Origin of the sequence: Anianabacter salinae, from assembly GCF_019061145.1 — a bacterium.
GTDB classification, from domain to species: Bacteria; Pseudomonadota; Alphaproteobacteria; order Rhodobacterales; family Rhodobacteraceae; genus Anianibacter; species Anianibacter salinarum.
The window spans coordinates 385520-439615 of sequence record NZ_JAHQZS010000003.1 but is presented as its reverse complement, the minus strand read 5'-3'; the positions used below and the strand labels follow the sequence as shown (position 1 = coordinate 439615).

At 66.8% G+C, this 54096-nt stretch carries 59 protein-coding genes and 1 tRNA gene (2 of these 60 only partly in view); 27 read left to right on the top strand and 33 right to left on the bottom strand.

Going from position 1 to position 54096, the window contains the following annotated elements; genetic code table 11:
- The 10 genes from KTJ87_RS11175 to fabG all read right to left on the bottom strand — a co-directional run.
- On the bottom strand, window positions 1-303 hold the 5' portion of the coding sequence (locus KTJ87_RS11175; protein WP_323371754.1) for a head-tail connector protein. It extends 291 nt beyond the left edge of the window; the window shows 303 of its 594 coding nt (coding positions 1-303); the start codon lies at window positions 301-303; its stop codon lies off the left edge, out of view.
- 153 nt (window positions 304-456) lie between these two features.
- Window positions 457-1677: a phage major capsid protein gene (locus KTJ87_RS11170; protein ID WP_267139259.1), complete on the bottom strand. Its 1221-nt coding sequence runs from the start codon at window positions 1675-1677 to the stop codon at window positions 457-459.
- A 1-nt stretch (window position 1678) separates the two neighbouring features.
- Window positions 1679-2239: an HK97 family phage prohead protease gene (locus KTJ87_RS11165; RefSeq protein ID WP_267139196.1), complete on the bottom strand. Its 561-nt coding sequence runs from the start codon at window positions 2237-2239 to the stop codon at window positions 1679-1681.
- The gene (locus KTJ87_RS11160) at window positions 2232-3416 is read right to left on the bottom strand and encodes a phage portal protein (RefSeq protein WP_267139195.1); all 1185 of its coding nucleotides are present in this window, start codon (window positions 3414-3416) and stop codon (window positions 2232-2234) included. Before KTJ87_RS11160 ends, KTJ87_RS11165 begins: the two co-directional genes overlap by 8 nt.
- Window positions 3417-3579: 163 nt before the next feature.
- Entirely contained in the window at window positions 3580-4992 is a 1413-nt protein-coding gene (locus tag KTJ87_RS11155) for a DNA-packaging protein (RefSeq protein ID WP_267139194.1), read from the bottom strand.
- Entirely contained in the window at window positions 4877-5203 is a 327-nt protein-coding gene (locus KTJ87_RS11150) for a hypothetical protein (protein WP_267139193.1), read from the bottom strand. Before KTJ87_RS11150 ends, KTJ87_RS11155 begins: the two co-directional genes overlap by 116 nt.
- A 161-nt stretch (window positions 5204-5364) precedes the next feature.
- A complete protein-coding gene (gene mltG, locus KTJ87_RS11145) occupies window positions 5365-6519 on the bottom strand; it encodes an endolytic transglycosylase MltG (protein WP_267139192.1) in 1155 nt (384 codons plus the stop codon).
- On the bottom strand, window positions 6519-7781 hold the full coding sequence (gene fabF, locus KTJ87_RS11140; protein ID WP_267139191.1) for a beta-ketoacyl-ACP synthase II: 1263 nt from the start codon (window positions 7779-7781) through the stop codon (window positions 6519-6521). Before fabF ends, mltG begins: the two co-directional genes overlap by 1 nt.
- Window positions 7782-7965: 184 nt before the next feature.
- Window positions 7966-8199 (bottom strand): acyl carrier protein, encoded by a 234-nt coding sequence (locus KTJ87_RS11135; protein WP_267139190.1) that lies wholly within the window; start codon window positions 8197-8199, stop codon window positions 7966-7968.
- A 171-nt stretch (window positions 8200-8370) separates the two neighbouring features.
- Window positions 8371-9108: a 3-oxoacyl-[acyl-carrier-protein] reductase gene (fabG, locus tag KTJ87_RS11130; RefSeq protein ID WP_267139189.1), complete on the bottom strand. Its 738-nt coding sequence runs from the start codon at window positions 9106-9108 to the stop codon at window positions 8371-8373.
- Between the two features lie 389 nt (window positions 9109-9497).
- On the opposite strand from fabG, the gene KTJ87_RS11125 reads away from it, so the two are divergent.
- Window positions 9498-9998 (top strand): DUF2726 domain-containing protein, encoded by a 501-nt coding sequence (locus KTJ87_RS11125; protein WP_267139188.1) that lies wholly within the window; start codon window positions 9498-9500, stop codon window positions 9996-9998.
- Here the strand turns inward: KTJ87_RS11125 and fabD are convergent.
- A complete protein-coding gene (gene fabD, locus KTJ87_RS11120; RefSeq protein ID WP_267139187.1) occupies window positions 9967-10908 on the bottom strand; it encodes an ACP S-malonyltransferase in 942 nt (313 codons plus the stop codon). The genes KTJ87_RS11125 and fabD overlap by 32 nt on opposite strands.
- Window positions 10909-10991: 83 nt before the next feature.
- Window positions 10992-11636 carry a hypothetical protein gene (locus KTJ87_RS11115; RefSeq protein WP_267139186.1) on the bottom strand — a complete coding sequence of 215 codons (645 nt, stop codon included), beginning with the start codon at window positions 11634-11636 and terminating at the stop codon, window positions 10992-10994.
- A 312-nt stretch (window positions 11637-11948) separates the two neighbouring features.
- Between KTJ87_RS11115 and rpsF the strand changes: the two genes are divergently transcribed.
- From rpsF to rplI, 3 genes are read left to right on the top strand one after another with little or no spacing between them, the layout of a single operon-like run.
- Window positions 11949-12338, top strand: coding sequence for a 30S ribosomal protein S6 (gene rpsF, locus KTJ87_RS11110; RefSeq protein WP_267139185.1), 390 nt, complete (start codon window positions 11949-11951; stop codon window positions 12336-12338).
- 23 nt (window positions 12339-12361) lie between these two features.
- Entirely contained in the window at window positions 12362-12589 is a 228-nt protein-coding gene (gene rpsR, locus KTJ87_RS11105) for a 30S ribosomal protein S18 (RefSeq protein WP_005982441.1), read from the top strand.
- 12 nt (window positions 12590-12601) lie between these two features.
- Window positions 12602-13222, top strand: coding sequence for a 50S ribosomal protein L9 (gene rplI, locus KTJ87_RS11100; RefSeq protein WP_267139184.1), 621 nt, complete (start codon window positions 12602-12604; stop codon window positions 13220-13222).
- A 73-nt stretch (window positions 13223-13295) separates the two neighbouring features.
- On the opposite strand, the gene KTJ87_RS11095 is transcribed toward rplI, so the two are convergent.
- The 5 genes from KTJ87_RS11095 to KTJ87_RS11075 all read right to left on the bottom strand — a co-directional run bounded on the left by KTJ87_RS11095 (window position 13296) and on the right by KTJ87_RS11075 (window position 18559).
- On the bottom strand, window positions 13296-14345 hold the full coding sequence (locus KTJ87_RS11095; RefSeq protein WP_267139183.1) for a Hint domain-containing protein: 1050 nt from the start codon (window positions 14343-14345) through the stop codon (window positions 13296-13298).
- Between the two features lie 227 nt (window positions 14346-14572).
- Window positions 14573-15259: a Hint domain-containing protein gene (locus tag KTJ87_RS11090; protein WP_267139182.1), complete on the bottom strand. Its 687-nt coding sequence runs from the start codon at window positions 15257-15259 to the stop codon at window positions 14573-14575.
- 190 nt (window positions 15260-15449) lie between these two features.
- Complete coding sequence (tig, locus tag KTJ87_RS11085) at window positions 15450-16781, bottom strand: trigger factor (RefSeq protein WP_267139181.1); 1332 nt, start codon at window positions 16779-16781, stop codon at window positions 15450-15452.
- A 123-nt stretch (window positions 16782-16904) separates the two neighbouring features.
- Window positions 16905-16988, bottom strand: a tRNA-Leu gene (locus KTJ87_RS11080).
- A 65-nt stretch (window positions 16989-17053) separates the two neighbouring features.
- Window positions 17054-18559, bottom strand: a complete 1506-nt coding sequence (locus KTJ87_RS11075) for an NAD(P)H-hydrate dehydratase (protein ID WP_267139180.1) — start codon at window positions 18557-18559, stop codon at window positions 17054-17056.
- Between the two features lie 179 nt (window positions 18560-18738).
- On the opposite strand from KTJ87_RS11075, the gene KTJ87_RS11070 reads away from it, so the two are divergent.
- The 7 genes from KTJ87_RS11070 (at window position 18739) to KTJ87_RS11040 (ending at window position 24977) form a co-directional block, all read left to right on the top strand.
- Window positions 18739-19077 carry a P-II family nitrogen regulator gene (locus tag KTJ87_RS11070; RefSeq protein ID WP_267139179.1) on the top strand — a complete coding sequence of 113 codons (339 nt, stop codon included), beginning with the start codon at window positions 18739-18741 and terminating at the stop codon, window positions 19075-19077.
- Window positions 19078-19152: 75 nt separating this feature from the next.
- Window positions 19153-20559: a type I glutamate--ammonia ligase gene (gene glnA / locus KTJ87_RS11065; RefSeq protein WP_267139178.1), complete on the top strand. Its 1407-nt coding sequence runs from the start codon at window positions 19153-19155 to the stop codon at window positions 20557-20559.
- 126 nt (window positions 20560-20685) lie between these two features.
- Entirely contained in the window at window positions 20686-21336 is a 651-nt protein-coding gene (locus KTJ87_RS11060; protein WP_267139177.1) for a Crp/Fnr family transcriptional regulator, read from the top strand.
- A 130-nt stretch (window positions 21337-21466) separates the two neighbouring features.
- Window positions 21467-21736: a hypothetical protein gene (locus KTJ87_RS11055; protein ID WP_267139176.1), complete on the top strand. Its 270-nt coding sequence runs from the start codon at window positions 21467-21469 to the stop codon at window positions 21734-21736.
- Window positions 21737-22105: 369 nt separating this feature from the next.
- Window positions 22106-23455, top strand: a complete 1350-nt coding sequence (locus tag KTJ87_RS11050; RefSeq protein ID WP_267139175.1) for a hypothetical protein — start codon at window positions 22106-22108, stop codon at window positions 23453-23455.
- A 190-nt stretch (window positions 23456-23645) separates the two neighbouring features.
- A complete protein-coding gene (locus KTJ87_RS11045; RefSeq protein ID WP_267139174.1) occupies window positions 23646-24383 on the top strand; it encodes a hypothetical protein in 738 nt (245 codons plus the stop codon).
- Window positions 24384-24434: 51 nt separating this feature from the next.
- The gene (locus KTJ87_RS11040) at window positions 24435-24977 is read left to right on the top strand and encodes a hypothetical protein (protein WP_267139173.1); all 543 of its coding nucleotides are present in this window, start codon (window positions 24435-24437) and stop codon (window positions 24975-24977) included.
- Here KTJ87_RS11040 and KTJ87_RS11035 read toward each other — a convergent pair.
- Genes KTJ87_RS11035 through KTJ87_RS11025 form a run of 3 tightly spaced genes read right to left on the bottom strand, consistent with a single transcriptional unit; the run spans window position 24974 to window position 27290 of the window.
- Window positions 24974-25768: a heme-dependent oxidative N-demethylase family protein gene (locus KTJ87_RS11035; RefSeq protein ID WP_267139172.1), complete on the bottom strand. Its 795-nt coding sequence runs from the start codon at window positions 25766-25768 to the stop codon at window positions 24974-24976. The genes KTJ87_RS11040 and KTJ87_RS11035 overlap by 4 nt on opposite strands.
- Before the next feature lie 37 nt (window positions 25769-25805).
- Window positions 25806-26222: a DUF6314 family protein gene (locus KTJ87_RS11030; protein WP_267139171.1), complete on the bottom strand. Its 417-nt coding sequence runs from the start codon at window positions 26220-26222 to the stop codon at window positions 25806-25808.
- 39 nt (window positions 26223-26261) lie between these two features.
- A complete protein-coding gene (locus KTJ87_RS11025; RefSeq protein ID WP_267139170.1) occupies window positions 26262-27290 on the bottom strand; it encodes a sodium:calcium antiporter in 1029 nt (342 codons plus the stop codon).
- A gap of 152 nt (window positions 27291-27442) precedes the next feature.
- Between KTJ87_RS11025 and KTJ87_RS11020 the strand changes: the two genes are divergently transcribed.
- The 11 genes from KTJ87_RS11020 to KTJ87_RS10975 all read left to right on the top strand — a co-directional run bounded on the left by KTJ87_RS11020 (window position 27443) and on the right by KTJ87_RS10975 (window position 34935).
- On the top strand, window positions 27443-28657 hold the full coding sequence (locus KTJ87_RS11020; protein ID WP_267139169.1) for a bifunctional alpha/beta hydrolase/OsmC family protein: 1215 nt from the start codon (window positions 27443-27445) through the stop codon (window positions 28655-28657).
- A gap of 52 nt (window positions 28658-28709) precedes the next feature.
- On the top strand, window positions 28710-29051 hold the full coding sequence (locus tag KTJ87_RS11015; protein WP_267139168.1) for a zinc ribbon domain-containing protein YjdM: 342 nt from the start codon (window positions 28710-28712) through the stop codon (window positions 29049-29051).
- A gap of 106 nt (window positions 29052-29157) precedes the next feature.
- The gene (gene purB / locus KTJ87_RS11010) at window positions 29158-30465 is read left to right on the top strand and encodes an adenylosuccinate lyase (protein ID WP_267139167.1); all 1308 of its coding nucleotides are present in this window, start codon (window positions 29158-29160) and stop codon (window positions 30463-30465) included.
- A 113-nt stretch (window positions 30466-30578) separates the two neighbouring features.
- A complete protein-coding gene (locus KTJ87_RS11005) occupies window positions 30579-30731 on the top strand; it encodes a carbohydrate-binding module family 14 protein (RefSeq protein ID WP_267139166.1) in 153 nt (50 codons plus the stop codon).
- A gap of 112 nt (window positions 30732-30843) precedes the next feature.
- On the top strand, window positions 30844-31002 hold the full coding sequence (locus tag KTJ87_RS11000) for a hypothetical protein (protein ID WP_267139165.1): 159 nt from the start codon (window positions 30844-30846) through the stop codon (window positions 31000-31002).
- A gap of 85 nt (window positions 31003-31087) precedes the next feature.
- Complete coding sequence (locus tag KTJ87_RS10995; protein WP_267139164.1) at window positions 31088-31624, top strand: tetratricopeptide repeat protein; 537 nt, start codon at window positions 31088-31090, stop codon at window positions 31622-31624.
- Window positions 31625-31684: 60 nt separating this feature from the next.
- Window positions 31685-32722, top strand: coding sequence for a FliG C-terminal domain-containing protein (locus KTJ87_RS10990; RefSeq protein ID WP_267139163.1), 1038 nt, complete (start codon window positions 31685-31687; stop codon window positions 32720-32722).
- Window positions 32723-32795: 73 nt separating this feature from the next.
- Entirely contained in the window at window positions 32796-33101 is a 306-nt protein-coding gene (locus tag KTJ87_RS18150; protein ID WP_407650490.1) for a ScnB-like protein, read from the top strand.
- Complete coding sequence (locus KTJ87_RS18145) at window positions 33094-33363, top strand: SH3-like domain-containing protein (RefSeq protein ID WP_323371741.1); 270 nt, start codon at window positions 33094-33096, stop codon at window positions 33361-33363. The genes KTJ87_RS18150 and KTJ87_RS18145 overlap by 8 nt, the downstream gene beginning before the upstream one ends.
- Window positions 33363-34013, top strand: coding sequence for a nitrile hydratase subunit alpha (locus KTJ87_RS10980; protein ID WP_267139162.1), 651 nt, complete (start codon window positions 33363-33365; stop codon window positions 34011-34013). The genes KTJ87_RS18145 and KTJ87_RS10980 overlap by 1 nt, the downstream gene beginning before the upstream one ends.
- A gap of 4 nt (window positions 34014-34017) precedes the next feature.
- Entirely contained in the window at window positions 34018-34935 is a 918-nt protein-coding gene (locus KTJ87_RS10975) for a DMT family transporter (protein WP_267139161.1), read from the top strand.
- Here KTJ87_RS10975 and KTJ87_RS10970 read toward each other — a convergent pair.
- Window positions 34907-35605 carry a DUF1223 domain-containing protein gene (locus KTJ87_RS10970; protein WP_267139160.1) on the bottom strand — a complete coding sequence of 233 codons (699 nt, stop codon included), beginning with the start codon at window positions 35603-35605 and terminating at the stop codon, window positions 34907-34909. The genes KTJ87_RS10975 and KTJ87_RS10970 overlap by 29 nt on opposite strands.
- Before the next feature lie 217 nt (window positions 35606-35822).
- Here KTJ87_RS10970 and acnA point away from each other — a divergent pair, with 217 nt between their 5' ends.
- A complete protein-coding gene (gene acnA / locus KTJ87_RS10965; RefSeq protein ID WP_267139159.1) occupies window positions 35823-38612 on the top strand; it encodes an aconitate hydratase AcnA in 2790 nt (929 codons plus the stop codon).
- A 379-nt stretch (window positions 38613-38991) separates the two neighbouring features.
- On the opposite strand, the gene KTJ87_RS10960 is transcribed toward acnA, so the two are convergent.
- The 10 genes from KTJ87_RS10960 to yajC form a co-directional block, all read right to left on the bottom strand.
- A complete protein-coding gene (locus KTJ87_RS10960) occupies window positions 38992-39537 on the bottom strand; it encodes a DsbE family thiol:disulfide interchange protein (protein ID WP_267139158.1) in 546 nt (181 codons plus the stop codon).
- Window positions 39530-39691, bottom strand: coding sequence for a heme exporter protein CcmD (ccmD, locus tag KTJ87_RS10955; protein WP_267139157.1), 162 nt, complete (start codon window positions 39689-39691; stop codon window positions 39530-39532). The genes KTJ87_RS10960 and ccmD overlap by 8 nt, the downstream gene beginning before the upstream one ends.
- The gene (locus KTJ87_RS10950; protein ID WP_267139156.1) at window positions 39688-40416 is read right to left on the bottom strand and encodes a heme ABC transporter permease; all 729 of its coding nucleotides are present in this window, start codon (window positions 40414-40416) and stop codon (window positions 39688-39690) included. Before KTJ87_RS10950 ends, ccmD begins: the two co-directional genes overlap by 4 nt.
- 168 nt (window positions 40417-40584) lie before the next feature.
- The gene (gene ccmB / locus KTJ87_RS10945) at window positions 40585-41241 is read right to left on the bottom strand and encodes a heme exporter protein CcmB (RefSeq protein WP_267139155.1); all 657 of its coding nucleotides are present in this window, start codon (window positions 41239-41241) and stop codon (window positions 40585-40587) included.
- Window positions 41238-41864, bottom strand: a complete 627-nt coding sequence (gene ccmA / locus KTJ87_RS10940) for a heme ABC exporter ATP-binding protein CcmA (protein ID WP_267139154.1) — start codon at window positions 41862-41864, stop codon at window positions 41238-41240. The genes ccmB and ccmA overlap by 4 nt, the downstream gene beginning before the upstream one ends.
- A gap of 37 nt (window positions 41865-41901) precedes the next feature.
- Window positions 41902-42255, bottom strand: a complete 354-nt coding sequence (locus KTJ87_RS10935) for an Mth938-like domain-containing protein (RefSeq protein ID WP_267139153.1) — start codon at window positions 42253-42255, stop codon at window positions 41902-41904.
- Between the two features lie 10 nt (window positions 42256-42265).
- Entirely contained in the window at window positions 42266-43024 is a 759-nt protein-coding gene (locus tag KTJ87_RS10930; protein ID WP_267139152.1) for a sulfite exporter TauE/SafE family protein, read from the bottom strand.
- On the bottom strand, window positions 43017-43985 hold the full coding sequence (gene secF, locus KTJ87_RS10925) for a protein translocase subunit SecF (RefSeq protein ID WP_267139151.1): 969 nt from the start codon (window positions 43983-43985) through the stop codon (window positions 43017-43019). The genes KTJ87_RS10930 and secF overlap by 8 nt, the downstream gene beginning before the upstream one ends.
- Before the next feature lie 3 nt (window positions 43986-43988).
- A complete protein-coding gene (gene secD / locus KTJ87_RS10920; protein WP_267139150.1) occupies window positions 43989-45650 on the bottom strand; it encodes a protein translocase subunit SecD in 1662 nt (553 codons plus the stop codon).
- A 127-nt stretch (window positions 45651-45777) separates the two neighbouring features.
- Window positions 45778-46101, bottom strand: a complete 324-nt coding sequence (gene yajC, locus KTJ87_RS10915) for a preprotein translocase subunit YajC (protein WP_267139149.1) — start codon at window positions 46099-46101, stop codon at window positions 45778-45780.
- A 195-nt stretch (window positions 46102-46296) separates the two neighbouring features.
- On the opposite strand from yajC, the gene KTJ87_RS10910 reads away from it, so the two are divergent.
- From KTJ87_RS10910 to KTJ87_RS10895, 4 genes are all read left to right on the top strand, one after another.
- Window positions 46297-47868, top strand: a complete 1572-nt coding sequence (locus KTJ87_RS10910; RefSeq protein ID WP_267139148.1) for a pentapeptide repeat-containing protein — start codon at window positions 46297-46299, stop codon at window positions 47866-47868.
- A 66-nt stretch (window positions 47869-47934) separates the two neighbouring features.
- Complete coding sequence (gene serS / locus KTJ87_RS10905; protein ID WP_267139147.1) at window positions 47935-49221, top strand: serine--tRNA ligase; 1287 nt, start codon at window positions 47935-47937, stop codon at window positions 49219-49221.
- The gene (locus KTJ87_RS10900; protein WP_267139146.1) at window positions 49218-49943 is read left to right on the top strand and encodes a hypothetical protein; all 726 of its coding nucleotides are present in this window, start codon (window positions 49218-49220) and stop codon (window positions 49941-49943) included. Before serS ends, KTJ87_RS10900 begins: the two co-directional genes overlap by 4 nt.
- A 56-nt stretch (window positions 49944-49999) precedes the next feature.
- Entirely contained in the window at window positions 50000-51775 is a 1776-nt protein-coding gene (locus KTJ87_RS10895; RefSeq protein WP_267139145.1) for an FkbM family methyltransferase, read from the top strand.
- Window positions 51776-51785: 10 nt separating this feature from the next.
- Here KTJ87_RS10895 and der read toward each other — a convergent pair whose 3' ends face one another.
- Together der and KTJ87_RS10885 are read right to left on the bottom strand one after the other, a co-directional pair.
- Window positions 51786-53252, bottom strand: a complete 1467-nt coding sequence (gene der, locus KTJ87_RS10890) for a ribosome biogenesis GTPase Der (protein WP_267139144.1) — start codon at window positions 53250-53252, stop codon at window positions 51786-51788.
- Between the two features lie 48 nt (window positions 53253-53300).
- A protein-coding gene (locus KTJ87_RS10885) for a PQQ-like beta-propeller repeat protein (protein ID WP_267139143.1) crosses the window boundary here: on the bottom strand, window positions 53301-54096 show its 3' portion. Its footprint extends 533 nt past the window's final position; 796 of the gene's 1329 nt are visible here — the last part of the coding sequence; the start codon falls outside the window, past its right edge — the gene reads right to left on this strand; the stop codon is at window positions 53301-53303.

Here is a 54096-nt window from a genome sequence, read left to right as displayed (position 1 = left end):
ATCGACGACGCTTGCCGCACCGTGCCGGTCCAGCAGCCGAACCTCGGTCACGCTGCGGATCGGTGCGACCGGCAGTGCCTGCCGCCCGAAATCCCGCCATCCCGCCAGCGTCCAGACGAACCCCCGCGCAATCAGGATCTTGCCCGTCCGCGCCTCGACGGCCGCCAGTGCCGCCCGCAGATGCCGCTCCAGCAGGTCGTCCTGCAACGCGTCATCGGCAAACCCTGATCCCAGCCGCAAGTGATCGCGGAACTGCGCCACCGGCAGGGCGCCCGGCGGCACCGACGTTTCTTCAACCAACATCATCACGTCTCTCCAACCCATGGCCCTTCCGCCTGCAGCGGGCGCGCACCGCCCCGTCGCTCGCACGGAGGGGAGCAGCTGGACGACGGACCATTCCGGCACCCGCCCGCCGGAACCGGGCCATCACGGCCCGGCCCCATCGCAGCCCGAAGATCAGACCGCGAATTTCAGCAGCTTGATCGCCGCGAAGTCGCTGACATCGCCGCCGACGCGCTTGGTCGCGTAGAACAGCACGTGCGGCTTGGCCGAGAACGGATCGCGCAGAATGCGAAGATCCGGGCGCTCCGCGATGGTGTATCCCGCGCGGAAGTCGCCGAAAGCGATTGCGGGTGCCCAGCTTGCGATATCCGGCATGTCCTCTGCCACCAGCACCGGGTAGCCCAGCAGACGCGCAGGCTCGCCCGCCGCCAGGCCGTCGGTCCAGATGAACCGCCCTTCGCCGTCCTTCAGTTTGCGCACAGCCCCGGCGGTCTTGGAGTTCATCACGAAGGATGCGTTGGCGCGGTAGGGCGCGCCCAGCGCATAGACCAGCTCGATCAACACGTCGCCGCCGCCCTGCGCCGGGAAATCGCCGTCGACACCCGACTTGACGTGCCCCAGCTCGCCCCAGACTTCGGTGCCCGCCTCGGCGCTCGGGTAGGTCAGCATGCCCTTGGGCTTGTCGATGCCGTCGCCCGAGATGAACGCCGCCGCCTCGGTGCGCGCGAACTTCTCGGCGATGCGTCCCGCCAGCCAGCCCTCGATGTCGAAGGCGCTGTCATCCAGCAGCCGCTGCGACGCCTTCGGCATCGCCGACAACTCGTGCAGCGGGATCGACACGCGCTCGATCTGCGCCGCCCCGGTCTCCGTCTGGCTGCCGGTCTCCGACGCCCAGCCCGCGCCGGTATCGCCCAGGTCGACCAGCACGTCATAGCTTGACGCCTCGACGTTCACGACGCTGGCCACCTGCCGCAGCGACGCCGTCGCCGACAGCACCGCCTTTACCGTGTCCGAGGTCTGCGGATCGACCAGATAGCCGCCCTCGCCCGCCACCGCGCTGTTCAGCGCCTTGCCCTCAAGCTCAAGGCCCCGCAGCCCGTCGTCGTCGCCCGACCGCACATAGGCCTCAAAGGCCTTCTGATGCGGCGCCTCAAGGGTCGCGGCTCCGGCAAGGGCCGGACGGCCGCGGCTGATGGTTTTCCGATCCAGCATGGTCAGTCGCTCTTCCTGTTTGGTCAGCCTGTCAGTCACCGCGCCCTGAAACCCCTTCAGGTCGCGCACGAAATCGGTCAGCGCGGTCTTCACCTCTGCTGCCGCCGTCGTCTCGTCGCCGGGCACATCTTCCCCGGCCCAAGCCTTCGCCTCGGTCATCGCACTCTCCTCGTTGTCCTTGATCTCAGACCGTCCGCAGACCGCGCCCTGCCTCGCGCAGCGCCCCCGCCAGACCGCGCAACAGCGCCTCGGCGGTATCCGCCGCCTTCGACGCGACCCGCGCCTCGGCCAGCATCGGGAAGGTCACCAGCGACACCTCCCACAGCTCGACCTCGTCCAGCCGCCGCACGCCGCCCGCATCCTTGGTGGCGCGCACCGTGCGATAGCCGATCGACAGCCCGTCGATGGCCCCCGCCGCGATCAGCGCCGCCGCTTCGCGGCCCCGCGCCACATCCGTCAGGATACGTCCCTTGACGAACAGGCCGCGCGCGTCCTCGCGCACCTCGTCCCAGACCCCGATGGGTTCGCGCGGGTCGTGCTGCCACAGCATCTTCACCGCGCCGCCCCGCTCGGCCAGCCGCGCCAGCGACCGCCCGTAAGCGCCCGCCGCCACCACGTCGCCGCCCTGGTCCCTGGTTCCGAACAGCGATGCATACCCTGCGATCACCGTCCCGTCCGTGACCTGCACCGCGTCGCCCAGCCGCGCGAACTTGCGTTCCGGCGCGCCGACCCAAGCCTCATTCATCGCCGATCTCCACCTTGGGCAGGCCCAGCAGCGCCCGCTTTTCCGCTTCGCTCAGGAAGTCCGCAGCGCCCACGCGCCGCCACACCTGGTCGCGCTCCGCCGCCAGCGCGGGCACCTGGTCAAGGTCCGGGCGCAGGCACACCCGTTCCCCCGCGAAGCCCGACAGCCATTCGGCCACCGCCCCCGTCACCCGCGTCGCCAGCGGCAACACCGTCAGGCGATAGAACGCCCGGTGCGCCTCCTGGTAATTCGAATAGGTCGCCTCGCCGGGTATCCCCAGCAGCATCGGAGGCACTCCGAAGGCCACCGCGATCTCGCGCGCCGCCGCCTCCTTGGTCTGCCGGAACTCCATGTCCGAGGGCGAGAACCCCATCGGCTTCCAGTCCAGCCCGCCCTCCAGCAGCATCGGCCGCCCGGCGTTCCGAGCGCCCTGGTGATAGCTTTCCATCTCTTGCTGCAGCCGCTCGAACTGGTCGGGCGACAACGCGCCCTGCCCGTCCGCCCCCCGGTAGATGATCGCCCCCGACGGACGCGCCGCATTGTCCAGCAGCGCCTTCGACCAGCGCGACGCCGCGTTGTGCACCTCGACCGCGCTCGCCGCCGCCTGCATCGGAGAGAACCCGTAGTGATCGTCCTGCGGATGGAAGCTCTTGACGTGGCACACCGGCGAGACGCCATCACCCACCGCAAAGCGGTGCCGCTTGGCCGCGACGGCATAGTCATACGCCACCGGCCAGCCGTCCGCCCCCGGCACGACGCTCATCCGGTCCGAGCGCAGCACATGCAGCTCTTCCGGCACGCCGTCTGCGCCGCCGACCGCCTCGACATAGCCGCTGCCCGACAGCAAAAGCTGCCCGTAGAGCGCCTCGAACAATTCCGCCCGGCCCTGCGCCGGATTTGGCCGCGCGATCAGGTCCAGCACCGGGTGCATCTCGAACCGCCGCGCGCCGTCCTCGCAGACCAGTGGCAGCGCCGCCGCCGCCTCTGCGATCAGCTTGACCGCGCGAAACCCCACCGGGTTCCCCGCAAAGCCCGCCCGCGTCAGCGACGCTGTATCCCGCGCGCCCCAGACCGCACGCCCGCCCGTGCCCCAGGCGACGACCCGCCCCGTGGCCGAGGCCTTGCGCTCGGGCGCCGCCGCCTCTGACCTGTCGTTCCGGAACAATCCGAACACCATCCGCACTTCTCCTGATCCCTCTCGGGGCAGGCCGCGAAAGGCCCGCCCCATCGGCGTCAGATGCGGTTATCCATGATCCCCCTGAAAACCCTCCTACCCCACCGCGCGGCCCCGGCCCGCTACCGCAACACCCCCCTTTCTTCTTTGTCCAAATACGCAGCTCTCATCCCAGCGCCCGGATCTGAGGTCGTCGCCACTCCGCCGCCGGACCAAGGATCAACTCCTGCACGGCCCAGACCAGCGCATCCACCCGGTCGGGCGATCCTTGCCCGCGGTAGCCTTGCGCCGTCATCCGGCACATCTCGTCCTCAAGCGCGCCCAGTCCCCGCACATGCGCAACCCGCCCCTGCTCGTAAAGCGCGGCCACCGGCTCGGCCCGCGCCGCCTTGCCGCGCGCCGCCCGCACCGCGCGGTAGGCCACCACCGGGTCCAGCTGCCGCACCACCGCCTCGACCAGATCGCCGCCCTGATTCACCTCGGCCACCAGCCGCTCCGCCCCATGCCGCTCCATCGCCTCCAACGCCGCGCGCGCCCATTCCAGCGGCGAGACGCCCTGCACCGACGCATCCTCCAGCACCACCGCACGCCAGTCCTGCGGCGGCCCCTCCGTCACCGCGCCGACCACCACGATCCCGCAGGCGTCCGAGCGTCCGTGCCCCGTCACCGGCGGATCGACCGCCACGACGATCCGCGACAGCACAGGCGCCCGCTCGATCCGGCACGCCTCCAGCCGCGCCGACGTCCACAGCGCGCCCTCCACGTCGTCCAGCAACACCCCGTCCAGTTCTTGCCGCCCAAGCCGCGTGCCGCCATAGCGCGCGCGCACTTCCTCAAGAAAGCTCTCCGCCAGATAGGCCCGGTTCGCCTCGGTCGGCGCGTGGCTCATGACCGTCGACGGCAGCGCCAGCAGCCGCTTCAGGACATCGACGTTGCGCGGCGTCGTCGTCACCACCGCCTGCGGGCGATCCCCCAGCCGCAACGCGAATTGCAGCATGTCCCAGGTTTCCCCCGCCTTGCGCCACTTCGCCAGCTCGTCGCACCACGCCGCGTCGAACTGGGGCCCCCGCAACGCCTCTGGCTCATGCGCCGAGAACACCTGCGCCACCGCCCCGTTCGGCCAGACCAGCCGTTTCCGCGTCGCCTCCCACTTCGGCATCCGGTCCTTGGGTGAACAGGCCAGGATGCCGGACGGCCCGAACACCATCACCTCGCGCACCTGCGCAATCGTCTCGCCCACCAGCGCCACACAGTGCGCCTTCCCCGGATCGCGCGGCCCCGCGCCCTCGACCATGCCGCGCACCCATTCCGCGCCCGCGCGGGTCTTGCCCGCCCCGCGCCCGCCAAGGATCACCCAGGACCGCCAGTCACCGCCGGGCGGCAGCTGGTGCGGAAGCGCCCAGAACTCGAACAGAAAAGGGAGGGCCAAAAGCCCTCCCTCCGTCAGTCCGCCAAGGAACGCCTCAGTCCGCTCCGGCCCGCCGGAGGCGATCCAGGCGGCCCCCGATCTCGGCCCGGGCGGCCTCGAGATCGAGGGCGTATCCGCCTTCGATCCCGTCTTCCCTTGCAAGTGCGTCATCGACCTTCGCTCCTTCGCTGACCACATTGTTGAGCGCCTTCGAGAGTCCCGTGACCGCGCCTGTCACATCGCCGGGTGTCACCACCTCGCCCGCTTCCATCCGCTCGATCAGGGCATCCAGCGATCCTGACAGGCGGTTGAGGTTCTTCGCGGCGATCTGCAGCCTCCTGCGCCTGTCACAGGTTTTTCGTCTGGCCTTCTTCGTTGCCATTTTGGTGCCTCTCTCCTGCTGCCCGCACGAGAAACGAAAACGGGCGGTCCCGGGTCACCCCGGGCCGCCCGCCCACGTCTTCCAGCTTGTCCAGACCAGTACGCGCAACCGTGCGCAAAGTCAAGAAAACAAGCGTTTCCAGTTAGTTACATCACCGCGCTTTACTGGTTCGCCTCCAGCGCCCGATAGGCCGCGACATTGCGGTTATGCTCGTCCAGCGTCTCCGCGAAATTGTGCCCGTCGCGCGGGTCCAGCGTCTTGGCGACAAAGAACACATAGTCCGTCTCATCGGGGTTCACGGCCGCCTCGATGCTCGCCAAGCCCGGGTTGGCAATCGGCGTCGGCGGCAAGCCGTTGATGACATAGGTGTTATACGGCGTCTCGGCACGCAACTCGCTCTGGCGAATGCCGCGCCCCAGCACACCCTGCCCATTGGTGATGCCGTAAATCACCGTCGGGTCGGTCTGCAGCCGCATCCCCTGCTCCAGCCGGTTGACGAAGACGCTCGCCACCAGCCCGCGCTCGTCTGCACCGCCGGTCTCTTTCTCGATCAACGAGGCGAGGATCAGCGCCTCCTCTGGCGTCTCGATCGGCAGCCCGTCGTCGCGGTTGCGCCAGGCCTCGTCCAGCCGCGCTGTCTGGCGCTCCTGCATCTGGTCCAGCAGCGTCTGCCGCTGCGCTCCCACGCGCACCTCGTAGCTGTCGGGCGCAAGCGCCCCCTCGGCCGGGACCGCCGCGATCTCGCCCTCCAGCACGTCGACGGCCTTCAGCCCCTCGACCACCTGCCAACTCGTCACGCCCTCGGCCACCGCGATCCGGTAGCGGGTATCCTGCCGCTGCCGCATTTCGGTGAACAGCTCCGGCGCCTCGCCTTCGCCCGGCGAGAACTCCGCGCGCTCGACATAGCGGTTCGACGCCGGGTCAAGCTCGCGCACCTGCACGCTGCTGGCCGTCACGCCGATCCGGTAGACGATCTCGGTGCCGCAGGTCGACTGACCCCCGACCGTGACCAGGTCGACGATCTCTTCCATCGACGCCCCCGCCGGAACAAGGAAACTCCCCGCCTTCAACTGGTCCGCCTTGTCGGAATAATCCGCCCCCACGCGGAAGATGCGGCCGTTCGAAACCGCGCCCCGCTCGGCCAACTCGCTCGACACCGCCGTCAGGTTCGACCCCGGCGCGACCCGCAGGCAGATCGCCTCATCCAGCGGTCCGGCGCTGGTGTACTGGCTCTGCGCCCAAGCCACGAAAGCCCCCGCCCCGATCATCAGGACAATCAGCAATGTCAGGGTGTTGGAGGCAACGGACCGCCACATCAGGGCTTCACCTTCCCGATGACCAGAGACGCATTGGTGCCGCCAAAGCCAAAGCTGTTCGACAGGGCGACGTCGATCTTGCGTTCCCGCTTGGCGTTCGGCGCAAGGTCCAGCCTCGGCGTCACGGCGGGATTGTCGAGATTGATCGTCGGCGGGGCGACCTGATCGCGCAGCGCCAGCACGCAGAAGATCGCCTCGACCGATCCAGCGGCCCCAAGAAGATGCCCGATCGAAGATTTCGTCGACGACATCGTCGCCGTGTCCGCCGCATCCCCCAGCAACCGCTCGACCGCTGCCAGCTCGATGGTATCCGCCATCGTCGAGGTGCCATGCGCGTTGATGTAGTCGATATCCGACGGCTCCAGCCCGGCGCGTGCCAGGGCGGCCTTCATCGCGCGGAAGCCGCCGTCGCCATCCTCTGCCGGGGCCGTGATGTGATAGGCGTCGCCCGACAGGCCATAGCCCAGCACCTCGGCATAGATCTTCGCGCCGCGCGCCTTGGCGTGCTCGTATTCCTCAAGCACGACGATCCCGGCGCCCTCGCCCATCACGAACCCGTCGCGGTCCGCGTCGTAGGGCCGGCTGGCCGTCTTCGGATCGTCCGCGCGCTTGGTCGACAGCGCCTTGCAGGCGTTGAAGCCCGCGATCCCGATTTCCGAGATCGACGCCTCGCAGCCGCCCGCGACCATCACTTCTGCATCTCCCCACTGGATCAGCCGCGCCGCATCCCCGATGGCGTGCGCGCCGGTGGAACAGGCCGTCACGACCGCATGGTTCGGCCCCTTGAAGCCGTACTTGATCGACACCTGCCCCGACACGAGGTTGATAAGCGCGCTCGGGATAAAGAATGGCGACACCCGGCGCGGACCCTTTTCCTTGATCAGCACAGCCGTCTCGGCAATCGTGTTCAGCCCGCCGATCCCCGACCCGATCATCACGCCGGTGCGCTCGCGGTCCTCATCGGTCTCGGGCATCCAGCCCGAATCCCGCACCGCCTGGATCGCCGCCGCCATGCCGTACATGATGAACGTATCGACCTTGCGCTGTTCCTTGGGCTCCATCCAGTCGTCCGGGTTGAACGTCCCGTCCGACCCGTCGCCGCGTGGAACCTCGCAGGCATACGTCGTGGCCACCCGCGACGGGTCGAAGGATTTGATCCGGTCCGCACCGGACTCGCCGTCCAGAAGACGCTTCCAGCTTTCCTCGACCCCGCATGCCAGCGGAGTTACCAGACCCAGACCCGTGATCACCACTCGACGCATCGACACGCCCTTTCTTGTTCCAGATGTTGCGTCCAATTACCCCGGCGCGGGGGAAAGTCGCAAGGGCGCGGCAGCCAATCGGCGGCAGCACGCGGTCACAATCCGCCCAGCCCGGGCGCCGGAAAACGAAAACGGCGCCCGAAAGGGGCGCCGCACGTTTGTCCGATCTCTCGGAGGAAGGCGCTTATTGCGCTTCCTTGATGTATTTGACGGCATCACCAAAGGTCTGGATCGTTTCCGCCGCGTCGTCCGGGATCTCGATGCCGAACTCTTCTTCGAACGCCATCACAAGCTCGACCGTGTCGAGGCTGTCCGCGCCGAGATCGTCGATGAACGACGCCGACTCGGTCACTTTTTCCTCTTCAACGCCCAGGTGCTCGACGACAATCTTTTTGACGCGATCTGCGATGTCGCTCATATCCGTTCCTCACAGTTCTTCGGGGTCCGTTCCCGTATTTCCTTGCCCCCTCAGGGGCGGCTCAGGTTCCGCGGCTGGCACGGAACATGCCCGACGCGAAAACGCGCCCCCGGCAAGATGGGCCGCCTATAGCACATCGCACGGGGGGCGCAAACGCTTTCGCAAGCGCCCTCAAAGCATCGCCATTCCGCCGTTGACGTGCAGCGTGGCCCCGGTGACGTAACCGGCCTCGGCACTGGACAGATAGGCGACGGCACTGGCGATTTCCACCGGATCGCCCATGCGACCGGCAGGGATCTGCGTCAGGATCTTTCCCTTCTGGTCGTCGTTCAGCTTCTCGGTCATCGCGGTGGCGATGAACCCCGGCGCGACGCAGTTGACGGTGATCCCGCGGCTTGCGACCTCGTAGGCCAGCGACTTCGACGCACCGACCAGCCCGGCCTTGGCGGCAGCATAGTTCACCTGCCCCGGATTGCCGGTCGCCCCCACCACCGATGTGATGTTCACGATCCGCCCGAACCGCGCCTTCATCATCCCGCGCAGAACCCCGCGCATCAGCCGGATTGAGGACACGAGGTTCACGTCGATCACCGACTGGATTTCCTCATCCGACATCCGCATGAAGATGTTGTCGCGCGTGATCCCGGCGTTGTTCACCAGAATGTCGACCGCGCCCATCGCCTCGACCGCCTGCTTGGGCAACGCCTCGACCGCATCGGCGTCCGACAGGTTGCACGGCAACACATGCGCCTGCTCGCCCAATTCCGCCGCCAGCGCCTCCAACGGTTCGACCCGCGTGCCGGACAGACCCACCGTCGCCCCCATGCCGTGAAGCGCCGAGGCGATCGCCCCACCGATCCCCCCCGACGCCCCGGTGATCAGCGCGCATTTTCCCGTCAGGTCGAACATGGTCGTCTCCTTAAAGCCCGTTGCGGACAGCTACCCGATGCCCGCGCTCCTATTCAATGGCCTAGAACGGTCGCGGCTATACCTCATGAACGCCAAAATCCCCTGTAATCAGGAATGGTGCCCCTGCGGCATGGTTGTGGAAGGCAAAGCTCGTGGCGAAGTTCATTTCCGTAGAGACACAGTTCACTGCACAACCGTCCTTTCTGGACAGTCTGCTACCTGCAGGTCTCAGTGGCGAGACGCGCAACTTGATCGTCGCATGCTTCGTGTTTGGCGCATTTCTTATTCTCACAAGTGCGCTCTTCGCACCCGCCAGAAGACGCAGCGGAGGACCACGCCGAACGTCTTCGTCAGCGTCGCGCCGCCCAAACCGTCACTGGCGCCCGACCGTGATCTACCCGTCGGCCATCTCCGACAAGGACAGGCAACGTATGGAACACCGTGCAAAGGCAATGGCCATCGTGGACGCTGTTGATTTCAGAACGCAGCCCCTGATGAACAAATCCGAGTATCGCCAGTTCAGCGCCATCGAACGGCGTGTATGCGACCTCAAGGCCGGCTACCGCGTCATGGCTCAGGTGTCCCTTGCCGAAATCATGCGTCCCGTCTCGAACGACGAGCGCGCCGCCAAGGCCGCAATCTGGGAGCTGAACACGCGCCGCATCGACTTTGCAGTCATTGACGGCGCCGGTCACCTGGCGGTCGCGGTCGAGTATCAAGGACACGGACATTACCAAGGCGGTGCCTTTGCCCGTGATGCAATCAAGCGTGAAGTCATCCGCAAGTCCGGGGCCGAATGGATGGAGATCGAGGCGGATGCGTCTCCCGATGCATCTGCCAACGCCATCGTTGCCCGTCTCAGGCGCCGAGGCTCTCCACGGCAGCCCTGACCTCGTCCGGCGTGCCGATGTTGCGCACCGCGATCTCGCGGTCGATCCGGCGGACCATGCCCGACAGCGCCTTGCCCGCCCCGATCTCCCAGGTCTCGGTCACGCCTTCGCCCGCCATCCAGGCCACAGACTCGCGCCAGCGGACCGAGCCCGTCACCTGTTCCACCAGCAAGGCCCGGATGTCCGCGGGCGTGTCCACGGCAGCGGCCCGCACGTTCGCCACCACCGGCACCTTCGGCGCTGCGATCGTCACGCCGTCCAACGCCTCTGCCATCGCCCGCGCGGCAGGCTCCATCAGTGCACAGTGGAACGGCGCGCTCACCGGCAGAAGGATCGCGCGCTTGGCGCCCCGCGCCTTGGCGATCTCGACCGCCCGCTCGACCGCTGCCTTGTGCCCCGAGACCACCACTTGTGCGGGGTCGTTGTCGTTGGCCGCCTGGCACACATCGCCCTCTGCCGCCTCACGCGCCACCGCTTCCGCCGTCTCGAAGTCCAGGCCCAGCAGCGCCGCCATCGCGCCAACACCGACCGGCACCGCCTCCTGCATCGCCTGACCGCGCAGCCGCAGCAGGCGCGCCGTGTCAGCGAGCGAGATCGCGCCCGCCGCGCACAGCGCCGAATACTCGCCCAGCGAATGCCCCGCCACGAACCCCGCCGCCGTCACCTCGATGCCCTCCGCTTCCAGCGCGCGCATCGCCGCCATCGACGTGGCCATCAGCGCGGGCTGCGCATTGCGGGTCAGGGTCAGATCGTCCGCCTCGCCGTCCCAGATCAGCGCCGACAACGCCTCGCCCAAAGCCTCATCGACCTCGTCGAACACAGCCTTCGCCGCTGGATAGGCGTCGGCCAGCGCCCGGCCCATGCCGATGGTCTGCGCTCCCTGTCCGGGAAAAATGAATGCACGGGTCATGTCGGCTCCTCCTCGCGTGGCGTGTCAGAGCGGATAACGCGCAGTGCCCGGCGGCGCAATCGCGCGCGGGGCACCTGCTTTCGTCAAGCAGAGATTTCGGACGGGCCCAGCGGCGGAAACACCGGCCGCGCCTGCGTGCGCGGCTGCCGATAGGACGCCATGCGCTGCTCGATCGGGGTCAGGTCGTGCGACAGCCTGTCATGCAGCGCCAGCAGCGACGCCTCGTCCCCCGTGGCGATCAGCACCGGCACGCCGCCCTGCTTGCGCCGCAGCTTGAGAGCCTGCCGCACCCCCGGATCACGCGGATGCTCCATCACCAGATCGCCGATCTCGCCAAAGGGGATGTGCTGGCACTCCTGATCCTTGGTGTCGCCGCAGCGAGCCCCGACGCGCAGCGTCTCGCGTGCAAGATCGACCTGAACGATATGGCCGACGCCGACCTGCCGCAGCATCAGCCGCCAGAACGCAAAGGCCACAGCCAGCCACAGCAGCACGAAACCCGGCACCAGCGCCGCACTAGTCACGCTCGACAAAAGGGCAAGCCAGGCGCCCAGCATGACCAGCCAGGACGCATAGAACAGCGCCAGAAAGATCGCCCGCCCCGACAGCAGGTAGTGACGGGGGATCTGCTTGCCCGTCTCGATCGTGTAGCCCCAGTAGGTCTCGCGCACCGACAAGTTGGTCGGGGCGGACAGGCGGGCGAGAACGGACTGGGCAAAACGGATCATGGGAACGGAACCTCGGTCATTGGGGGCAGCGGTGTTCCTCCCATATGTGCTGCCGGAACGTGGCAAGTTTCGGGCCGGTTCCGCGCGATATCGCGGAACTTCCAAGACGGACCCGGATCATGACCCCGCACAATGTCCCGGCAACATGGCCCTGCAGCATGCCCTTGCATCATCGCTTGCATCGGCGAGGTCGCCCTGTATAAGGCCGCATCCTTCCGTATACCCCTTGACCAGCGTGACCTCTCGCGGGCGGCCGGCGGAAGGCCAAACGGCCATGCCCTGTGAAGTGCGCTTGAAAAAGATGGAGAGACCATGCCGCTTTACGAGCATGTGTTCATTTCGCGTCAGGACTTGTCCAACACGCAAGCCGAAGGCCTCATCGAACATTTCAGCACCATCCTCGCGGACAACGGCGGCAAGGTCGTCGAGCACGAGTATTGGGGCGTCAAGACGATGGCCTACAAGATCAACAAGAACCGCAAAGGCCATTACGCCTTCCTCAAGACCGACGCGCCCGCGCCGGCCGTGCAGGAAATGGAGCGTCTGATGCGCCTCCACGACGATGTCATGCGCGTCATGACAATCGCGGTGGACGCCCACGAGGAAGGCCCCTCGGTCCAGATGCAGAAGCGCGACGAGCGTGATCGTGGTGACCGCCCTGATCGTGGCGACCGTCCCGACCGCGGCGATCGCCGTCGCTGATCCAGAGAAAAAGGAGCTAAACCATGGCAGCTAAACCATTTTTCCGCCGCCGCAAGGTCTGCCCGTTCTCCGGCGACAATGCACCCAAGATCGACTACAAGGACACCCGCCTTCTGCAGCGCTACATCTCTGAGCGTGGCAAGATCGTGCCGTCCCGTATCACCGCAGTATCGGCAAAGAAGCAGCGTGAACTCGCCCGCGCGATCAAGCGCGCCCGCTTCCTCGCCCTTCTGCCCTACGCCGTGAAGTAAGGAGACAGGCACATGCAAGTCATTCTTCTCGAACGTGTCGCCAAGCTTGGCCAGATGGGCGAAGTGGTGAACGTCAAGGAAGGCTACGCGCGCAATTTCCTGCTTCCGCAGAAAAAGGCGCTCCGGGCTTCCAAGGACAACATCAAGGCCTTCGAATCGCAGAAGGCGCAGCTCGAAGCCCAGAACCTCGAAACCCGCAAGGAGGCCGAGGCGCTTGGCAAACAGCTGGACGGCCAGCAGTATATCGTGATTCGGTCCGCATCGGACTCGGGCGCGCTTTACGGCTCCGTCTCGACCCGTGACGTGTCGGACGTGGTCAGCGAAGGCGGTATCACCATCGACCGCCGCCAGGTCATCCAGCCCCAGCCGATCAAGGAACTGGGTCTGCACGAGATGACCATCCGCCTTCACCCCGAAGTCGAGGTGACGGTCGAGATCAACGTCGCACGCTCGCCCGAAGAGGCCGAACTTCAGGCATCGGGCAAGTCGATCCAGCAACTCGCGGCCGAGGAAGAAGCGCAAGCCGAATTCGAGATCGCGGAACTGTTCGACGACATCGGCTCGGCCGGCATGGACGACGATGGCGACGACCAGCGCCCGTCGCGGTCAAACACCGACGACGACGACGCCTGATCGTTTCCGCAACCGGACGACGAAAACAGGGGCCGCATCCGAAAGGATGCGGCCCCTTGACGTTCGACCAGGCCTAACTTGCCAGAAGAATTGCCTCGCGCCGCTTGATCGAGGGGCGCGCAGCGCCAAAGGCCTCGCGCTCCTGCCCACCGCAAAGCTGCGGGAACAGCGCCAGGATCTCGGCCCGCTGCGCCGCGCCCATCGCCCCGACGCTGTAGGTGCCGGGGTGGAAGCTTTCCGACCACATACCGTCACTCAGAACGATCTCGTGGCGGTCGAACAGGATATGCACATACGTCACCTCCGGCACCTCATCGCGCGCCACGCCCCGCGTGACTCCGCACAGAAAATCGGCCGGGGCGAACATCTCGCCTTCCTCGAAATAGACACCGCATCTGCGGTCGGTCAGCAGCACCCGGTGCTGCGGCGACAGATGCATGTCGCGCGACGGAACGTTCTCGCCAAAGGCGCCCCGCGCGATCCGCACCGGCCTCAGTCGGGGCGAAGTGGCCAACTCACGGGCAGTCACCGCACGCCGTCCGGCCCAGCGCACCACCTGAAAGCCGTTGTCGCGGGTCAGCACCCTGTCCCCCGCAACGATGTCCTCGATCGGCTTTTCCCCGGTGATCGTGGTCACACGGGTTCCCGGCGTGAAGCAGGGCACGAAACTGCCATAGCCGGTGCCGCCCGTGATGCTGCCGCCGGTCTTCTGATAGCGCGCCCCGTCGACCAGAACCGCATTGGTGCCAAAGCCCCAGACGTTCTGCGTGACACCGCCCTGGCTGAACACCCACAGCGTGATCGGCGCGCCGACGGGGTTGCCGAGGTCGTCGATCTGCTGAAGCGTGTGGAAGCTCTCGGATTCGACGGTCTGGCCATTCGCCACCATGCCCTTGCCATTCACGATGACATGGTTGGCCGCGTTGTCGTCCTCGAAGGTGTTCGAGCTTCCGCCGGTATCGTTCAGTGAGATGCGGCTGCCCTGCCCCGCCGTATAGCGAAAGATCGTGCCGTTCGGCGTATCGCTCTCGTTGATGATCGCCGATCCCGGCGCCAGCGAGGGCGAAGTGCCGTCGACGACAAGCGCCTGGTTGTCGAATGCAAAGAATTCACGGATCGCCACGGCATGTCCCCCTGCGGTTCATTCGCTGAACCCAAGGACTGGATAGCGACACAATCAGGCGCCAACGGGGTTAAAGCACGAAAATTGAAAGATGTTTTTGCGTCGCGCGAACATGCCTACCAGTCAGAACAAGCGGGCACGGTGGCAGAAATCGGACGCCGTGACGTGCCATCCCCAGCGCGGATGACCTGTTCGTCGATGCGGGCGCAAACGGCAACGGTGTTCAGCTAGAAGACAGCCGGCACGACCTGGCGGGCAGGTCTGAAGGCAACGCCGCCAGCGCCGGCAAGGGCGGGAAACAACTCAACCAGTTCGGCGCGCTGCGCGCCGGTCATCCGCGCGATGAGGGCAGAGTTCGGCCGGAACGACTCGCTCCAGACCCCATCGGCCAGAACGATCTCGTGCTGTTCGAACAGGATATGCACATAGGTCACGGCATCGGCCCGTTCGGTCCGAATGCCAGGCGCGCCCACGCGGGCGAGAGCGTCTCCAAGCCGCTCTTCCCCGCAAGCCTCGGACCCCTTGCACAGCAGCCCGTGACTGGGCGAGACGCGCATGTCACGGCTCGGAACCCCCTCGCCCAGGCTGTCCTTGGCGATCACCACGGGCAAGAGATCCGGCTCGGCCGCCAGCTTGCGCTTGCCGATCCGCCGCCGCCCGACCCAAAGGACGGGCTGGAATCCGTTGTCACGGGTCAACAGGCGCTCGCCCGGCTGCACGTCTTCGACGGGCTTCGGGCCTCGCGCGGTGGCGATGATACTGCCGACGGTGAAGCAGGGCACGCCGGGATTATTGTCCGCCCCCTGCGCCGCATCAGAGACGTTGGCCAGATCAGCCAGATCGGGCGCCCCGGATGTCGCGCCGGATGTCGAGCAGGATCTGTCCGCCGTCCATCCGCCAGGTTCGAAACTCATGTCCATCCCCGCACTCCCCGCAGTTTCCCCTAGGGCAAGAGTAGTCGCACGCGAATATGGACTGGATACGGACAGCTCGCGGCGAGATCGCGGCAGCCTTGCCTTTCCAGCGCCGCAAGAGTGAACAGGCACCGACGAAAAAAGGCCGCCCCGGAGGGCGGCCTTTGTGTCATCCGTCAGGCGGAACCGATCACTCCTCGTCGAGCTTCTCGACCTCGGCCTGCAACTCGTCCTTGGACACTTCCTTCTCGGTCAGCGTCGCCTCTTCAAAGATGTGGTCTACGACCTTGTCCTCGAAGATCGGCGCCTGAAGCTGCTGGCGCATCTGGGCGTTCTGCTGGACGAACTCGAAGAACTGGCGCTCTTGGCCCGGATACTGGCGCGCCTGGTTCATCACCGCCTGCGTCATCTCGGCGTCAGTCACCTGAACCTCTTTCACCCGGCCGATCTCGGCCAGAAGAAGCCCCAGCTTCACGCGGCGTTCGGCCAGCGTCTTGTGTTCGTCCGTCGGCTCGACATGCGCGTGGTCGTGGCCCTGAACCTCGGGGTTCTCTTCGTGCCACAGCTGGTGCGCGATCTGGCTAGCCTCGGCATCGACCAGCGACGGCGGCAGATCAAAACTGACCGCCCCGTCCAGCTTGTCGAGCAAGCGGCGCTTCATCACCGCGCGCGCGGCCCCGGCGTATTCCGCTTCAAGACGCTCGCGAATCTGGCCCTTGAGCGCATCGAGGCTCTCGGCACCGTATTTCTTGGCCAGCTCGTCGTCGATCTCGGCCGCTTTCGGCGCCTTGACGGCCTTCACGGTGCAGTCGAACGTCGCTTCCTTGCCGGCAAGATGGCTTGCGCCGTATTCCTCGGGGAACGACACCGTCACGGTCACGTCATCGCCCGTCTTGGCACCCACAAGCTGCTCTTCGAAGCCGGGGATGAAGGAATTCGAGCCCAGCGTCAGCGGATAATCCTCGGCCGCACCGCCCTCGAATGCCTCGCCGTCGACCTTGCCGACAAAGTCGATCACGATCTGGTCGCCGTCTTCCGCCGCAGCGCCCTCTGCGCGGTCGTCAAAGGATTGGGCGTTCTCGGCCAGACCCTTGAGCGCATCGTCGACTGCAGTCTCATCCGCCTTGACCACCAGCTTTTCCAGCGTGATCGAGGAGGCGTCGAATTCCGGGATCTCCGGCAGCGCCTCGTAGGTCATATCGACCTCGACGTCATCGCCCTCTTTCCAGTCCTCGTTGGTCATCTTGACCTCGGGCTGCATCGCGGGGCGGTCGCCGGTCTGCTCGAAATGCTCGGACATCGCGCCGTCCACGGCTTCCTGCATCGCCTCGCCCAGCAGCTTCTGGCCGAACTGCTTTTTCAGCAGCGCCATCGGCACCTTGCCCTTGCGAAAGCCCTTCATGTCGATCTCGGGCTGCGCTTCGGCCAGCTTTTCATTGACCTTCGCGTCAAGCTCGCTGGCGGTGACCGTGATATGGTAGCCGCGCTTCAGACCGTCGTTGAGGGTCTCGGTGACCTGCATGGGATTCCTCACAATACATAAGGGGGCGGCCCAGCCGCCCTCCGGGAGATTTGCGCTTTACTAGAGGGGGCAAAACGGGGGATCAACCCTGATTCGCCGGGCGAACAGGCGCCCGCGACGGGCTGGTGCGGGTGAAGGGACTCGAACCCCCACGCCAAAGGCGCCAGAACCTAAATCTGGTGCGTCTACCAATTCCGCCACACCCGCATCGCCGCACCGCTTAGCAAACCGCGCGCGCGGGGGCGAGGGGGATTTCGCGCCGCCGGGGCGGATCAGTCCGCGATCAGCCCGCGCATCACCTGCGGCAGCATCTCGGGAAGGTCCTCGGCGATCAGCCCGGGGCCGAAGGCGCGGGCGGCGGCGCGGTGCACGAAGGCGCCGGTCGCCGCAGCCTCGAACGGCGCGCCGCCGCGTGCCAGCAGCCCGGTGATGATCCCTGCCAGCACATCGCCGCTGCCCGCCGTCGCCAGCCAGGGCGCGCCCTGCCCGTATCCGCCGGACATCACGGCCGCGCGGCCGCCCGGCGCCGCGATCACCGTGTCCGGCCCTTTCAGCAGGACCACCGCCCCGGCCCGACTGGCCGCGGCGCGCGCCATGTCCACCTTGGACAGCGTGCTGTCGCGGGCGAGGTCCGGGAACACCCGCGCGAATTCGCCCATATGCGGGGTCAGCACCGCCCCGGCGCAGCCTTCAAGGGCGGCGAAAAGATCACCGGGCGCCTCAGCGAAGGCCGTCAGTGCGTCCGCGTCAAGCACGAGTGCCCGCCCCGGCCCGGCCGCTGCCCGCACCAGCGCCGCCGCGCGGTCCACGCCCAGCCCCGGCCCCACGCACAGCGCGTTCAGCCGCGTATCCTGCACCAGATCGCTCAGCGCCTTGGCCGTTCCTGCCTCGGCCAACATGATCGCCGTCGTTTGCGCTGCGCATTCCGGCAGCGCGCCCTTCGGCGCCGCCAGCGTCACCAGCCCCGCCCCGATGCGCAGGGCCCCGCGCGCAGCCAACCGCGCCGCGCCGGTGCGAAAGGCGGGCCCCGCGACGATCACGGCATGTCCGCTGTCGTACTTGTGCCCGGCCCCGGCCTTGCCCAGCGCCAGGAGCGGGCCGTCCAGCAGCTGCGCCGCCTCAGGGCAATCGCGCCCGTCCAGCCCGATGCTCGCCACCTCGAGGCGCCCCGACAGCTCTGGCCCCCGCGCCAGATGATGCCCCAGCTTGGCGGCATGAAACGTCACCGTCAGGTCGGCGCCGGTCACGGTCACGCCATCTTCGGCCAGCATCCGGCCACTGTCGGCGTCCAGCCCCGACAGGCAGTCCACCGCGACCAGACGCGCCCGCGCGCCGCCGCGCGCCAGCGCCGCCTCGCGCGCCGCCAGCACCTCTGCCCCCACCCTGCGGGACAAACCGGTGCCGAACAGCGCATCGACCACGACGTCGGCCGCCTCGCCCTGCCCTGCGTCCGTCAGCGCGCCCACCGGGCCATCCCACAGCGCCCGCATCATGGCGGCGTCACCGTCAAGGCGCGCGGGATCGCCAAGGCCAAACACCTCGACCCGCCAGCCAAGATCGCCCAGCCGCCGCGCGATCACATATCCGTCGCCGCCGTTGTTGCCGGGCCCACACAGAACGACCGCCCTCGCCCGGCCAAGGTCCGGCCAGGTGCGCCGCATCGCCGTGACCATGCCGCGCCCCGCGCGCTCCATCATCTGCGCGCCCGTCGCCTCACCGCATTCCATCGCCGCAGCCTCGATGGCGCGCATTTGGGCGGATGTCAGAAGATCGGTCATCATCCTCGCCTGTTCCGTTTGCAAACCGCCGCCGAATGGATCAGTTTGCACAAAATTCGGGCAACTCCCGAGATTCCGTCCGAGACGATTTCCCCGCGCCCCGTTCACGAATTGTGGGCCGCGCGCGGAAATGGTCTCTCACCCAACGAATACGTCATCGCCTGAGGAGTCGACACGCAATGAAAAAGATCGAGGCGATCATCAAGCCGTTCAAGCTCGATGAAGTTAAGGAAGCGCTGCAGGAAATCGGTGTGCAGGGTCTTTCGGTGATCGAGGTCAAGGGCTTCGGCCGTCAGAAGGGCCATACCGAACTGTATCGCGGCGCCGAATACGTCGTCGACTTCCTGCCCAAGGTGAAGATCGAGGTGGTGCTGTCCGACGATCTGGTCGACCGCGCCATCGAGGCGATCATCGCCGCCGCCAAGACCGACAAGATCGGCGACGGCAAGATCTTCGTGTCGCCTGTCGAACAGGCGATCCGCATCCGCACCGGCGAAGCGGGCGAAGAGGCGCTCTGACGCGCCCGCCGCCGCCCATCTGAAACCACACAACGCCCGCCCGAGCGGGACAGGACAGCAAAGGACCATGCACCGATGAGCAAAGCTGACGTCGTTAAGACGATCAAGGACGAAGACATCGAGTATGTCGACATCCGTTTCACCGACCCGCGCGGCAAGCTTCAGCACGTCACCCTGATGTCCGATCAGGTCGACGAGGATTTTCTCGAGGAAGGCTTCATGTTCGACGGCTCGTCGATCGCGGGCTGGAAGTCGATCGACCAGTCCGACATGAAGCTTATCCCGGATCCCGACTCGATCTACGTCGATCCCTTCTATGCCGAAAAGACCCTGTGCATTCACTGCACCGTGGTCGAACCCGATACCGGCGAGCCCTACAACCGCGACCCGCGCGGCACCGCGCAGCTGGCAGAGGCCTACCTGAAGTCCTCGGGCATCGGCGACACGTCCTATTTCGGCCCCGAAGCGGAATTCTTCCTGTTCGATGACGTCCGCTACCAGGTCGGCATCAACAAGGTGTCCTATCAGGTCGACGCGCTCGACGCGTCCTGGAACAGCGACACCGAATACGAGATGGGCAACACCGGCCACCGTCCCGGCGTCAAGGGCGGCTATTTCCCGGTGAACCCGGTCGACGATGCGCAGGACATCCGCGGCGAGATGCTGTCGACGATGAAGCGCATGGGCATGAAGGTCGACAAGCACCACCACGAGGTGGCGTCGTGCCAGCACGAGCTTGGCCTGATCTTCGGCACGCTGACCAAGCAGGCCGACGAGATTCAGAAATACAAGTACGTCATCCACAACGTCGCGCAAGCCTATGGCAAGTCGGCGACGTTCATGCCCAAGCCCATCGCGGGCGACAACGGCACCGGGATGCACGTCAACATGTCGATCTGGAAGGACGGCAAGCCTCTGTTCGCGGGCGACCAGTATGCCGACCTGTCGCAAGAGGCGCTGTGGTACATCGGCGGTATCCTCAAGCACGCCAAGGCGCTCAACGCCTTCACCAACCCGTCGACCAACTCGTACAAGCGCCTGATCCCGGGATTCGAAGCCCCCGTTCTGCGCGCCTACTCGGCCCGCAACCGGTCGGGCTGCGTGCGCATTCCGTGGTCGGAATCGCCCAAGGCCAAGCGCGTTGAAGCGCGTTTCCCGGATCCGTCGGCGAACCCCTACCTGTGCTTCGCCGCGCTTCTGATGGCCGGTCTCGACGGCATCAAGAACAAGATCGACCCGGGCCCCGCGATGGACAAGGATCTCTACGATCTGCCGCCCGAGGAACTGGCCGACATCCCGACCGTCTGCGCCTCGCTCCGCGAAGCGCTGGACGAGCTGGAAAAGGACCACGAGTTCCTTCTGGCGGGCGACGTGTTCACGCGCGACCAGATCGAGGGCTACATGGCGCTCAAGTGGGAAGAGATCTACGCCTACGAGCACACGCCGCACCCGATCGAGTTCAAGATGTACTACAGCTGCTGATCAAACCGGCAGAACAGACAGCAAAGGGCGCCCTCGGGCGCCCTTTTCAGTTTGCCGCGCCGGATTTCCTGTGGCCTGACGCCGCGGGCGTGTTAGCCTTCGTGCGGGGATGACACGGGAAGGCAGATGTTCACGCAGGGGTTTCTGACCAGCGCACCCGAAGCACTGCGCGCCTCGCTCAAGACGCTGGCGAACGAGGTTCGGCTTGCCGAGAACGAGGTTCTGTTCGAGCAAGGCGACGAGGGCGACGCGCTTTATTCCGTGATCTCGGGCACGCTGGAAATCAGCGTCCTGTCCGAAGAAGGCAAGAAACTCACGCTCGACATCATGCGGGAAGGGTCGGTCCTCGGCGAGATTTCCCTGTTCGATCCGGGCGAGCGCACCGCGACCGTCACCGCGACCGAACCGACGCGGCTCTACCGCATCCGCAATCCCGATCTGACCGCTGCGATCCGGCGCGAACCGGACATCGCGCTGGGGCTGATCCGTCTGGCGGGCCAGCGGATGCGCTGGATGAACGCGCAGATGTCAGACCAGGTGTTCCTGCCGATGCCCACCCGGCTGGCGCGGCGCCTGCTGTATCTGACACAGCACGGCACCAACCGCCTGTCGATGAGCCAGGCCGAGGTCGCCGAATTCACCGGCGCCACTCGCGAAGCGGTGTCGCGCGTGCTGAACGACTGGAAGGCGGCCGGGGTCATCGAAGTGTCCCGCGGCGGCCTTGCCATCCTCGACCGCGAGGCGCTCGAGACGCTTGCCGAGACCGGCGGCGTCTGACCGCTCCACCCGCTTAACGCGAAATTCAGAAAGAAAGGTCTTCTGTGATCCCGTTCACAGAGGACAGGGGGCGAATCTGTCAGACATGATCCCAGAAGATGAGCTGCCACTCATTGGAAAGGAAACTGACATGGACCGCTCTGCTGAACGCACTGCCCCGTTCAAGCCGACCACTCCGCGTCGCTCGACGATCGCGCATTGGCCCAGCCCGGACGAACGCGCGTTGTTCGACACCATCGAACGGATCGACATCTATCGTGGCAATCGCCGCCCGCATGGCCTGAACCTCGCAAGGGTCACGGGCTACGGTATCGATCTGGTCGTCGCTCTGGCCGTGTCGCTTGGCACATTCGGCGCCGGAGTGGGCATGGCCCACGCCCTGACGTCGCTGCCGCTGTAAAGGAACACCGCACCGCAGTTACCCGGGGACCTGGACCTCCCCAATTACCCATGCTGAGCCCGCCCCCGACTCTCTTCATGCGGGCACGCTCCTCCCGAGGCGTATCGGCGACCCGCTTTCCCCAGGCCGCGCCGACAGCATGGACCCAGCCGACCCAGACGCCAAAGGTGCTGGCGTGACGACGGGCCGGTCAGGAGAAGGCGCGCGATCTCCCCGATCGCGCGCCTTTCTTCGTCTCTGGGGGTCACCGCGCCGCCGGTCACGGCCCCCCTGTTGCCCCGCCAAATCCCCGAAACGACCCGCCGCGGGCCACAATTTAGCCGGGAATTCGCGGTTTCCTTGCAATTGAAAACCAATGGACCCGGCACAATGACACTGCCTGCACACAAGACGGAAGCGATGCTGCTGTTCGAACACCGCCCGATGGTCGTGTTCGAGGAAGTCCGCGCCGCCTTGTCCGAGGCTCTGGAACCGTTGGACCTGCACTTCCATTCGATCCCCTGCCCCAGCGCGCGCCGCGCGGTCTACAGCGCGGGTCTTTTGCACATCACCCTCTCGATCGAGGACAAGCCCCTTGGCCCGTCGCGCATGTCGGCGGCCCTGTCGGCGCCTCTGACCCGGATCAAGGGCTTCAACTATACCGCAGCCGTCGCCCGTCACCGCGATGTCGTCCGGATCGAGGTCTGCGATGGCGCCGCGCCGGGCAAACCGGCCGAACAGCCGGTCTCCGAGGTGCTCAAGCTGATCGCGTTGCACCGGACGGTGCTGCTGATCGCGGAACGCGCCCGCGCGTCGCTGCTCTACTGGCCGCAGTCCGAAACGCTTCTGTCGGCGGACGAGCTGGACAGCACCGCGACCACGGCGTTCCCCGCAGCGCTTGCGATCCGCCCCGAACCGGGCCGCGTCGTCTTTGCCAATGGCACGTCCGCTGACGTGCTGCACGCTGGCGGCGCCGAGAACCTGATCGGCCACACGCTGATGGTCGAACGCCCGCGCAGTGGTCTGCCCCTGTCAGAGGCGCTGTCCGCGCTGGCGGACGTCCTGAGCAGAATGGTGCTCTCCACGATCGGGCCGGGCGCCGTCAAGGAGGTCGATCTTGGCCCCGACTGGCGCCTTCTGGTCGAACGCAAGTCGCTGGAGGACGGCAGCATTGCCTTTCTGGGACGCTTCGACAGGCTGACCGCCGAGCCCGAGGCGCCTGCTGCGTCCTACGCCGCGCGCGACACCGGCCCCAGCCCCGAGGATATCGCCGCCGTCGCCGACGCCGTCGCCTTCATCGCAGACCCGGCGCCCGCGCCCGAGCCCGCCGCGCCCCAACCGATGGAAGAGGACGCGCCAGCGCCGATGCTCGCCCGCCATGATCCCCGCCGCCCGCTGGCGTTCGGCCTTCCCGTGCCGGTGATGTCAGCCGAGGACACGCAAGAGGAAGACCTCTTCGACGCCACCCTGTCGAACGAACAGCTGATCGCCATGGAGCTGGCCACGCGCCGCAGCCATGCCATGCGGTCCTACGCGCTGTGCGGCTGCATCGCCGTCATCACGCCGATCCCCGCCGCCGCGATCTTCCTGTGGAACCTGGTGCGGGGTCCGAACCTCTATGTCACGCTCGCCGCCTTCGGCGCGGTGGTCGCTCTGTTCATGGCCTCGCCGCATTTCGGCTTTGAGAGCCACATCCTGCTCAGCGGTATCGCCCGCGCAGCAGCCGCGACCAACATCTGATCCTTGCGCGCCCTGGGGAGGGTCCGAGGGGCTGTGCCAGGCGCACAGCCCCTCGTTTTCTGTCAGCTCGCCCCGCCACATCCTTGCCGGAAAGTGACCCGAGGGAACCATAAACCACCCCACAACGGCCTCAGTCTTTCCTTTTGCGCCTGCGATCCTTGATCATCGGACAAGAGTGGGGGTTGAAACCATGACTGACGCAAAGACCGAAGAGACGGTTCTGTTCTTCGCAACGACGGACGACATAGACCTGACCAATGCGGCAGAGCGGTTCGTCGAGATCGCGGGCGCGCTTGGCGCCGATCCCGACAGCGCGCAAATGGTCGGCCCGCTTGATCTCGTGATCACCGGGCCTGGCATCCAGATCACCATGTCGATCTGCGACACGCCGCTGGCAACGCAGGATTTCCTCAAGGGCAGCCGCCCCGAAGCCCCTGAACAGGACGACGACGATGTCTTTACCGCCATCGCCCTGCACGAGGCTGCCATCGTGCTGCGGTTTCGCGGCGAAGGCGAAGGGCATCTCGAGGCGCTGGCGCGCCTGACGGCCTGCCTTATCGGGCGGATGCCCGTAGCCGCGATCTACTGCGTCTCGTCGGCTGTCGCCTTTGCCCCGCGCGAATTCCTGTCGGCTCGCGCCAGCAGCGAACCGGTGCGCCCGCGCCGCGTCATGGCACGGCAACTGACCCGCGCGCCGCGTCCGGCCCCGGCCCGCGTGCGCGCGCAACTGCCCGAGGTCGCCGCCTCTGTCGATGTCCTCGCCGCAGCGATGCGCGAGGCACAGGCAGACGCGCAGATGGCCGCGCAAACGGGCGAAACCGATATGGTTCAGGCCTCGAAAGGCGCAGGCCGCCTTGCGCAGGTCGCGAGCCTGGCCTCGTCACTGCCGATCTTGCGGATTTTCTCGCAAGGCGCCCACGCAAGCTGATAGACTGAAGCGGGCGGGCAGAAGACCGGCCCGCCCGCAGGGACACACGCGATGACCGAGACGCCCGCTTCGGCAGAGGCAACCCTTCTGTATTCGGACCCCCTTGGCGTCGAGCTGTCGAGCCTTGTCGAAGGTCTGGATGCCTGTCTTGCGCAGTTCGACCAGCCGATTCTCGAAACCCGCTTCGTGCGCGAGGAATACCTGATCCTATATTGCCCGGATGTGCAGGTGCTGGCAGCACGCTGCCCGGTGCCGCTTGACCTTGACCAGTTCGAGGGCGTGACCCGCCCCGACGGCGACAACGACATGGACCACGCCGTTCTGTCGATGCTCGAGGATCACGCGGAAAGCCTGACGGTCATCGTCACTGTCGCGCCCGAACATGGTGCACGGACCAGCCGCGCGGACCGGCTGGAGATCTGCTGCGAGGTCGCCGACCTTCTGGCCGAGGAAACGCACGCCGACCTCGTGTTCTGGTGCGATACCGACACGCTGTTCACCGCAGACGAATTCGCCCGCGCCAACCTGTCATTCGATGACAACGTGTTCTCGCCGCCCTTGCTCGTCGCGGCCCCCAGAGCGGTCGAACGCTAAAGCCAGGGTTCGGGCCGCAGCCGCCGCAGCACCTCGATCTCGTGCTCGCGCAGGGCAAGGCGCTGGACGACGAAGGTGTGGATCGCAAACACCACCGCGCCACTGACAGGAAGCCGTATCAGGCTTTGCCGTTCCGACCGGATGAACGGCGCCGCCTCCGACGGGCGCGGGCGGCGCGCCTCCTCGCGCTGCGGCGTGAACAGCGCCGCCGTGTCGTAGGGCAGCACGTTCACCCGCCACAGCGGCTGGCCCGCGCGAATGCCGTCGAACAGGCGCTGCACCCGCCGTGCGACATCCTCGTCATAAACCCGCACCGGCGTATGAATGCCGGTCAGTGGGCGGCCGATCTTCTGCGCCAATGTCCAGCTTGACGGAAAGCACAGCACCGCCGCCGTCAGGACATGCTCGTCCCCTTGCGCCTCCATCAGGCACAGGTCCTCCTGCACCAGCCGCGCCAGCGAGCCGAGCGGGTCCTCTCGGTGGATCGCCACCTCGACCCCGTCGGGCCGCGTGACCCGCTCCGAGGCGACGGCGAAATCGGGACGGCGGCCAAGGTCCTCCAGCACGACCTCCAGCAATTCGGCGCAGGCAGGCTCTGACCCCGGCAGCGCGGCGATCACCTTGTCGCGCGCTTCGGCCACCAGCCGCTCGCGCTCGGCCATCTGCGCGGCAAAGGCATCGTCGACAATCAGCCACTCGCCGTCGCGCACCGGCTGGATGCCCGGCAGACGGCCAAGGCGGGGATCGCCCCACAAGCCCTCGGGCAGGCGGGATTGCAGAATCTGTGTCATGGACCGCACGCTAGCGCCAAGTTCAGGCGCGGGGAAGTCACGCGCGGCGATACTCCGAGCGCAGGACATAGTCCTTGTGCGGCCCCGTCACGCGCCATTCCGCACGCCAGTCCGGCCAGCCGATGAAGTCATAGCGCACGCGGTAGACATCGGGGGCACAGTCATGCTCTGCCGCAGGCGACGGCCCCGCGCCGATCAGGTGAAAGAACCGCCCGTCCGCGAAATACACCTCGATCCCCGCCGCGCCCTGCCGCCACAGATAGCGCCGCTGCGCGCGCATCGCCGGACGGTCCGGCGCCTGTAGCAGCCCGTCCTCGATATAGGTGAACCCTGCGGCATCGGGCACGAATTGCGCCGTCCCGGCAAAGGTCAATGTCTCGCCTGCCCGCGCATCCTCGATGCGGCGCGACAGCGCCCAGTCTCCGGCAAAGGCATCGATGTTCGGTCGTTCCATGTCCCCGGCATCGCCCGGATCTGAGCGCAGGACAAGCCCCTAGCCCAGCGCGATCTGCGCCGCGATGGCCCCGGCATAGATCAGCAACAGCAGCAGGCTCTCGGTGCCGATCCGCAGCGGCCCGCCGCGTTCACGCACGATCAGCCCGATCATCAGGACCGCCGTCATCACCAGCCCGATCGCCAGCCAGAACAGATCCGCGGTCTGGATCGCATGATAGATCGACCCGTCCCTATAGCCGAAATCCGACAGGCTCAAGAACAGCGTGTCGAAGGTGTTGCCGCCGATGATCCCGCCCACGGCCAGTTGGAACGCGCCCCGGCGCACCGCCGCCACGGTCGTGACCAGCTCCGGCATCGACGTGACCACCGCTGTCATCAACGCGCCGACGATGGTCTGCGAAAGGCCGAACCGCGCAGCCATCTGGCCGCCGGTCTGCGCAATGACGTAGCCAGCCACCGCCAGCACCGCCATCATCACGGCAAAGCCGCCAACCAGCCGCCAGGCCGCGCCGCTGTGCTGTGCCTCGTCGGGCGTATCCTCTTGCGTGTCGCCGGTCGAGACAGGCCGCCACATAGGGTTCTCGCGGACGCGGTGGGTCACGTAGACCCCCGATGCGTAGATCACCAACATGGCCACCGACACCGGGTGCACGCCCCACACCGACCATTCCGGCAAGGTGTAGGCCACCAGCGGCACCGACAGCAGCAGGAACAACAACGCCCCCTGCACGACGTTCGCGATCTCGGCCGAGGTGTGTTCAAGGTTCGCGCGCCGGTACATCAGGTCAGCCACCGCCAGGAACGCCGTCTGCGCCGCGATCCCGCCGATCCCGTTGGCAAAGGCCAGCGACGCCTGCCCCTCCAGCGCGGATGTCACCGACACCACCGTCCCCGACAGCGATGTCGACGCGCCAAGCAGGACGCCCCCCACCAGCGCCTCGCCCAGCCCGGTGCGATCCGCGATGCGGTCGGCGAGCCCGGTCATGCGGGTGCCGAGGATCAGGACAACCAGCGCGGCGGCGGCGAAGGCGGCGACAAGGGCGGGCGTGGACAGCGCAGCGAACATGACGCGACAACGCGGGGGCAGGCGCAACGGGTTCCCAAGGCAGGCACAGCGACACGACACATATCTCACCTTGGCGCGACACTCTGTTACGGCCCCTTGAGGCGATCCCGAAAGCCGGTCACCGTCGCCGCAGCGTTGAAAAGGACCCCGCCATGCCGATGGAGAAAGTCACGTTCACCGGGCACAGCGGCGCCGATCTGGCCGCCCGGCTCGACCTGCCCGAGGGGCCGCATCTGGCGACCGCGCTGTTTGCGCATTGCTTTACCTGCGGCAAGGACATCGCGGCGGCGCGGCGGATCGCGGGGCGGTTGGCGGCGATGGGCATCGCGGTCTTGCGCTTCGACTTCACCGGCCTTGGCCATTCGGGCGGCGAGTTCGCCAACACCACCTTCACCTCGAACGCGGGCGACCTGCGGGCGGCGGCCGAGTGGCTGGCGGGGCGCGGCATGGCGCCGTCGCTGATGATCGGCCATTCGCTCGGCGGCGCGGCGGTGCTGGCGGCGGCGCCCGACATCGCCTCGGTGCGGGCGGTGGTGACGCTGGGCGCGCCGTTCGATCCCGGCCATGTCACCCACCAGTTCGGCGCCGCGCTGGACGAGATCGCCGAGAAGGGCAGCGCCGAGGTGACGCTGGCCGGGCGTCCATTCACCATCAGGCAGGACTTTGTCGAGGATACGCGCGCGGCCAACCTGACCCGCGCGCTGGGACGGCTGCACGCCGCGCTTCTGGTGATGCATGCGCCGCGCGATGCGACCGTCGGGATCGACAACGCCGCGCAGATCTTCACCGCCGCAAAACACCCCAAGAGCTTTGTCACCCTCGACGGCGCCGATCACCTGATTTCGGACGCAGGAGACGCCGAATACGCTGCCGAGGTGATCGCCGCCTGGTCCGCGCGCTACCTGTCGCTCGACCCGCCCGCCGCGCCTGCGGACGCGCCCGAGGGCGTCGTGCGCGTGTCCGAGGCCGCGCCGGACGGCTTTCTGCAGGACATCCAGAACGGCCCGCACCACCACATCCTCGCGGACGAGCCTGTGGCCTATGGCGGCACCAACCGCGGCCTGACCCCCTATGGCCTTGTCTCGGCGGGGCTTGGCGCCTGCACGTCGATGACGATCCGCATGTATGCCCGCCGCAAGGGCTGGCCGCTGACCCATGTCCGCGTCGATGTCTGCCACGACAAGACCCATGCCGAAGACGCCGCCACCCCGGCGGACGCAAAGGTGGACCGCTTCAGCAGGGTCATCACGCTGGAGGGCGACCTCGACGACGCCCAGCGCGCCAAGCTTCTCGAGATCGCCGACAAGTGCCCCGTCCACCGCACGCTGGAACGGTCGAAAGAGGTGGTCACGCGGCTGTCGGAGTGAAGGGCGCTCATACCTCTGGCCAGCGCGCTCCGATCCCCGTAAAGGCAAAGCCATGACCGACAGCCTGCCGCCTTGCCCCGACTGTGCCAGCGCCTTCACCTACCGGATGGACGCGCTTCTGGTCTGTCCCGAATGCGCGCATGAATGGTCGTCGGACGCATCCACCGACACCGAGGGCGCCGTGCGCGACAGCGTCGGCAACGTGCTGGCAGATGGGGACACCGTAACGGTCATCAAGGACCTCAAGCTCAAGGGCACGTCGCAGGTGGTCAAGGTCGGCACCAAGGTGCGCGGCATCCGGCTGGTGGCGGGCGACCATGACATCGACTGCAAGATCCCCGGCGTCGGCCAGATCGGCCTGAAATCGCAGTTCGTCAAGAAGGTGTCCGAGTAGCGACTGGTTCGCTGTCATTCCAGGCACGGCAAACCCGCCAGGGTTGGACTCCGCCCCTGCCCCGCAGTAAGACCGCCCTCGTTCCGCCCACAACGAAGGCCCGCCGATGATCCCGCGCTATTCCCGCCCGCAGATGGTCTCTATCTGGGAGCCCGCCACCAAGTTCCGCATCTGGTTCGAGATCGAGGCGCATGCCTGCGACGCGATGGCCGATCTGGGCGTGATCCCGCGCGAGAATGCGCAGGCCGTGTGGAAGGCGCAGGATGTCGAATTCGACGTCGCGCGCATCGACGAGATCGAGGCGGTCACCAAGCACGATGTCATCGCCTTTCTCACCCATCTGTCCGAGATCGTCGGCAGCGATGCCGCGCGCTTCGTGCATCAGGGGATGACCTCGTCGGACGTGCTCGACACCACGCTGAACATCCAGCTGACCCGCGCCGCCGACATCCTGCTGGCGGACATGGACGCACTTCTGGCGGCCCTCAAGCGGCGCGCGCTTGAACACAAGGACACCGTCCGCATCGGGCGCAGCCACGGCATCCACGCCGAACCCACCACGATGGGCCTGACCTTTGCGCGCTTCTACGCCGAGATGGACCGCAACCGCGCCCGTCTTGCCGCCGCACGGGCGGAAATCGCCACCGGCGCGATCAGCGGCGCGGTCGGCACCTTCGCCAACATCGACCCGCGCGTCGAGGAACACGTCTGCGCCAAGCTGGGCCTCACGCCCGAGCCGATCAGCACGCAGGTGATCCCCCGCGACCGCCACGCGATGTTCTTTGCCACGCTCGGCGTGATCGCCAGCAGCATCGAAAACGTCGCCACCGAAGTGCGCCACATGCAGCGCACCGAGGTTCTGGAGGCCGAGGAATTCTTCTCGGCGGGCCAGAAAGGTTCGTCCGCGATGCCGCACAAGCGCAATCCGGTGCTGACCGAGAACCTGACGGGGCTGGCGCGGCTGGTGCGGTCCGCCGTGGTCCCGGCGCTGGAGAACGTGGCGCTCTGGCATGAACGCGACATCTCGCATTCCTCGGTCGAGCGGGGCATCGGCCCCGACGCCACCGTGACGCTGGATTTCGCCCTGCACCGGCTGACGCAGGTGATCGACAAGCTGGTGATCTACCCCGACACGATGCTGGCCAACCTGCACAAGTTCCGCGGCCTCGTGATGAGCCAGCGGGTGCTTTTGGCGCTGACGCAGGCGGGGGTCAGCCGCGAGGACGCCTATGCGCTGGTCCAGCGCAACGCGATGAAGGTCTGGGAACAGGGCAAGGACTTCAAGACCGAGCTTCTGGCCGACGCCGACGTGACGAAGGCGCTGACGCCCGCCGAGATCGAGGAGAAGTTCGACCTCGGCTACCACACGAAACACGTCGACACGATCTTTGCGCGGGTGTTCGGGACGGACTGACCTGCCCGCAAATCGGGCAGACGGGCGCGCGTTCCGGCCGGGGCGCGCGTTTCGTTTTGGGCGGTGCTCGCCGCTGTGCTAGACTTAGGGGCATGCGACAAACGAGGTGTCCCATGTTCAAGGTCTTCCTGTCCGCCGTCTTCGTCACCGCCGCGCCGCTCGCGGCCTTCGCACAGTGCAGCAGCGGCCACGTCACCGCGCAATCCTGTGCCGAGGGTCAGATGTGGGACGCGCCAAGCGCCTCTTGCGTCCCGATCACCAGCTGATCCGGGACGCCACCGTTCCGAAATCGGAAACGATCTGTTTCCACACGCGCCGGGCGCGCCGCGCTGCGGCCATGCTACCGTCGCGTCAACCACAATGTCCGGGGGGTTCACCATGTTCCGCATCGCCACCATCGCGCTGATTCTCAGCGCCGCGTCCGTCACCACTGTCGCCGCATCCGAATGCCCCTACCGCGAACCCGCGATGGGCGCGCAAACCTGCCCGGCGAACAGCCACTACGACACCAGCTACAAGCGCTGCATCGTCGGCTGACATTTGCGTGTTGAGGCGCTCTGGCCGCGTGACGCCCGCAGGCATCACGCTACGTCAAAGGGATCGTTCAACACGGGAGACTGACATGCTTCGCCCCTTCCTTCTCGCGCTCGGCATCGCCGCAGCAGGCCCTGCCCTCGCCGTCGGCTCTGGCGACAGTTCCGCGCCCGCGCCGACGCCGACAACCACAGAGTGCACCGACGGTCAGGTTTACGACAGCGAATCGCAGACCTGCGTCGATGCCGAAAGCAACCTGCTGGACGACGACGAGCGCTATGGCGCGGTGCGTGAACTCGCCTACGCCGGACAGCTGGAAAATGCCCAGCGCGTGCTTGCGACCATGTCGGACCAGCGCGCCGACCGCGTGCTGACCTACTGGGGCTTCACCCACCGCAAGCTGGGCAACGCCGATCTTGGCATGGTCTATTATCGTCAAGCCATCGACACCAACCCGGGCAATCTGCTGGTGCGCTCCTACATGGGTCAGCACCTTGCCGAGACCGGCGCCATCGCCGCGGCCCGCGTGCAACTGATGGAAATAAGGGCGCGCGGCGGCGAAGGCACATGGCCCGAAGCGGCGCTGGCAAGCGCGATCGAGACAGGGCGTGGCTATAGCTATTAAGGCCGTTAAAGCTCGAACGATAGCAATGCGTTAACCGGTGTCTGCCACGGTCCCCGAGCCATGGCAGACACCGATGTATCGTTCCCCCCCGGGCAGGTCCGCCCTGCGCCCCTGTCCCGCAGGCGCAAGGCCGCGATCATCGTTCGGCTCGCACTGGCCGAGGGGATCGCGCTGCGCCTTGACCGGCTTCCCCCCGACCTGCAGGCGGCCCTGACGCGGGAAATGGCGGCGCTGCGCACGGTGGACCGGGCGACACTGGATGCCGCCATTGCCGATTTCACCGCCGATCTGGAAAGCCTCGGGCTGGCCTTTCCCTCTGGCCTTGACGGCGCTCTGGCGCTCTTGGGCGATGCGCTCGGGGCAGAGGCCGGGGATCGCCTGCGCCTCGTCCTTGGTGCAGCCGCCCCCGACCCTTGGGTGCGCCTGTCCGACCTGCCCTCTGCCACCCTCGCCGCCGCGCTGACCGACGAATCAACCGAAGTTGCCGCGATCGTGCTGTCCAAGCTGAAGGTGTCGCGCGCCGCCGACCTTCTGGGTCAGTTGCCCGGACCGATCGCGCGCAGGATGACGCTGGCGATGGCACGGCTTGGCCCGGTGTCCCCCGATACCGTGGCCCGCGTCGGCCGCGCGCTGGCCGACCGGCTGGACGCCGCGCCGAGCGGCGCCTTTCGCGGCGCGCCGGAACAACGGGTCGGCAGCGTTCTCAACGCCGCCACCTCCGCTACGCGCAACGACCTTCTGGGCGCCCTCACCTCCGAGGATTCGGTGCTGGGCGATGCCGTGCGCCGCGCAATCTTCACCTTCGCGCATATCCCCGCCCGCATCGACGCGCGCGAAGTGCCCAAGATCACCCGCGCGGTCGAGGGCGCGGCGCTGACCCGCGCACTGGCCGCCGCAACCCTTGGCGCCGAGGCCGAGGCGCGCGATTTCATCCTTGCGAACATGTCAGGCCGCATGGCGCAGCAGCTCCGCGACGAGATCGACAGCGCCCTCGCCCTGCCCCCTGCCGAGGGCGAGGCAGCCATGGCCGAGGTCACCGCCGCCATCCGCGCGCTGGAAGAACGCGGTGAAATCCGTCTCTTGCCGGTCGCGGATTGACGCATCCCCCGTGGACACCGGCGCAGAGCCCCCCTAGCCTGCCGACATGACGGATGGACGCAGATGGCATGATATGGGCGGGCAGGATGCCGGCCCGGTCCCGCAGGCAGGGCATGACTTCGCGCTTTGGGAAAAGCGCGTCGATGCGCTGATGATCCTTGGCAGCCAGGCGGGGCACTTCACCGTCGACGGCTTGCGCCGCGCGCTCGAGGACATGGGCGAGGATGCCTTTGAGACGATGACCTACTACGAACGCTGGATCGCCGCGATCAACCAGAACCTGATCGAGGCGGGCGTCTATTCGATCGAGGAACTTGGCCGCAAGATGGAAGAGGTGCAGGCGCGCGCCACCACCTACGGCGAGGCTGCGGGTGGCTGAACGGGTGCGCATCCGGTCGATGATGCCGCCCGGCCATGTCCGCGCGCCGGCCTACCTGCGCGGCAAGACCGGCGTGATCGAGCGCCCGCTCGGCATCTTCGCCAACCCCGAGAAACTGGCCTATCGCCTGCCCGCCGAGAAACGCCCGCTCTACCGCGTGCGGTTCACCATGGCCGAGTTGTGGGGCGACGCGGCGGAACGCCCCGCGGATACGCTCGACGCCGAAATCTATGCCCACTGGCTGGAACCGCTGGAGGATTGATGCCCCACGATCATCCCGAACACCATCACGAGGGGATGTCGCCCTCGGGCCACCCGTACCGCGCCGACGACGACACCGCCCTGTCCTACTGGCAGGCGATGGAGATCGCGGTGCGCGAGCTGCTGATCGAGAAAGGCGAGACCAGCGCCGAAGCCGTGCAGCGCCAGATCGACGCGATGGATTCGCGCAGCCCCGCAAACGGCGCCGCCGTCATTGCCCGCGCCTGGGCCGATCCGGCCTTCAAGGCGCGCCTGCTGGACAACGCGGGCGACGCCAGCCGCGAGATGGGCTTCGACATCGGCCCGATGCACCTGATCGCGGTCGAGAATACGCCCGCCGTGCACAACGTCATCGTCTGCACCCTGTGCTCGTGCTATCCGCGCAACCTTCTGGGATTGCCGCCCGACTGGTACAAGTCGCGCGCCTACCGCTCTCGCACCGTGCGTGAACCCCGCGCGGTGCTGTCGGAATTCGGCCTGGACCTGCCGGATGACGTGACCCTGCGCGTCCACGATTCGACCGCCGACATGCGCTATATCGTGCTGCCTGCGCAGCCGCCGGGCACCGACGGCTGGCCCGAGGATCGCCTTGCCGCCCTTGTAACCCGCGATTCGATGATCGGCACAGGGCTGCCCAAGGCCCCTGCGTGACGGGATGAGCGCATTCTCCCGCCTCGGGGACAACTCCCGGGGCATTCTGCTGATGATCGCCGCGATCGTGTCCTTCTCGGTGATGGACGCCCTGGCCAAGATGGTCTCCTTGCGCACCGACACCATGATGGCGCTCTGGGCGCGCTATCTGGGGCAGACGGTGATCGTCGCCCTGATCGTGATGCCAAAGCTGCCCGGCGTTCTGCGCACCAGCTACCCCGGCCTCCAGGCGTTGCGCTCGGTGTTCCTTCTGTCGGCGACGACATGCTTCTTCTTCGGCATCAGCTTTATCGGGCTGGCCGAGGCGACGGCGATCATCGACCTGAACCCGGTGCTGACGACGCTGGGCGCAGCGTTGATCCTGAAAGAAAAATTCGGCCCGCGCCGCGCCATCGGTGTCGCCGTGGCGCTGATCGGCGCGCTCATCATCATCCGCCCCGGCACGGCAGTGTTCTCGCCCTATGCCATCCTGCCGCTTGGCGCCGCGATCTGCTTTTCCGCCTACACGCTGACCACCCGCTTCGTGGGCCGGGACGAGGACGCGTGGACGTCGCTGCTGTATACCGCGCTGTTCGGCGCGGTCATCCTGTCGGTGCTGATCCCGCGCTTCTGGGTCACGCCCGATCCCCTCTCGGCGGTGCTGATGGTCATCATCGGGGCCATTGGCGCGGGAGGGCAGCTCTTGATGATCCGCGCGCTGATGACCGCCGAGGCGAGCATCGTCGCGCCCTTCGGATATGTCGGGCTTTTGTTCGCGACGCTCTGGGGGTTTCTGCTGTTCGGCGAGGTGCCGGACAGCATGACAGCCATAGGCGGCAGCCTGATCGTCGCGGCGGGGGTCTATGTCTGGTGGCGTGAAAGCCGGGTCAAGGCGATCCCGCCTGCGCGTCCGGTCAGCGCAACCGTGCCGCGCCCAGAATAGCGCCGTTCCCCGAGGCCTGCACCAAAGCGACCACCGGCTCTGGCCCCTCGATCGGGATCTCCAGCCACAGCGGCTCCATCCCGTCCCACTGGGCCACCACACGCCAGTCGGTGACGATGTTGTGGTAGGTGATCGTCTTTCCGGCGTTCTCGCCACGCTCGATCTCGACGGTCTGCGACGGCAGGTAGCGCACAAGCTGGACAATCATCGTCCCGGCGCCGCCCTCTGGCGCTTCGGCGCGGATCACGGCGTTGCCGTCCACGCGCGACAGCGCCAACTCGACCTTTTCCGGCGTCTCCTGATGGGTGTCGATGAAATCGGCCAGCATCATGGGTTTGTAGCCGACCACGTTGTCGACACCGCCGACGATCATCTGCGGCGTATAGATGGTGCGGTGCCCGGCTGCGCGGGCATAGGCCTTTTGCCGGGCGGTATAGGCCGGATCGGCAAAGACGTCCTTCCAGCCGATGTAGTCCCAGTAGTCGACGTGCAGCGACAGCGGGATCACGTCGTCCCGGTTGGCAAGCTGCGCCAGAAGCTCGTCAGCGGGCGGGCAGGACGAACAGCCCTGCGAGGTATAGAGTTCGACAACGACCGGATGCTCGTCCCCAACGGCGACGCCGGGGATCAATCCTGCCGCGAACAGCCCTGCCGCGATGACGTTCTTCATTCTGGGTTCCCGCCTTGTTGCCCCGCCAGACCTAGTCGACACCCTGAACACCCGCCAATCAAGCTTTGGCGAGAAAACGGTAACACCGGCGCACGCCAGTGTGCCCGCTTTTCTGTGCACAATCGTATACAATTGGTGAGTTCACCCTTGATGCCAAGGGGCAACCGGCTATACGTCAGGGCAAATTCACCCCTTCGCCATTGATGGAGGCCCCGCGATGCCCATTACCGTCGGACAGGACACGTCCAGCACGCGCAAGACGCTCAAGGCCGGCGGCAAGACCGTCGCCTACTACTCGATCCCCGCCGCGCAAGAGGCTGGGCTTGGCGATTTCTCGAAACTGCCGATCGCTCTCAAGGTCGTGCTCGAGAACATGCTGCGCTTCGAGGACGGCAAGACCGTCACAACGGACGACATCAAGGCCTTCGCGACATGGGCGCAGCAGGGCGGCAAGAACCCGCGCGAGATCGCCTATCGCCCGGCCCGCGTGCTGATGCAGGACTTCACCGGCGTTCCGGCGGTGGTCGACCTTGCCGCGATGCGCGACGGGATCAAGGCACTGGGCGGCGATCCGCAAAAGATCAACCCGCTGAACCCCGTGGATCTGGTCATCGACCACTCGGTGATGATCGACGAATTCGGCAACCCGCGCGCGTTCCAGATGAACGTCGACCGCGAATACGAGCGCAACATCGAGCGCTACGAGTTCCTGAAATGGGGTCAGGGCGCGTTCGACAACTTCCGCGTCGTCCCGCCCGGCACCGGCATCTGCCACCAGGTGAACCTTGAATACCTGGCAAAAACCGTCTGGACCGACGCCGACCAAAACGGCGAACAGGTCGCCTACCCCGACACGCTGGTTGGCACCGACAGCCACACCACCATGGTGAACGGCGCGGCGGTGCTGGGTTGGGGCGTCGGCGGGATCGAGGCCGAGGCCGCGATGCTGGGCCAGCCGATTTCCATGCTGATCCCCGAAGTGATCGGCTTCAAGCTGACCGGCGCGATGACCGAAGGCACCACCGCCACCGACCTCGTGCTGAAGGTCGTGCAGATGCTGCGCGCCAAGGGCGTCGTCGGCAAGTTCGTGGAATTCTACGGCGACGGGCTGGACAACGTGCCGCTCGCCGATCGCGCGACCATCGGCAACATGGCCCCCGAATACGGCGCGACCTGCGGCTTCTTCCTGATCGACGACGTGACCCTGCGCTATCTCGAACAGACCGGCCGCGACGAAGACGTGATCGCGCTGGTCGAGGCTTATGCCAAGGCCAACGGCATGTGGCGCGAACCCGGCTACGAGCCGGTCTATACCGACACGCTGGAACTCGACATGACCACCGTCGTTCCCGCAATCTCCGGCCCCAAGCGTCCACAGGACCACATCGACCTCGACAAGGCGGCGGACGCGTTCCACGCCTACATCAAGGGCCAGCGCGACGCCAAGGACGGCAGCGAGAACGCCGAGGTTCGTTGGGAAGGTGAAGGCGGCATGCCCGAACCGACCGAGATTCCGGGCGACACCGGCAGCCACAAGCGCGGCTTCGTCCAGATGACCGACATCGACGGCGACCGTGAGACGTTCCAGCTGCACGACGGGTCCATCGTGATCGCCTCGATCACCTCCTGCACCAACACGTCGAACCCCTACGTGATGATCGGCGCAGGGCTTGTCGCCCGCAAGGCGCGCGAGCTGGGCCTTGACCGCAAGCCCTGGGTCAAGACCTCCCTCGCGCCCGGATCACAGGTGGTTTCCGCCTATCTTGAGGCCGCCGGTCTTCAGGACGACCTTGACGCCATCGGCTTCAACCTTGTCGGCTACGGCTGCACCACCTGCATCGGCAACTCGGGCCCGCTCGCGCCCGAGATTTCCAAGTGCATCAACGAGAACGACCTGATCGGCGTATCGGTGCTTTCGGGCAACCGCAACTTCGAAGGCCGCATCAGCCCCGACGTGCGCGCCAACTACCTTGCCTCGCCGCCGCTGGTGGTCGCCTACGCGCTGATCGGCGACATGAACGTCGACATCACCACCGCATCGCTCGGCAAGGGCAAGGACGGGCAGAATGTCTACCTCAAGGACATCTGGCCGTCGCAGGCCGAAATCGCCGAACTGGTCGAGCGCACCGTGACCCGCGCCTCGTTCCAGGAGAAATACGCCGACGTGTTCAAGGGCGACGACAAGTGGCGCTCGGTCGAGACAACTGATAGCGAGACCTACAACTGGCCGCCGACCTCGACCTACGTGCAAAACCCGCCCTACTTCCAGGGGATGAGCCCCGAGAAGGGCGAGATCACCAACATCGAAGGCGCGCGCGTTCTGGCGATCCTGGGCGACATGGTCACCACCGACCACATCTCGCCTGCCGGGTCTTTCAAGGAAACCACGCCTGCGGGCGAGTATCTGGTGAACCATCAGGTGCCTGTGCGCGAATTCAACTCGTACGGGTCGCGGCGCGGCAACCACGAGGTGATGATGCGCGGCACCTTCGCCAACATCCGCATCAAGAACGAGATGCTGGACGGCGTCGAAGGCGGCTATACCGTCGGCCCGGACGGGCAGCAGGCGTCGATCTTCGATGCCGCGATGGCGCATCAGGAAAACGGCACCCCGCTGGTGATCTTCGCGGGCGAGCAATACGGTGCAGGGTCGTCGCGCGACTGGGCGGCCAAGGGCACCGCGCTTCTGGGCGTGAAGGCGGTCATCGCTGAATCGTTCGAGCGTATCCACCGCTCGAACCTCGTCGGCATGGGCGTGATCCCGTTCGAGTTCACCGGCGGAGACAGCCGGTCCTCGCTGGGGATCAAGGGCGACGAGACCGTGTCGATCTCGGGCCTCGACGCCGTCAAGCCCGGCGACATCGTGCCCTGCACCATCGCCTTTGCGGACGGGTCGGAAAAGACCATCGACATCAAGTGCCGGATCGATACCGCCATCGAGGTGGAATACATCGAACACGGCGGCGTGCTGCACTACGTGCTGCGCAACCTCGCCAAGGCGGCGTAGGAGCAAACGCCCGAACCGGAACGACAAGGGGCCGCGCTGAACTGCGCGGCCCTTTCGCGTTTTCCCGTCGCTGGCCAGCCAAGGGCTTTTGAAAACCTGATTCCCGACCGCGTCGGGAATGTGCCGGATTGATCGCGCGGTGCGTACAAACACCGGCGGCAAGCGCGGTTTGTGCATCGAAAATCGCGAAACGCACTGTTTCCTGCGAGCCTCGGCGCAGATGCTTCATACCGGCCCGATACCGGACTGGAGGAAGTTGATGTCTGTTGCCATTCGTGCTGTCGCAAGACAGCTTTTCGTGAGTGCACCTGTTATGGAACTGGGCTTCTTCGTCCTGATGATCCTTGCGCTGAGCGCGTCCGGCTAAGCCGGCACACCCCTATTCGCCGGATGACCTTGCCGCCGCAATTGCCGGGCGGATCTTGCCTTCAAGCGTGCGCTGGGTGATCGGCCCGGCAAAGCGCAGGATCACGGTGCCGTCACCGTCGATCACGTAGGTCTCGGGCACACCGTAAAGGCCCCAATCGAGAGCCGTGCGCCCGCCCTCGTCCGCGCCGAGCGCGGCGTAGGGGTTGCCAAGATCGGCAAGGAACGCCAGCGCCTTGTCCGCGTCGTCCTTGTAATTGATGCCGTAGATCGGAATCCCCTCGTCCGCGAGCGCCTCGAGGTTGGGATGCTCGGCCCGGCAGGGCGCACACCAGCTTGCCCAGTAGTTCACCAGCTTCACCCCGCCGCCGCGCAGCGCCTCGTCGGTGAAGGGCGCGCTGTCGCCAAGCTGCACCAGATCGACCGGCGGCGCGGCGCGGCCCTCGACGGCGGACGGAAGGCTGTCGGGATCGTCGCGGTACATGCCGACGTAGAAGGTTGCCGCGAGCGCAGCGAACACCAGCGGCGGCGCGATCATCAAGGGGGAAAGCCTAGCCATTGCGCGCAGCCTTTCGGGCTTCCGCCTCGGCCAGACGCGCGCGCGAGCGCACCGCGCCGCGCCACGAGGCCAGCGCGATGACCGCCAGCAGCGCAAGGCTGACGCCATAGGCCGACAGCACCGTTCCGGCGTATTTTCCCAGATCAAGCATCATCCCAGACGCTCCCTCAATTCGATGGCGTGCAGGCGCCGCAGCCTGATTTCGGTGCGGGTGCGGATCAGCACCAGCGCGACGAACAGCGCCACGAACCCCGCGATGCACACCAGAAGCGGCAGGTAGAAGACGTCGGCCACGTTTTCCTCGGCATCCATCGACAGCGACGCGCCCTGGTGCAGGCCCTGGTTCCAGAAGTTCACAGCGTAGCGGCTGAGGAACGCGAACACCGAGCCGACGATGCACAGCACGCTGGTCAGGTCAGCGGCGGTGTCGGGGCTGTCCACCGCCTCCCAAAGGGCGATGTAGCCGAGGTAGAACAGGAACAGGATCAGGAACGAGGTCAGGCGCGGATCCCACGCCCACCAGGTGCCCCACATCGGCTGGCCCCAGATCGCCCCGGTGAACAGCGCGATCAGCGTCATCGTGACGCCCACAGGCGCCGCCGCCTTGGCCGCCAGCGCCGAGACATGGTGGCGCCGGATCAGCCAGATCAGCGAGGCGACCAGCATCATCGCCCAGGCATTGATCGCCATCAGCGCGGCGGGAACATGCAGGTAGATGATCTTGACGGTCGAGCCTTGCCGGAAATCGTCGGGCGTGAAGAAGAAGCCCCAGACCAGCCCGGTCACCAGCGCAAGCGCGGCCAACCCGGTGACCCAGGGCAGCACGGCATCCGTGGTCGCCATGAACTTCTTGGGGTTGGCATATTCCCAGATCGACATGTGCTCGTGTCCTTTGCGCCAGAGTGTTTCCAGATACCGGACCGGACGGCAAGACGGAGGTGGTCAAATCGTCGCCAGTCGGGTGGCCGCGGCGCCTTTGGCCCGTGGCTGGGGGACGCTGTCCCCCAGACCCCCTGGAGGTATTTGAAGACCAAAGATGGGGCAGGCTCAGCGAAGGTTGACGCGCAGCGCGGCGGCGGCGGCGAAGGGCAGGAGCGCCAGCGCGCCAAGGGTGACGGCGGCCATCAGCGCGAGCGGGGTTGTGGCGGAGAGGCCCTGCTGTCCGCGCGTCACCGCCTCGGCGCCGAAGATCAGCGTCGGGATATAGAGCGGCAGGACCAGCAGCGACAGCAGCAGCCCGCCGCGTTTCAACCCGACCGTCAGCGCGGCACCAAACGCGCCGATCATCGACAGCGCGGGTGTGCCGAGCGCCAGCGAGATCACCAGCCAGACGGCGCCGGGGCCGGAGAGGTTCAGAAGGACGCCGAGGACGGGCGCGGCGAGGGTCAGCGGAAGGCCGGTCGTGACCCAATGCGCCGCCGCCTTGACCGCGACCACGCCTTCAAGCGGGATCGGCGCGGTCGCCAGCAGATCGAGCGAGCCATCCTCGAAGTCGAGCTGGAACAGGCGGTCGAGCGACAGGAGGCAGGACAGGAGCGCGCCGAGCCACAGGATGCCGGGGGCGATGGCGGCAAGCTGCCCGGTGTCCGAGCCGACGCCGAAGGGCACCAGCGTCACCACGATCAGGAAGAAGGCCAGACCAAGGCCGAAGCCGCCGCCTGCCCTTGTGGCCAGCGCGAGGTCGCGGCGGAACAGGCGGATCACAGGAACGCCTCGTCGAAGTCGTCGAAGTCGCCGCCCGCGTCCGCGCGCGCCGCGCTGCGGAACGGCGTCACGTCGAGCACCCGCGCGTCAAGGCCAAGGTCGATATGAGTGGCGATGATCGCGGCGCCGCCGCCGTCCAGATGCGCGCGCACCGCCGCGGCGAAGAGGCCGACAGAGGCGGTGTCGAGCGAGACGGTGGGCTCGTCGAGCGCCCAGACGGGACGTCCGGTCACCAGCAGCCGCGCCAGGCCGAGGCGGCGCTTTTGCCCTGCCGACAGCGCCCCCGCCGCGCGGGTTTGCAGGGCGCCGAGGTCGAAGGCGTCCAGTGCGGGGGCGATGTCGCCGGTGCCGTATATGCCCGCCCAGAAGGCCAGGTTCTCGGCCACGCTCAGCGTCGCCTTGAGCCCGTCGGCATGGGCACCGTAGGCGATGCCGCCCTCGGGGGCGTCGATCCGGCCCGTGAGTGGCGGCTGCAGCCCCGCGATCGTGCGCAGGAGCGTCGTCTTGCCCGATCCGTTCGGGCCGCGCAGCACCAGCGCCTCGCCGGCGGCGAGGGTGAAGGACACCCCCGACAGCACCGGAAGGCCGCCGCGCGTGCAGGTGAGATCATGAACCGTCAGCATCGCTTCGCCATAGCGGATGCGCGCGGGCCGGGGAAGGTCACACCGGCAACAGCGCTACTCCGACGCGGCGCCCCTCGCCCAGAAGCACGTTGTAGGTGCGCGCGGCGGGACCGGAGGCCATCGTCTCGACCCCGAGACCGGTGGCCTCGAGCCGGTCGCGCAGGGCGCGCGGGATATGCGCAGGCTCTGCCCCGGTGCCGATGAACAAAACGTCCACCTCGCCGACCGCGGCCAATAGCGGATCCGCGTCGGCCATGCCGCCCCAGGGGGTGACGCCGGTGGGCAGGATCACGACCGCGCCCTCGTGCACCGTGCCGCCGACGCGGAAAAAGCCGGGGCCGTAGCCGTCGACCGGCAGCGAGCCGGAAAAGGTGACTTCGTTGAGGCGCATGGCGCGTCTCCTATCCGTGAAAGACCGGCAGCCCGGCCAGACCGGCGGCACCGATCAGGCCATAGGCTCCCCACCGATATAGGCCAGTACGGGCGGGATTGAACAGGCGCGCCCCGGTCCAGGTTCCCAGCGCATAAGGGCCAAGCAGGATCGCGCCGAGCCAGAGCGCACGCGGCGGCGCAAGGCCCTGCAGCCAGAGCTGCGGCACGAAGCTGAGCGAGGTCAGCGTCAGGAACACGGCGAGGTTGCCGCGCGTGGTGGCAACCGGCTGGCCGGGGCTGGCGAGGTTGAACAGGATCACCGGCGGGCCGTTGAGGCCGGTGGCGCCGCCCGTGATGCCCGCCAATGCGCCGACGCCAAGCCGCAGCGGCAGCCCGCCCCGCAAGGGCAGGCGCCAGCCCGACACCAGCGCCGCCAGCGTGGCGAGCGTCAGAAGGCAGACAGCGGTGCGGATCGCGTCTTCGGGGGCCAGGCGCAAGGCAGCGACGCCAAGCGGCGTGGCCACGAGGCAGGCGGCGATCATCAGCAGGGTGCCGCGCCGGTCCGCCGCGCGCCAGGCGCCCGGCACCACGGTGACCAGAGAGGCCAGCGCCGACAGCGCAAAGGCTGCGACGGCAAGCGCGGGTGCGATGAAGATGGTGGCCAGCGGCATGAACACCAGCGCCGAGCCGAAGCCTGCAAAGCCGTAGACCAGCCCCGCGACCAGCGAGGCGGCGCAGACCCAGATCAGCCCCGGCTCTGACAGAGCCAGAGCCAGCCCCTCAGGCATTCGGAGTGCCGAAATTCGTGCCTGCGCCTTCGTCGGGCTTCGACCAGTCGCGCTTGGTGCCCAGCATCAGGACGATATTCTTGGCGACGTAGACCGACGAATAGGTGCCCACGACGATGCCCCAGGTGATCGCGAAGACGAAGCCGCGGATCACGTCGCCGCCCAGCACCAGAAGCGCGATCAGCGCGATCAACGTGGTGCCCGAAGTCATCACGGTGCGCGACAGGGTCTCGTTCACCGACAGGTTCATCACTTCTTGCAGCGGCTTCTTCTTGTACTTGATCAGGTTCTCGCGCACCCGGTCAAAGATCACCACGGTGTCGTTGATCGAATAGCCGACGATGGTCAGCAGCGCCGCGATGGTCGCAAGATCGAACCGGATCTGGAACAGCGAGAACAGCCCGATCGTCAGCAGCACGTCGTGGAACAGTGCCACCACCGCGCCGATCGAGAACTGCCATTCAAAGCGCAGCCAGATGTAGAACATGATCGCGACCAGCGCGGCGGCGACGGCAAGGACCGCCGCCTGCACCAATTCGCCCGACACCTTTGGACCGACGGATTCCACCGACGGGAAGGTGATCGACGGGTCGACCTGCTGCAGCGCCGCCTCGACGGCGTTCACCGTCTCGGCGGTCACGCTTTCCTCGCCGTCCTGCGCCTGGATGCGGACCATGGCGACATTCTCGTCCGCGCCGAAGGACGGATCGAACACCTCGGTGATCGACACATCGCCAAGGTTCAGCGGCTGCAGCGCGGCGCGGTAGGCGCCGACATCGACGGCTTGCGTCGATTCCGTGCGGATCGTCGTGCCCCCCTGGAAGTCGATGCCGAAGTTGAGGCCGACCGAAAGCCAGACGACCAGCGACAGCACCATCGCCACCATCGACGCGCCGAAGGTCGTCTTCCGCCAGCGGAAGAAATCGTAGTTGGTCTCTTGCGGGACAAGACGCAGGCGCATGGCTTATACCTCGATGGTCTTGGGACGGCGGCGTTCGAACCAGAACACGATCAAGAGGCGCGTCACGAAGATCGCCGTGAAGATCGAGGTCAGGATGCCGACGCCCAGCGTGATGGCAAAGCCGCGCACCGGGCCGGAGCCCATCAGGAACAGGATCGTCGCCGTGATGAAGGTGGTGATGTTGGCGTCCACGATGGCCGATTGCGCACGCTCGTAGCCAAGCTCGATGGCGCGGGCCGGGCCGCGCGCGGTCTTGAGCTCTTCGCGGATCCGCTCGAACACCAGCACATTGGCATCGACCGCCATGCCGATGGTCAGCACGATCCCCGCGATGCCTGGCAGCGTCAGCGTGGCGCCGATGGCCGACAGGATGCCGAAGATCATCGCCACGTTCAGCATCAGCGCGACGTTGGCAAGGATGCCGAACCAGCCATAGCTGAGCGCCATGAACAGCAGCACCGCGATGCCCGCGACGATGCAGGCGATGCGGCCCGCCTCGATGGAATCCTGTCCCAGCTCGGGGCCGATGGTGCGTTCTTCAAGGAACGTCATTTCCGCAGGCAGCGCACCTGCGCGCAGCAGCACGGCAAGCTGGGTCGAGTCCTCGACCGTGAAGTTGCCGGTGATCTGGCCCGATCCGCCAGGGATCGCCTCGCGGATGACGGGGGCCGAGATGACTTCTTCGTCCAGCACGATGGCGAAGGGATTGCCGACGTTCTCGGCGGTGTATTGCCCGAAGGCGCGCGCGCCCGAGGGGCCGAAGCGGAACGTGACGGACGGGCGGCCGTTCTGGTCAAAGGCGGGCTGCGCGTCGGTCAGGTCCTCGCCGGTGACGACGGGCGAGCGTTCGAGGATGTAGAACACCCCCTCCTCGTCCAGCGACGGGTGGATGATGTTGCCGGGTCCTGCGTCCGCCTCGGCACTGGCGGCCTGGCCGACGACCGGCAGGAACGTCAGCTGCGCCGTCGTGCCGATCAGCGCCTTCAACTCCTCGGCCGATCCGATGCCGGGCACCTGGATCAGGATACGGTCCTCGCCCTGACGCTGGATCGTCGGTTCGCGCGTGCCGACCTCGTCGATACGGCGGCGGATGATCTCCAGCGACTGGCGCATGGTGCGGTCGTCGGTCGCCGCGCGCTCGGCCTCGGACAGCTGCACCGTGATCGTGTCGCCCGACCCCGACACGTCCAGCGTCGATTGCGTGCCGCCCGTCAGCGTGCCCACCGGCTGCGACAGCGCGCGCACGGTCTCCAGCGCGGCGGCCATGCCGCCTGCCTGCGAGATCCGCACCCGCAGCGTGCCGTCCTCGGTGTCGACGCGGCGGATCGTGCCGACCTCGTCGCGCACCTCGCGCAGCGCGTCGCGCACGTCGGGCCACAGCGAATCCAGCCGCGCCGCGTAGACCTGATCGACCTGCACCTCGGCCAGAAGATGCGCGCCGCCGCGCAGATCGAGGCCCAGGTTCACCAGCGACGACGGCAGGACATCGGGCCATGCGGACGCTGCCGCCTCGCGCTCGGGCGTGGCGCCCGCGGCTTCAATGGCGGCCGCGGCGTCGTTATGCGCCTCGACCCGGCTGTAGAACGCGTTGGGCATCGCATAGAGCACGCCCAGCAGGACGACCCCCAGGATCACCACGCGCTTCCAGAGCGGGATTTGCAGCATGTCTGTCTGGCCTTCTTGGAACGGACCTTGGCGGTCCGGGGCTTGGAACGAACCTGGGCGGTCCGGGGGCTTGGAACGGACCGATGCGGCCCGGGGCTTGGATCGGACCGATCCGGTCCGGTGGCGCCTATTTCTCGGCGGGTTCGGTCTTGGACAGGACCTGCGCGACCGTCGATTTCACGACGCGCACGCGGACGTTCTCGGCGATCTCGACTTCCAACTCGCCGTCTTCCTTGACCTTGGACACCTTGCCGATGATGCCGCCTTGGGTGACGACCTGATCGCCCCGGCGCAGCGCCTCGACCATCTTCTGGTGATCCTTCACCTTCTTCTGCTGCGGACGGATCAGCAGGAAATACATGATCGCGAAGATCAGGATCAGCGGAACGAAGCTGGTGAAGGCCCCGGCCGCGCCACCGGCGGCCTGTGCGTAGGCGGGAGTTACGAACATCGATTGGTCCTTGTCGTTGAAGGCCGCGAAACAGCCCATCCGGAATTGCGCCGGAACCTATGCGCTGGGACGGGTCGGCGCAAGGCGGGGCGGTGCGGAATACAGAGTGGGGGAGGGCAGCGGCGGCAACACACGCCTTGGCAGAGTGCGGGCGGTGGGGGATAGTCGGGCGCGGGAAGCGGGGAGCGTGCTGCAATGAATCCTTTGTTCGGAGTAGTGCCTTGGCCGCTTGCCGTCATGGCCGCAGCGTTGCTTGCCGCCGTGACGGCGCTCCTTCTCGCCAGCGCCAAGGCCGAGGGACCGCGCCCGCGCGACGCGCTCGACCGCTTTGCGGAACGGTTCGGGGCCGAGGGCTGGCCGCGCCTCGTCAAATGGCTGATCGCCGGTATCTGGTGCCTGATCGTCGTGACGCTTCTGTGCGGCGCGCTGTTCCTCTTCAGCGTGATCCTGTTCCGCCAGTTCGAGGACGGCGAGGATGCCGCTACGAAACTGGGCGCGACGATCTTCAGCTTCACCGCCTCGGTCGCGGCCCTTGGCGCGGCGGTCGCCTTTCCCTTCACGCTGGTGCGGCTGCACTACAACAGGCGGCAGGTGCTCACGGCAGAGGAATCGCTGTTCAACGAAAAGATCAACGCGGCCGCAACGGACCTTGCCGCGCGGCGGCAGGTGACGCGGGTCATCGGCGAGGGTGAGGAACAGAAGGTCCTGACGGAATGGGAAGACGATGTCGTCACCCGTGCCGCTGCTATCGACCGGCTGGAAGGGCTGGTCGAGGAAAACCATGACGCCGGGGACCGTGTGGCGCGTCTGCTGTCGATCTATGTGCGGGAGTTGTCGAGACAGAAAGACTTGGAACCGAAAAGCCACCCTAGACAAGATTGGTGGCAACGCGTGGATGCCGGGGAAGACCCGGAGACTGTCGCGAAAGACCTGTTCGAGAACCCCGAGGATAACACGACCGAGGCGCTGCAGGAGTGGGCACGCCATTTGGAACCGATACGATCTGATATGGAAAAGGCGGTTCAGACCCTCGGACGACTGCAAGAGATCACCGAGCGAATTCTACCGATCGACCTGCGCCGCGCCAACCTGCAGGGCTTCGATCTAGGGCAGCTTGACTATGAGATGGGGCTATTCAGCGCGGCGCGTATGGAGGGGACGAAGCTCAACGGGGCGCGGCTGGACGGAGCATTTTTGAACGAGGCGCGGATGGATGGCGCGACCCTGATCAACGCACGGATAGAGCGCGCGAACCTAAAGGGCGCACGAATGGAGGGGGCGATCCTCAGCGGGGCGAAGATGGAAGGTGCGTTCCTAGTGGAAGCGCGGTTGGAGAGGGCATTTCTCCACGAGGCCAGGATGGATGGGGCCAATCTTCGCGAGGCACGGATGGATTGGGCATTCCTCTACCAAGCTAATATGGAGGGAGCCGACTTGTTTGGGGCGGGAATCGAAGGGGCGGATCTCAGCTTGGCTAGATTGAAGGGGGCTGACCTCCGACGAGTGCGTTTCGATCAAAACACAAACTTCATTGCTACTTTCATCCAATATGCGGCGATCAAATCGACCAACTTCGGGAGGGCCAATCTTAATCAGGAACAGGTCAACTCAACATTTGGTGACGGTGATCCGAGTACGAAGCTGCCACAGGGTATCGAACGACCAGCGCACTGGCCCAAGGATGACCTCGCACTACACGGCGACTTCCTCGGCGCTTGGCGCGAATGGCAACGCGCCCAGGGCTACATCCCCTACGACGAACGCTGACCCGCCGTTGACCGCCCCCCGCCCCTCGCCTATCCCTCGGCGCGAGTGACACCAAGGGGCCGACCCATGCACGACATCCGCCTGATCCGCGAGGCGCCCGGCGTCTTCGACGCCGCCCTGACCCGCCGGGGGGATGCGGCGATGTCGCAGGCGATCCTCGCCATCGACGCCGCCCGGCGCGAAAAGATCGCGGCCTCCGAGGCGGCGCTGGCGGACCGCAACGCGGCCTCGAAAGAGGTAGGCGCGGCCAAGGCGCGCGGGGATGACGCCGAATTCGAGCGCCTGCGCGCGCTGGTGGCCGAGAAAAAGGCCGAGATCGCCCGGCTGGAGGAGGAAGCCCGCGCCGAGGACGCCCGCCTGCGCGACCTCATGCTGACGATCCCCAACCTGCCCTACGATGACGTGCCGGACGGCGCGGACGAGACGGGCAACGTCGAGATCAAGCGCTGGGGCACCCCGCGCGATTTCCCGTTCCAGCCCAAGGAACATTACCAGCTTGCCGCCGCAGGGGGCCTCGACTTCGAGACCGCCGCCAAGCTGTCGGGCGCGCGCTTTGTCGTGCTGCGGGGCGCGATGGCGCGGGTCCACCGGGCGCTGGCGCAGTTCATGCTCGACACCCATGTCACCGAGAATGGCCTCGCCGAGACGATCACCCCCGTGCTGGTGCGCGACGAGGCGATGCTGGGCACCGGGCAGCTGCCGAAGTTCTCGGAAGACAGCTATCAGACGACCAACGGCTGGTGGCTGATCCCGACCTCCGAGGTGACGCTGACCAACACCGTCGCGGGCGAGATGCTGGACGCGGGCGCCCTGCCCCTGCGGCTGTGTGCGCACACCAACTGCTTTCGCTCCGAAGCGGGCAGCGCGGGCAAGGACACCGCGGGGATGCTGCGCCAGCACCAGTTCGAGAAGGTCGAGATGGTGACGATCTGCGCGCCCGCGACGTCGGACGACGAGCACAAACGGATGCTGGGCTGTGCCGAGGGGATTCTGGAACGACTGAACATCCCCTACCGCACGGTCGAGCTGTGCACCGGCGACATGGGTTTCGGCGCGCGGCGGACCTTTGACATCGAGGCGTGGCTGCCCGGCCAGAACACCTACCGCGAGATCAGCTCCGTCTCGACCTGCGGTGATTTCCAGGCCCGGCGGATGAACGCACGGGTGCGCGATGAAGGCGGCAAGCCGCAGTTCGTGCATACGCTGAACGGCTCGGGCCTTGCGGTCGGGCGCTGCCTGATCGCGGTGCTGGAGAACGGGCAGGAGGAAGACGGCAGCGTGACCCTGCCCGAGGTCCTCGCGCCCTACCTGCGCGGCGCGACCCGCATCACGGCGACAGGCGCGCTGGAATGACCGCCGACGGCGCCCGGATGCGCGCGATCCTGCTGGTCGCCGCCACGCTGGCCTTCGTGGTCTCTCCCTATGCCTCGGGCAGCTTCGGCGGGTTCGATCCGAACGCCTTTCCGATCCCGCAGGACGACCCGCCGGTGCAGCCCGCAGGCTATGCCTTTGCCATCTGGGGCGTCATCTACCTGTGGCTGGTGGTGCATGCGGTCTTCGGCCTTGTGAAGCGCGATGCGGATGCGGCCTGGGACCGGGTGCGCTGGCCGATGATCGCGTCGCTGGCGCTTGGCGCGCCATGGATCGCGGTGGCGCAGACCTCGCCCCTGGCGGCAACGGCGCTGATCTGGGCGATGCTGGTCCCGGCGCTCATTGCCGTGGCGCGGCTCGATCACGGCCGCGATCCCTGGCTACTGGCCGCGCCCATCGGGCTCTACGCCGGGTGGCTGACGGCGGCGTCCTGCGTTTCGGTGGCGCTGGTCGGCGCGGGCTGGGGGATCGTGCTGGGCGAACGGGGCTGGGCCTGGGTCGGGCTGGCGCTGGCGCTTGTGATCGGCGCGGCGATGATCCGCCGGGTTCGTGCGCCGCTGACATTTGCGCTGGCCGCTGCCTGGGCGTTGGTAGGTGTCATGGTGCAGAACCTCGGCACCGTCTTGCCGCTGGCGATCGGTGCGGCGGCGGGCGCTGTGGCGCTTCTGGCGCTTTGGGCAACGCGGCCCGCGCCACGGAATTGACGCAAGGGCGTGGCAAGAGGATACTGGCCGAAACACGACCCCGAGCAGGACACGCCATGACCGCAGGACAGGCGGGCGCAGATGCGCCGCACATCGCCTATGACGAGGTGATCGAGACGCGCGGCATCTCGGTGCCCTTCGTGCCCGCGATCATCACCCCGAACATCGAACGCCCGATGCGCAACAACCGCTACGAGGCGGGCGAGTGCATGCACCTGCAGGACATCCTGCGCCCCAATGACCGGGTGCTGGACCTTGGTGCGGGGGTCGGACTTGTCAGCTCCATCGCCGCGCGCTGTGTGCCCGACGGCGAGGTGATGGCGGTCGAGGCCAATCCGCAGATGCTGCCCCTGATCCGCGAGACCTATCGCATCAACGGCATCGGAAATTCCACGCTCGTCAATGCCATCGCCGCGCCAAAGGGGTCGACCGGCACCGCGCCGTTCTATGTGCGCGGCGATTTCTGGGCCTCGTCGATGGAGCCCGACTCGCGCCCATACGTGCAGAAGGCCGAAGTGCCGATGCTGGATGTCGCGGCCGCGGTCGAGGACTTCAAGCCTACGGTCATCTGCTGCGACATCGAGGGCGGCGAATTGGGGCTGTTCGACGGGGTCGATCTGTCGAGCGTCCGGCAGATCATCGTAGAGCTGCACCCAAAGGTCTATGGCCCCGAAGGCAAGGCCAACGTGATCGCCACGATCCAGCGGCAGGGCCTTGCACAGCGGGCCGAGGAAAAGCCCGGCTCGGTGCGCGTGTTCGAACGCCTCGCCGCCCCGGCCAACGCCGCCCGGAAAACCGACGCCGAATGGCCGCCGCGCACCCCCCGCATCCTTGCCGCGACCTGCATGAAGGACGAAGGGCCGTTCATCCTGGAATGGGTGGCCTGGCACAAGGCGATGGGGCTGACCGACCTTTACGTCTTCACCAACGACTGCTCGGACGGGTCGGACGCGCTGCTGGACCGGCTGGCCGAGATGGGCGAGCTGGTGCACCTGCCGAACCCCGCGCTCATCACCGACAGCGGATACTTCCAGCCGATGGCGCTGGCCTACATGGAACAGTTCCGCGCCTTCCGCGAGGCGGATTTCTTCATCTCGTTCGACGTCGACGAATTCTTCAACGTGCGCGTCGGCGACGGCAGTTTCGGCGCGCTGTTCGATGCCGTGCCGCGCTTCGACGTGCTGTCCGCCTGCGAGATCAACCACGGATCGAACGCGCAGGAACACTATGAACCGGGCTGGGTGACAGAGCAGTTTCCCCGCCACAGCACCGAGGCGCCGGGCCGCTGGAAGGCCCGCGCTGGCGTGAAAAGCATCGTCCGCGTGTCAGAGCGCCTGCAGAAGATCCGCAACCACCGCCCCGACCTTGTGGGCGGCATCGACACCCCGATCTGGCTGGACGGATCGGGCGGCCCGTTGCCGGAACTGATCGAGGATTCGGGCGAGAACGGCTGCGATTGCCGGGGCCGGTTCAACCTGGTGTCGCTGGACCACTACCCGCTGCGCTCGCTCGACAGCTACCTGGTCAAGATGTTCCGCGGCGACGTGGTGGTGAAGGGCAAGCGCGTCAGCGAACGCTACTGGCGCCAGCGCAACCGCAATGAATGGCTGTCGTCCGACATGGCCCCCGGCATCGCACGGGCCAAAGGCTATCACGCCACGTTCGAGGCCGACGCCGAATTGATGCGCCTGCACCGCGCCTGCTGCGAGGCCCATGCCGAACGGATCGAGATGCTGAACCGGCTGCCCGACTTCAAGGAACGCCGCGACTGGATCCTGCGCGAAAGCTTTGAGCCGGTAGAGCCGATCGAGGCGATGCAGGCCGCCGAATAGGCGGCCCGGATCAGTCCTTGAACGACGGCTTGTCCAGATGCTTGCGCAGCCGTGACGGCGTCGATTTCTTGCGCCCCTTGAACGGGTTGGCGGACGATTGCGAGCGCATCGTCAGCCGGATCGGCGTGCCCGGCATGTCGAAGCTTTCGCGCAGACCGTTCACCAGATAGCGGCGATAGCTTTCGGGCAGATCGTCGGGCAGCGAGCACATCGCGACAAAGGCCGGCGGGCGCGTTTTCACCTGCGTCATGTAGCGGATGCGGATGCGGCGGCCGCCCGGCGCAGGCGGCGGGTGCGCTTCAAGCATTCCGGCCAGCCAGCGGTTCAGCCGCGCGGTGGAAATCCGGCGGTTCCAGACCTCGTAGGCCTTCATCACCGCGTCGTGCAGCCGGTCCATGCCCCGGCCCGTCTTGGCCGACACGGTGACCAGCGGCGCGCCGCGCAGTTGCGGCAACAGCCGCTCGAACGTCTCTTTCAGGACGCGCAGCTTGTCCTGCTTCTCGTCTTCCAGATCCCACTTGTTCACGGCGATGATGACGGCGCGGCCTTCGCGCTCGGCCAGATCGGCGATGCGCAAGTCTTGCTGCTCGAAGGGAATCGCGGCGTCCAGCAGCACCACCACGACCTCGGCAAACTTGACCGCGCGCAGACCGTCCGCGACCGACAGCTTTTCCAGCTTTTCCTGCACGCGCGCCTTCTTGCGCATGCCCGCAGTGTCGAAGATGCGCGTGGGCGTGCCGTTCCAATCCATCTTGAGCGAGATCGCATCGCGGGTGATACCAGCCTCTGGCCCGGTCAGAAGTCTGTCCTCGCCCACCAGCTTGTTGATGAGCGTGGATTTCCCGGCGTTCGGGCGGCCCACGACGGCAATCTGCAAAGGCTTCTTGTCGGTGGGCATCGGCAGGCCGTTCGGGCTTTCGCCGTCCTCGTCCACATCGACGTCCAGTTGCGGCGTGTTCTCCTCGAACGCGGCCTCGTCGGCGGCATCGACCAGCGGGGTCAGCACTTCCAGAAGCTCCGACATGCCCTCGCCATGCTCGGCGGACAGGCGGATCGGTTCTCCCAAGCCCAGCGAGAAAGCTTCCAGCAGGCCGGATTCGCCCGCGCGGCCCTCGGCCTTGTTGGCGGCAAGGATCACATGCGCGCTCTTGCGGCGCAGGATCTCGGCGAAGATTTCATCCACGGGCGTCACGCCGACGCGGGCGTCGATGACGAACAGACAGGCATCCGCCATCTCGACCGCGCGCTCGGTCAGGCGGCGCATGCGGCCCTGAAGGCTGTCGTCGGTGGCATCCTCAAGACCCGCCGAATCGATCACGGTAAAGCGCAGATCGCCCAGCCGCGCGTCGCCTTCGCGCAGGTCGCGCGTCACGCCGGGCTGGTCATCAACCAGCGCCAGACGCTTGCCGACAAGGCGGTTGAACAGGGTGGACTTGCCCACGTTGGGGCGGCCCACGATGGCGAGGGTAAAGCTCATTTCAGCCAACTCATGCGGATCAAGCGGCCCGCATACACGTCTTTGCGCCTAGCGGAAAGCGTGAAGCTGCCCGTTGCGCGACACGACATAAAGCGTGCGGTTGACCACGGCCATGCTGGACGCCGCGCCGCCCGGCAGTTCCGTCGTGCCGACAAGCTGGCCACTCTCGGGCGAGAACGACCGGATCAGCCCGTCGTCCGATGCCACCAGAAGCCGCCCGCCCGCAAGAACGGGGCCGTAATGCGCAAAGATGTCCTCGCGGCGCTTGGCCCGCTCGCGGCGGTAATAGGGCAGCTCTGCCCCCCAGATGCGCGCGCCGGTCGCGGCGTCGAGGCGCAACAGCTCGTTGCGGTCCGAGATCAGGAACACCGATCCGCCCGACACCCAGACCGGGCCATAGGCGCCTTCGTTCGCGGTCCAGATGCGTTCGCCCGACCCAAGGCCCAGCGCCACGGCGCGGCCCGACTGGTTGCCGGTGTAGATCACGTCGTCCACCACAACCGGATCGGCGACGATGTCGGTGATGTTGGCATAGGCGCGCCCTGCCCGGTCGCCCGAAATCTGGTTGCCCCAGATCCGCACGCCGCCCTGCCGAAGCGCGGTCACCAGCTCGCCGCTAGAGAATGGAAAGACCGCGTAGGTATCGGTTACGGCAGGACCGGACCCGCCTTCGAAACCAGTGACCGACGGGGTGCCCTGAAGCGTCCAGCGGATACGGCCGTTCTGCGCATCAAGCGCCCAGGCCTTGTTGTCGCGGCTGACCGTATAGACCAGCCCGTCAAAGACCGTCGGCGCCGAAGTCGCCGGGGCGCCCAGATCCTGCTGCCACTTCTCGGCGCCGCTG

Excerpts from the sequence above, each read along its gene's own strand:
- KTJ87_RS11165 (WP_267139196.1), bottom strand. The coding sequence starts at position 2,239 with ATGAATGAGGCTTGGGTCGGCGCGCCGGAACGCAAGTTCGCGCGGCTG.
- KTJ87_RS11160 (WP_267139195.1), bottom strand. The coding sequence starts at position 3,416 with ATGGTGTTCGGATTGTTCCGGAACGACAGGTCAGAGGCGGCGGCGCCC.
- KTJ87_RS11155 (WP_267139194.1), bottom strand. The coding sequence starts at position 4,992 with ATGACGCACTTGCAAGGGAAGACGGGATCGAAGGCGGATACGCCCTCG.
- KTJ87_RS11150 (WP_267139193.1), bottom strand. The coding sequence starts at position 5,203 with ATGGCAACGAAGAAGGCCAGACGAAAAACCTGTGACAGGCGCAGGAGG.
- mltG (WP_267139192.1), bottom strand. The coding sequence starts at position 6,519 with ATGTGGCGGTCCGTTGCCTCCAACACCCTGACATTGCTGATTGTCCTG.
- fabF (WP_267139191.1), bottom strand. The coding sequence starts at position 7,781 with ATGCGTCGAGTGGTGATCACGGGTCTGGGTCTGGTAACTCCGCTGGCA.
- KTJ87_RS11135 (WP_267139190.1), bottom strand. The coding sequence starts at position 8,199 with ATGAGCGACATCGCAGATCGCGTCAAAAAGATTGTCGTCGAGCACCTG.
- fabG (WP_267139189.1), bottom strand. The coding sequence starts at position 9,108 with ATGTTCGACCTGACGGGAAAATGCGCGCTGATCACCGGGGCGTCGGGG.
- fabD (WP_267139187.1), bottom strand. The coding sequence starts at position 10,908 with ATGACCCGTGCATTCATTTTTCCCGGACAGGGAGCGCAGACCATCGGC.
- KTJ87_RS11115 (WP_267139186.1), bottom strand. The coding sequence starts at position 11,636 with ATGATCCGTTTTGCCCAGTCCGTTCTCGCCCGCCTGTCCGCCCCGACC.
- rpsF (WP_267139185.1), top strand. The coding sequence starts at position 11,949 with ATGCCGCTTTACGAGCATGTGTTCATTTCGCGTCAGGACTTGTCCAAC.
- rpsR (WP_005982441.1), top strand. The coding sequence starts at position 12,362 with ATGGCAGCTAAACCATTTTTCCGCCGCCGCAAGGTCTGCCCGTTCTCC.
- rplI (WP_267139184.1), top strand. The coding sequence starts at position 12,602 with ATGCAAGTCATTCTTCTCGAACGTGTCGCCAAGCTTGGCCAGATGGGC.
- KTJ87_RS11090 (WP_267139182.1), bottom strand. The coding sequence starts at position 15,259 with ATGAGTTTCGAACCTGGCGGATGGACGGCGGACAGATCCTGCTCGACA.
- tig (WP_267139181.1), bottom strand. The coding sequence starts at position 16,781 with ATGCAGGTCACCGAGACCCTCAACGACGGTCTGAAGCGCGGCTACCAT.
- KTJ87_RS11075 (WP_267139180.1), bottom strand. The coding sequence starts at position 18,559 with ATGACCGATCTTCTGACATCCGCCCAAATGCGCGCCATCGAGGCTGCG.
- KTJ87_RS11070 (WP_267139179.1), top strand. The coding sequence starts at position 18,739 with ATGAAAAAGATCGAGGCGATCATCAAGCCGTTCAAGCTCGATGAAGTT.
- glnA (WP_267139178.1), top strand. The coding sequence starts at position 19,153 with ATGAGCAAAGCTGACGTCGTTAAGACGATCAAGGACGAAGACATCGAG.
- KTJ87_RS11060 (WP_267139177.1), top strand. The coding sequence starts at position 20,686 with ATGTTCACGCAGGGGTTTCTGACCAGCGCACCCGAAGCACTGCGCGCC.
- KTJ87_RS11055 (WP_267139176.1), top strand. The coding sequence starts at position 21,467 with ATGGACCGCTCTGCTGAACGCACTGCCCCGTTCAAGCCGACCACTCCG.
- KTJ87_RS11050 (WP_267139175.1), top strand. The coding sequence starts at position 22,106 with ATGACACTGCCTGCACACAAGACGGAAGCGATGCTGCTGTTCGAACAC.
- KTJ87_RS11045 (WP_267139174.1), top strand. The coding sequence starts at position 23,646 with ATGACTGACGCAAAGACCGAAGAGACGGTTCTGTTCTTCGCAACGACG.
- KTJ87_RS11040 (WP_267139173.1), top strand. The coding sequence starts at position 24,435 with ATGACCGAGACGCCCGCTTCGGCAGAGGCAACCCTTCTGTATTCGGAC.
- KTJ87_RS11035 (WP_267139172.1), bottom strand. The coding sequence starts at position 25,768 with ATGACACAGATTCTGCAATCCCGCCTGCCCGAGGGCTTGTGGGGCGAT.
- KTJ87_RS11030 (WP_267139171.1), bottom strand. The coding sequence starts at position 26,222 with ATGGAACGACCGAACATCGATGCCTTTGCCGGAGACTGGGCGCTGTCG.
- KTJ87_RS11025 (WP_267139170.1), bottom strand. The coding sequence starts at position 27,290 with ATGTTCGCTGCGCTGTCCACGCCCGCCCTTGTCGCCGCCTTCGCCGCC.
- KTJ87_RS11020 (WP_267139169.1), top strand. The coding sequence starts at position 27,443 with ATGCCGATGGAGAAAGTCACGTTCACCGGGCACAGCGGCGCCGATCTG.
- KTJ87_RS11015 (WP_267139168.1), top strand. The coding sequence starts at position 28,710 with ATGACCGACAGCCTGCCGCCTTGCCCCGACTGTGCCAGCGCCTTCACC.
- purB (WP_267139167.1), top strand. The coding sequence starts at position 29,158 with ATGATCCCGCGCTATTCCCGCCCGCAGATGGTCTCTATCTGGGAGCCC.
- KTJ87_RS11005 (WP_267139166.1), top strand. The coding sequence starts at position 30,579 with ATGTTCAAGGTCTTCCTGTCCGCCGTCTTCGTCACCGCCGCGCCGCTC.
- KTJ87_RS11000 (WP_267139165.1), top strand. The coding sequence starts at position 30,844 with ATGTTCCGCATCGCCACCATCGCGCTGATTCTCAGCGCCGCGTCCGTC.
- KTJ87_RS10995 (WP_267139164.1), top strand. The coding sequence starts at position 31,088 with ATGCTTCGCCCCTTCCTTCTCGCGCTCGGCATCGCCGCAGCAGGCCCT.
- KTJ87_RS10990 (WP_267139163.1), top strand. The coding sequence starts at position 31,685 with ATGGCAGACACCGATGTATCGTTCCCCCCCGGGCAGGTCCGCCCTGCG.
- KTJ87_RS18150 (WP_407650490.1), top strand. The coding sequence starts at position 32,796 with ATGGGCGGGCAGGATGCCGGCCCGGTCCCGCAGGCAGGGCATGACTTC.
- KTJ87_RS10980 (WP_267139162.1), top strand. The coding sequence starts at position 33,363 with ATGCCCCACGATCATCCCGAACACCATCACGAGGGGATGTCGCCCTCG.
- KTJ87_RS10975 (WP_267139161.1), top strand. The coding sequence starts at position 34,018 with ATGAGCGCATTCTCCCGCCTCGGGGACAACTCCCGGGGCATTCTGCTG.
- KTJ87_RS10970 (WP_267139160.1), bottom strand. The coding sequence starts at position 35,605 with ATGAAGAACGTCATCGCGGCAGGGCTGTTCGCGGCAGGATTGATCCCC.
- acnA (WP_267139159.1), top strand. The coding sequence starts at position 35,823 with ATGCCCATTACCGTCGGACAGGACACGTCCAGCACGCGCAAGACGCTC.
- KTJ87_RS10960 (WP_267139158.1), bottom strand. The coding sequence starts at position 39,537 with ATGGCTAGGCTTTCCCCCTTGATGATCGCGCCGCCGCTGGTGTTCGCT.
- ccmD (WP_267139157.1), bottom strand. The coding sequence starts at position 39,691 with ATGATGCTTGATCTGGGAAAATACGCCGGAACGGTGCTGTCGGCCTAT.
- KTJ87_RS10950 (WP_267139156.1), bottom strand. The coding sequence starts at position 40,416 with ATGTCGATCTGGGAATATGCCAACCCCAAGAAGTTCATGGCGACCACG.
- ccmA (WP_267139154.1), bottom strand. The coding sequence starts at position 41,864 with ATGCTGACGGTTCATGATCTCACCTGCACGCGCGGCGGCCTTCCGGTG.
- KTJ87_RS10935 (WP_267139153.1), bottom strand. The coding sequence starts at position 42,255 with ATGCGCCTCAACGAAGTCACCTTTTCCGGCTCGCTGCCGGTCGACGGC.
- KTJ87_RS10930 (WP_267139152.1), bottom strand. The coding sequence starts at position 43,024 with ATGCCTGAGGGGCTGGCTCTGGCTCTGTCAGAGCCGGGGCTGATCTGG.
- secF (WP_267139151.1), bottom strand. The coding sequence starts at position 43,985 with ATGCGCCTGCGTCTTGTCCCGCAAGAGACCAACTACGATTTCTTCCGC.
- secD (WP_267139150.1), bottom strand. The coding sequence starts at position 45,650 with ATGCTGCAAATCCCGCTCTGGAAGCGCGTGGTGATCCTGGGGGTCGTC.
- yajC (WP_267139149.1), bottom strand. The coding sequence starts at position 46,101 with ATGTTCGTAACTCCCGCCTACGCACAGGCCGCCGGTGGCGCGGCCGGG.
- KTJ87_RS10910 (WP_267139148.1), top strand. The coding sequence starts at position 46,297 with ATGAATCCTTTGTTCGGAGTAGTGCCTTGGCCGCTTGCCGTCATGGCC.
- serS (WP_267139147.1), top strand. The coding sequence starts at position 47,935 with ATGCACGACATCCGCCTGATCCGCGAGGCGCCCGGCGTCTTCGACGCC.
- KTJ87_RS10900 (WP_267139146.1), top strand. The coding sequence starts at position 49,218 with ATGACCGCCGACGGCGCCCGGATGCGCGCGATCCTGCTGGTCGCCGCC.
- KTJ87_RS10895 (WP_267139145.1), top strand. The coding sequence starts at position 50,000 with ATGACCGCAGGACAGGCGGGCGCAGATGCGCCGCACATCGCCTATGAC.
- der (WP_267139144.1), bottom strand. The coding sequence starts at position 53,252 with ATGAGCTTTACCCTCGCCATCGTGGGCCGCCCCAACGTGGGCAAGTCC.